Origin of the sequence: Chitinolyticbacter meiyuanensis, from assembly GCF_008033135.1 — a bacterium.
In the GTDB taxonomy this organism is placed as follows: Bacteria; Pseudomonadota; Gammaproteobacteria; order Burkholderiales; family Chitinibacteraceae; genus Chitinolyticbacter; species Chitinolyticbacter meiyuanensis.
Genome location: NZ_CP041335.1, coordinates 3,387,799 through 3,445,469 on the forward strand (window position 1 = coordinate 3,387,799; position 57,671 = coordinate 3,445,469).

At 64.4% G+C, this 57,671-nt stretch carries 45 protein-coding genes and 4 tRNA genes (2 of these 49 only partly in view); 21 read left to right on the forward strand and 28 right to left on the reverse strand.

Annotation, left to right across the window (positions count from 1 at the left end; all coding sequences use genetic code 11):
• The 5 genes from FLM21_RS16210 to FLM21_RS16230 form a co-directional block, all read left to right on the forward strand.
• Nucleotides 1-242, forward strand: partial view of a YheT family hydrolase gene (locus FLM21_RS16210; protein ID WP_148716566.1) — the 3' end only. 757 nt of this gene lie to the left of the window's left edge; the window shows 242 of its 999 coding nt (coding positions 758-999); its start codon lies off the left edge, out of view; its stop codon occupies nt 240-242.
• A gap of 3 nt (nt 243-245) precedes the next feature.
• A complete protein-coding gene (locus tag FLM21_RS16215; protein ID WP_148716567.1) occupies nt 246-533 on the forward strand; it encodes a hypothetical protein in 288 nt (95 codons plus the stop codon).
• A 51-nt stretch (nt 534-584) separates the two neighbouring features.
• Complete coding sequence (locus FLM21_RS16220) at nt 585-1,940, forward strand: phosphomannomutase/phosphoglucomutase (RefSeq protein ID WP_148716568.1); 1,356 nt, start codon at nt 585-587, stop codon at nt 1,938-1,940.
• Nucleotides 1,941-1,995: 55 nt separating this feature from the next.
• Complete coding sequence (nadC, locus tag FLM21_RS16225; RefSeq protein WP_148716569.1) at nt 1,996-2,862, forward strand: carboxylating nicotinate-nucleotide diphosphorylase; 867 nt, start codon at nt 1,996-1,998, stop codon at nt 2,860-2,862.
• 220 nt (nt 2,863-3,082) lie between these two features.
• Nucleotides 3,083-3,919 carry a hypothetical protein gene (locus tag FLM21_RS16230; RefSeq protein WP_148716570.1) on the forward strand — a complete coding sequence of 279 codons (837 nt, stop codon included), beginning with the start codon at nt 3,083-3,085 and terminating at the stop codon, nt 3,917-3,919.
• A gap of 5 nt (nt 3,920-3,924) precedes the next feature.
• Here the strand turns inward: FLM21_RS16230 and FLM21_RS16235 are convergent, their stop codons facing one another.
• Nucleotides 3,925-4,707 (reverse strand): TatD family hydrolase, encoded by a 783-nt coding sequence (locus FLM21_RS16235; protein WP_148716571.1) that lies wholly within the window; start codon nt 4,705-4,707, stop codon nt 3,925-3,927.
• Between the two features lie 81 nt (nt 4,708-4,788).
• On the opposite strand from FLM21_RS16235, the gene FLM21_RS16240 reads away from it, so the two are divergent.
• A complete protein-coding gene (locus FLM21_RS16240; RefSeq protein ID WP_148716572.1) occupies nt 4,789-5,742 on the forward strand; it encodes a TerC family protein in 954 nt (317 codons plus the stop codon).
• 46 nt (nt 5,743-5,788) lie between these two features.
• On the opposite strand, the gene FLM21_RS16245 is transcribed toward FLM21_RS16240, so the two are convergent.
• On the reverse strand, nt 5,789-6,847 hold the full coding sequence (locus tag FLM21_RS16245) for a DUF475 domain-containing protein (RefSeq protein ID WP_148716573.1): 1,059 nt from the start codon (nt 6,845-6,847) through the stop codon (nt 5,789-5,791).
• 243 nt (nt 6,848-7,090) lie between these two features.
• Between FLM21_RS16245 and FLM21_RS16250 the strand changes: the two genes are divergently transcribed.
• Nucleotides 7,091-7,948 (forward strand): PIG-L deacetylase family protein, encoded by an 858-nt coding sequence (locus tag FLM21_RS16250; RefSeq protein ID WP_148716574.1) that lies wholly within the window; start codon nt 7,091-7,093, stop codon nt 7,946-7,948.
• A gap of 569 nt (nt 7,949-8,517) precedes the next feature.
• Here the strand turns inward: FLM21_RS16250 and FLM21_RS16255 are convergent.
• The 13 genes from FLM21_RS16255 to coaD all read right to left on the reverse strand — a co-directional run bounded on the left by FLM21_RS16255 (nt 8,518) and on the right by coaD (nt 20,806).
• Complete coding sequence (locus FLM21_RS16255; RefSeq protein ID WP_148716575.1) at nt 8,518-9,579, reverse strand: reverse transcriptase family protein; 1,062 nt, start codon at nt 9,577-9,579, stop codon at nt 8,518-8,520.
• Nucleotides 9,539-9,856 carry a helix-turn-helix domain-containing protein gene (locus tag FLM21_RS16260; RefSeq protein ID WP_148716576.1) on the reverse strand — a complete coding sequence of 106 codons (318 nt, stop codon included), beginning with the start codon at nt 9,854-9,856 and terminating at the stop codon, nt 9,539-9,541. The genes FLM21_RS16255 and FLM21_RS16260 overlap by 41 nt, the downstream gene beginning before the upstream one ends.
• Before the next feature lie 1,131 nt (nt 9,857-10,987).
• Nucleotides 10,988-11,719 carry a LytR/AlgR family response regulator transcription factor gene (locus tag FLM21_RS16270; protein ID WP_148716577.1) on the reverse strand — a complete coding sequence of 244 codons (732 nt, stop codon included), beginning with the start codon at nt 11,717-11,719 and terminating at the stop codon, nt 10,988-10,990.
• Complete coding sequence (locus FLM21_RS16275; RefSeq protein ID WP_187359942.1) at nt 11,719-12,771, reverse strand: sensor histidine kinase; 1,053 nt, start codon at nt 12,769-12,771, stop codon at nt 11,719-11,721. The genes FLM21_RS16270 and FLM21_RS16275 overlap by 1 nt, the downstream gene beginning before the upstream one ends.
• 11 nt (nt 12,772-12,782) lie before the next feature.
• Nucleotides 12,783-14,054: a hypothetical protein gene (locus tag FLM21_RS16280; RefSeq protein ID WP_148716579.1), complete on the reverse strand. Its 1,272-nt coding sequence runs from the start codon at nt 14,052-14,054 to the stop codon at nt 12,783-12,785.
• Between the two features lie 2 nt (nt 14,055-14,056).
• On the reverse strand, nt 14,057-14,821 hold the full coding sequence (locus FLM21_RS16285; protein WP_148716580.1) for an outer membrane lipoprotein-sorting protein: 765 nt from the start codon (nt 14,819-14,821) through the stop codon (nt 14,057-14,059).
• Nucleotides 14,822-14,831: 10 nt separating this feature from the next.
• On the reverse strand, nt 14,832-16,217 hold the full coding sequence (locus FLM21_RS16290; RefSeq protein ID WP_148716581.1) for an ABC transporter permease: 1,386 nt from the start codon (nt 16,215-16,217) through the stop codon (nt 14,832-14,834).
• The gene (locus tag FLM21_RS16295; RefSeq protein ID WP_148716582.1) at nt 16,214-16,615 is read right to left on the reverse strand and encodes a DUF2306 domain-containing protein; all 402 of its coding nucleotides are present in this window, start codon (nt 16,613-16,615) and stop codon (nt 16,214-16,216) included. The genes FLM21_RS16290 and FLM21_RS16295 overlap by 4 nt, the downstream gene beginning before the upstream one ends.
• Nucleotides 16,612-17,307: an ABC transporter ATP-binding protein gene (locus FLM21_RS16300; protein WP_148716583.1), complete on the reverse strand. Its 696-nt coding sequence runs from the start codon at nt 17,305-17,307 to the stop codon at nt 16,612-16,614. The genes FLM21_RS16295 and FLM21_RS16300 overlap by 4 nt, the downstream gene beginning before the upstream one ends.
• Before the next feature lie 119 nt (nt 17,308-17,426).
• Entirely contained in the window at nt 17,427-17,792 is a 366-nt protein-coding gene (locus tag FLM21_RS16305; protein WP_187359943.1) for a hypothetical protein, read from the reverse strand.
• A gap of 81 nt (nt 17,793-17,873) precedes the next feature.
• On the reverse strand, nt 17,874-19,280 hold the full coding sequence (locus tag FLM21_RS16310) for an exonuclease domain-containing protein (protein ID WP_148716584.1): 1,407 nt from the start codon (nt 19,278-19,280) through the stop codon (nt 17,874-17,876).
• Between the two features lie 19 nt (nt 19,281-19,299).
• Nucleotides 19,300-20,238 (reverse strand): class I SAM-dependent methyltransferase, encoded by a 939-nt coding sequence (locus FLM21_RS16315; RefSeq protein WP_148716585.1) that lies wholly within the window; start codon nt 20,236-20,238, stop codon nt 19,300-19,302.
• Between the two features lie 64 nt (nt 20,239-20,302).
• Nucleotides 20,303-20,806, reverse strand: a complete 504-nt coding sequence (gene coaD / locus FLM21_RS16320; RefSeq protein WP_148716586.1) for a pantetheine-phosphate adenylyltransferase — start codon at nt 20,804-20,806, stop codon at nt 20,303-20,305.
• A gap of 117 nt (nt 20,807-20,923) precedes the next feature.
• On the opposite strand from coaD, the gene FLM21_RS16325 reads away from it, so the two are divergent.
• The 3 genes from FLM21_RS16325 (at nt 20,924) to FLM21_RS16335 (ending at nt 23,787) form a co-directional block, all read left to right on the forward strand.
• A complete protein-coding gene (locus FLM21_RS16325; protein WP_148716587.1) occupies nt 20,924-22,096 on the forward strand; it encodes an ABC transporter substrate-binding protein in 1,173 nt (390 codons plus the stop codon).
• Nucleotides 22,097-22,244: 148 nt separating this feature from the next.
• Nucleotides 22,245-22,595, forward strand: a complete 351-nt coding sequence (locus FLM21_RS16330) for a DUF4870 domain-containing protein (protein ID WP_148716588.1) — start codon at nt 22,245-22,247, stop codon at nt 22,593-22,595.
• Nucleotides 22,596-22,965: 370 nt separating this feature from the next.
• Entirely contained in the window at nt 22,966-23,787 is an 822-nt protein-coding gene (locus FLM21_RS16335) for a PEP-CTERM sorting domain-containing protein (protein WP_222846716.1), read from the forward strand.
• A 71-nt stretch (nt 23,788-23,858) separates the two neighbouring features.
• Here FLM21_RS16335 and purL read toward each other — a convergent pair whose 3' ends face one another.
• The gene (gene purL / locus FLM21_RS16340) at nt 23,859-27,809 is read right to left on the reverse strand and encodes a phosphoribosylformylglycinamidine synthase (RefSeq protein WP_148716589.1); all 3,951 of its coding nucleotides are present in this window, start codon (nt 27,807-27,809) and stop codon (nt 23,859-23,861) included.
• Between the two features lie 312 nt (nt 27,810-28,121).
• Here purL and FLM21_RS16345 point away from each other — a divergent pair, with 312 nt between their 5' ends.
• Nucleotides 28,122-30,632 carry a beta-N-acetylhexosaminidase gene (locus tag FLM21_RS16345; RefSeq protein WP_148716590.1) on the forward strand — a complete coding sequence of 837 codons (2,511 nt, stop codon included), beginning with the start codon at nt 28,122-28,124 and terminating at the stop codon, nt 30,630-30,632.
• Nucleotides 30,633-30,698: 66 nt separating this feature from the next.
• Here FLM21_RS16345 and FLM21_RS16350 read toward each other — a convergent pair whose 3' ends face one another.
• Nucleotides 30,699-31,658, reverse strand: a complete 960-nt coding sequence (locus tag FLM21_RS16350; RefSeq protein ID WP_148716591.1) for an ankyrin repeat domain-containing protein — start codon at nt 31,656-31,658, stop codon at nt 30,699-30,701.
• Between the two features lie 181 nt (nt 31,659-31,839).
• Here FLM21_RS16350 and FLM21_RS16355 point away from each other — a divergent pair.
• Together FLM21_RS16355 and FLM21_RS16360 are read left to right on the forward strand one after the other, a co-directional pair.
• A tRNA-Leu gene (locus FLM21_RS16355) sits at nt 31,840-31,924 on the forward strand.
• A gap of 432 nt (nt 31,925-32,356) precedes the next feature.
• Nucleotides 32,357-34,699 carry an extracellular solute-binding protein gene (locus FLM21_RS16360; protein ID WP_187359944.1) on the forward strand — a complete coding sequence of 781 codons (2,343 nt, stop codon included), beginning with the start codon at nt 32,357-32,359 and terminating at the stop codon, nt 34,697-34,699.
• A 70-nt stretch (nt 34,700-34,769) separates the two neighbouring features.
• Here the strand turns inward: FLM21_RS16360 and FLM21_RS16365 are convergent, their stop codons facing one another.
• From FLM21_RS16365 to FLM21_RS16375, 3 genes are all read right to left on the reverse strand, one after another.
• Nucleotides 34,770-36,491: a cation:proton antiporter domain-containing protein gene (locus tag FLM21_RS16365; RefSeq protein WP_148716593.1), complete on the reverse strand. Its 1,722-nt coding sequence runs from the start codon at nt 36,489-36,491 to the stop codon at nt 34,770-34,772.
• A 135-nt stretch (nt 36,492-36,626) separates the two neighbouring features.
• Nucleotides 36,627-37,595, reverse strand: coding sequence for a gluconeogenesis factor YvcK family protein (locus FLM21_RS16370; RefSeq protein ID WP_148716594.1), 969 nt, complete (start codon nt 37,593-37,595; stop codon nt 36,627-36,629).
• On the reverse strand, nt 37,592-38,815 hold the full coding sequence (locus FLM21_RS16375; protein WP_148717586.1) for an MFS transporter: 1,224 nt from the start codon (nt 38,813-38,815) through the stop codon (nt 37,592-37,594). The genes FLM21_RS16370 and FLM21_RS16375 overlap by 4 nt, the downstream gene beginning before the upstream one ends.
• Before the next feature lie 160 nt (nt 38,816-38,975).
• Here FLM21_RS16375 and zigA point away from each other — a divergent pair, with 160 nt between their 5' ends.
• Entirely contained in the window at nt 38,976-40,187 is a 1,212-nt protein-coding gene (gene zigA, locus FLM21_RS16380) for a zinc metallochaperone GTPase ZigA (protein WP_148716595.1), read from the forward strand.
• Between the two features lie 29 nt (nt 40,188-40,216).
• Nucleotides 40,217-42,346, forward strand: coding sequence for a TonB-dependent receptor (locus FLM21_RS16385; RefSeq protein ID WP_148716596.1), 2,130 nt, complete (start codon nt 40,217-40,219; stop codon nt 42,344-42,346).
• A 59-nt stretch (nt 42,347-42,405) separates the two neighbouring features.
• On the opposite strand, the gene dbpA is transcribed toward FLM21_RS16385, so the two are convergent.
• The 7 genes from dbpA to FLM21_RS16420 form a co-directional block, all read right to left on the reverse strand.
• Entirely contained in the window at nt 42,406-43,797 is a 1,392-nt protein-coding gene (dbpA, locus tag FLM21_RS16390) for an ATP-dependent RNA helicase DbpA (protein ID WP_148716597.1), read from the reverse strand.
• Between the two features lie 95 nt (nt 43,798-43,892).
• Nucleotides 43,893-43,968 (reverse strand) — tRNA-Glu (locus tag FLM21_RS16395).
• A gap of 17 nt (nt 43,969-43,985) precedes the next feature.
• Nucleotides 43,986-44,062: transfer RNA gene (locus tag FLM21_RS16400), tRNA-Arg, on the reverse strand.
• A 52-nt stretch (nt 44,063-44,114) separates the two neighbouring features.
• Nucleotides 44,115-44,208, reverse strand: a tRNA-Ser gene (locus FLM21_RS16405).
• A 68-nt stretch (nt 44,209-44,276) separates the two neighbouring features.
• Nucleotides 44,277-45,500 (reverse strand): aspartate kinase, encoded by a 1,224-nt coding sequence (locus FLM21_RS16410; RefSeq protein WP_148716598.1) that lies wholly within the window; start codon nt 45,498-45,500, stop codon nt 44,277-44,279.
• Nucleotides 45,501-45,613: 113 nt separating this feature from the next.
• Nucleotides 45,614-46,684, reverse strand: coding sequence for an alanine racemase (gene alr, locus FLM21_RS16415; protein WP_148716599.1), 1,071 nt, complete (start codon nt 46,682-46,684; stop codon nt 45,614-45,616).
• Nucleotides 46,681-47,307 carry a DedA family protein gene (locus tag FLM21_RS16420; RefSeq protein ID WP_148716600.1) on the reverse strand — a complete coding sequence of 209 codons (627 nt, stop codon included), beginning with the start codon at nt 47,305-47,307 and terminating at the stop codon, nt 46,681-46,683. The genes alr and FLM21_RS16420 overlap by 4 nt, the downstream gene beginning before the upstream one ends.
• A 182-nt stretch (nt 47,308-47,489) precedes the next feature.
• Between FLM21_RS16420 and lplT the strand changes: the two genes are divergently transcribed.
• The 6 genes from lplT to FLM21_RS16450 all read left to right on the forward strand — a co-directional run bounded on the left by lplT (nt 47,490) and on the right by FLM21_RS16450 (nt 56,393).
• Nucleotides 47,490-48,791 carry a lysophospholipid transporter LplT gene (gene lplT, locus FLM21_RS16425; RefSeq protein WP_148716601.1) on the forward strand — a complete coding sequence of 434 codons (1,302 nt, stop codon included), beginning with the start codon at nt 47,490-47,492 and terminating at the stop codon, nt 48,789-48,791.
• A complete protein-coding gene (locus FLM21_RS16430) occupies nt 48,784-49,911 on the forward strand; it encodes an efflux RND transporter periplasmic adaptor subunit (protein WP_148716602.1) in 1,128 nt (375 codons plus the stop codon). The genes lplT and FLM21_RS16430 overlap by 8 nt, the downstream gene beginning before the upstream one ends.
• Entirely contained in the window at nt 49,908-53,000 is a 3,093-nt protein-coding gene (locus FLM21_RS16435; RefSeq protein WP_148716603.1) for an efflux RND transporter permease subunit, read from the forward strand. Before FLM21_RS16430 ends, FLM21_RS16435 begins: the two co-directional genes overlap by 4 nt.
• Before the next feature lie 209 nt (nt 53,001-53,209).
• Nucleotides 53,210-54,277, forward strand: a complete 1,068-nt coding sequence (locus FLM21_RS16440; protein WP_187359945.1) for a porin — start codon at nt 53,210-53,212, stop codon at nt 54,275-54,277.
• Between the two features lie 200 nt (nt 54,278-54,477).
• Entirely contained in the window at nt 54,478-55,311 is an 834-nt protein-coding gene (locus tag FLM21_RS16445; RefSeq protein WP_187359946.1) for a helix-turn-helix domain-containing protein, read from the forward strand.
• A gap of 26 nt (nt 55,312-55,337) precedes the next feature.
• Nucleotides 55,338-56,393, forward strand: a complete 1,056-nt coding sequence (locus tag FLM21_RS16450; RefSeq protein WP_187359947.1) for an outer membrane protein assembly factor BamB family protein — start codon at nt 55,338-55,340, stop codon at nt 56,391-56,393.
• On the opposite strand, the gene FLM21_RS16455 is transcribed toward FLM21_RS16450, so the two are convergent.
• A protein-coding gene (locus tag FLM21_RS16455; protein ID WP_187359948.1) for an ATP-binding protein crosses the window boundary here: on the reverse strand, nt 56,372-57,671 show its 3' portion. 455 nt of this gene lie beyond the right edge of the window; 1,300 of the gene's 1,755 nt are visible here — the last part of the coding sequence; its start codon lies beyond the right edge, outside the window; the stop codon is at nt 56,372-56,374. The genes FLM21_RS16450 and FLM21_RS16455 overlap by 22 nt on opposite strands.

A 57,671-nucleotide genomic window follows, 5' to 3' on the forward strand; every position in this document is an offset into this window, starting at 1 on the left:
GCAGCAAGCCGCTGCTCAAGGAGATCGCCCTGCCCACGCTGATGGTGCACGCGCTGAACGACCCCTTCATCCCCCCCGCCAGCCTGCCCGAGGAACACGAGGTGTCGGACATGGTGATGCTGCTGCGGCCTAAGGAAGGCGGCCACGTCGGCTTCGTTTCCGGCCCGCCACCGGGCAAGCTGATCTGGCTGCCCAATATCCTGATGCGCTTCTTCCAGCACCACGCACCGCTGCGAAGCTGACTCATGAAGAAAAAAGACGTTACGCAAAGATCGCCGGAAGTTGTACCGGACATCACTGAACAGGAAGCACGCGACATCATGCATCGCTGCGAGGCGGCCTCTCCAGGACCATGGACGTCATTCGTAGAAGGACGCGACCATACTTGCGGCTCCAATTTTATACAGACCTCGGGCGAAGACATTGAGCTCTCCGGTGTAACCGTTGCTGATCAAGACTTCATCGCTGCGGCACGCCAAGACCTTCCCCGGTTGCTCGCAATGCTGGCCCGACTTCAGGGCTGGTCACTCTAGTTCTGTAACCCCCAACGACGTTGCCGCTGAAACTCAAGCTTTAGGCCTGACATGCCCGACATCGACCTTCGCCTGTTCAAGGCCTACGACGTGCGCGCGCGCACCGACGCGCTGACGCCAGCCGCAGCACAGTTGATCGGCCAGGCCATCGGCACGCTGGCGCAGGAACGTGGCTTCAGCCGCTATGCGGTAGCGCGCGACGGCCGGCTCAGCAGCCCGGCGCTTGCCGCTGCACTGGTCGACGGACTGGCCACCAGCGGCATCACGGTGATCGATCTCGGCCTTGCCGCCACGCCGGTCCTGTATTTTGGCGCCAGCCAGCTGGCAGACGGCTGCGGCGCGGTCGTCACCGGCAGTCACAATCCACCGGACTACAACGGCATCAAGCTGATGATCGGTGGTGAAGCCATCGGCGGCGCGGCATTGCAGGCGCTGGCGCAGCGCATCGTTGCCGGTGAACTAAGCCAAGCAGCACAACCCAGCCAATGCACCAAGCACGACATCGCATCGGCCTACACCGCCGCCATCTGCACCGCGGTGCCGCAGACACGGCGCTTGAAGCTGGTGATCGACTGCGGCAACGGCGTGCCCGGCGCCATCGCGCCGGCGCTGTTCCAAGCGCTGGGGCATCAGGTCGACGCGCTGTATTGCGAGGTCGACGGCCATTTCCCCAACCATCACCCCGATCCGCAAGACCCGGCCAACCTCACCGACCTGATCGCACGCGTGGCCGCCACCGGCGCCGATCTGGGCCTCGCCTTCGACGGTGATGGCGACCGGCTGGGCATCGTCACCGTGCAGGGCGCCATCGTGCCCGGTGACGCGCTGCTGGCGCTGTTCGCCCAGGCGCTGTTGCCGCAACAGCCCGGCGCGCTGGTGCTGCACGATGTGAAATCGAGCCGCCTGGTCGCCCGTTGCGTAGCCACAGCCGGTGGGCATTGCGTCGCCATCCCCACCGGCCACACCCATATGAAGCGCGAGCTCAAGGCGCGCGGCGCGCTGCTGGCAGGCGAATTGTCCGGCCACTACGCCTTCGCCGGCTGGAATGTGGACGACGCGCTGTATGCCGCGGCCCGGCTCACTGCCCTCGTTGGCGCCGGGCTCGATCTCGATGCCGGGTTCGCCCGGCTGCCGGTTTGCCACAGCACACCCGAGCTGCAATTGGCAGTGCCCGATGCCGCCGCCGAACTCACCCGCATCCTCGCCACCGCCGCTTTCCCGACAGCGGTTTCGACGAGCGACATCGACGGACTGCGCATCGAGTATCCGGATGGCTTCGGCCTGATCCGCAAGTCCAACACCACGCCGGTACTGACGTTGCGTGCCGAGGGCGATGACGCTGTTGCGCTGGCCCGTATCGTAAGTGAACTAACCGTCGCCATCGCGCCGCTACGCTGGCCCGGCTGACAATACGCAACGCTTGCCGGACAATGGCGGCCGTTCCCTCGCCCGCCGATACGCCATGCCCACGCTGCCGCTGCCCCACCTGATCGCCGCCGACGTTGCCCGCGCCCTTGCCGAAGATGTCGGCGATTGCGACTGGACTGCGCAGCTGATTGCGCCGGAACGCCAGGGCCGCGCCACGGTGATCGCGCGCGAAAACGCGGTGATCTGCGGCATCGCGTGGTTCGACGAATGCTTCCGTCAGGTGGACCCGCGTGCGTGCGTGCGCTGGCAAGTCGCCGAGGGCACACAGGTCAAAGCCGGCACGCAGCTGTGCGAGATCGTCGGCCCGGCCCGCGCCCTGCTTACTGCCGAGCGCAGCGCGCTCAATTTCCTGCAGCTGCTGTCGGCGGTGGCAAGCACCACCCGCATCTACGCCGACACCGTCGCGGGGACCCGTGCCGTGGTGCACGACACGCGCAAGACGGTACCGGGCCTGCGCCGTGCGCAGAAGTACGCCGTCACCGTCGGGGGGGGGGCCAACCAGCGCGTAGGTCTCTACGACGGCATCCTGATCAAGGAAAACCACATCATGGCCGCCGGTGGCATCGCGCTGGCGCTCGCCGCAGCCCGCGCCATCGCACCAGCGCATGTCACGCTGCAGATCGAGGTGGAGAATCTGACGGAGCTCGGCGAGGCGTTGGCCGCCGGTGCCCCCTCGGTGCTGCTCGACAACTTCAGCCTCGCCGATCTGAATGAGGCGGTGCGCCGCAACGGCGGCCGCGCAGTACTGGAAGCCTCGGGTGGCGTCGATCTGACCACGCTGCGCGCCATCGCCGAAACCGGCGTCGACCGCATCTCGGTCGGCAAGCTGACCAAGGATGTGACGGCGGTCGACCTGTCCATGCGCTTCGTGATGGATACCGCTACGGGTAATCCCGAATAGCCGGTGCCGCCTAGCAAGGCGCACAGTCCAGATCATGAAGACCGCAAACGCCTCCCTGTCCCTCACGCGCCGCTCGGCGTTTTGGTACCGCTCCTATCGCTAAGGGGCGGACAGGGTACGTTTGAACACCATGCCGCCGATCCAGGCGGCATGATTGTTTTGGGGGATACCCCAACATCCGGCGGATCGGTGGCCCGACAACAAAAGGGAACCGATCATCATGCAAGCCACCATCCTCTGCGCCGAACGCCACATCGGCCCCCTCACGCTGGGCCACCTCGTCAGCACGCTGCGCCAGCGGCTGTTCTTCCAGGATCGCCACAACCAGTACCTGCTGCTCGACGGCGAGACCGACGAGCAGGTGCTCGATCTGGCTGCCGATCACCTCGCCGTCGGCATCGACCCGACCCGTGTCACCCTGCTCAATCGCCGCGCGGTACCGGAGCTCGCCACGTTGCAGCGTGCGCTGCAGCCGATCGCGCCAACGCCAGCCTCCCCCACCGCCACGCTGCTCGCCGGCCTGCAGCCGCAACTGGTGTCTGCCCACGCGGCCTCCGCCACGACGCTGGCCGATGCCAACCACCTGATCCGTGCGGTCAACGCGCGCGCCGGGCGCTCGCTGCTGGCCGAGGCGCAGGCGCTGCTGCCGACACGCTCGCCGTTCGCCGCACCGCGTACCGCGCTCGATATCCCGTTCACCGCCGACGCCGACGCCATCGCCGCAGTGATCGCCGCGTTGCCGTCGGCTACGCAGGTGGGATTGCCCGCGCGCGAAACCGACGGCCATCCGCTGTTCCAGCTGCTCACCGTATTCGAGCACGATCTGCCCTTCGTCGACGATCTCAAGGCCAAGTTTCGCCGCGGCGGCTTGTCCGAGCGCGTGGTGAAAGCACACCTGATCGATTGCGCCGAGCGGGTGCTGGCCCCGGTGCGTGAGAGCCGCGCGGCACTGGCCGCGAATCGCGCCACGCTGCAGGCGGTGCTCGATGCGGGCAACGCACGGGCACGGGACACGGTGGGCGCGGTACTGGCCGACGTGCGGCGCGTGTTGGCGTAAGGGCGTCAGGCCAGCGTTGCGGCCAAGCCCGGCAGCACGCGCAGCGTGTTAGCGCGGGTTTGCTCCGCAATCGTGGCAACATCGCAGCCGCGCAACTCGGCCAGCACGCTGGCAATACGCGGCAGTTGATCCGGCTCATTGCGCCCCGGCGGCGAACCCGCCAGCCAGGCTGGTGCGATATCGGGCGAATCGGTTTCCAGCACGATGGCTTCGAGCGGCAACTCGGCGGCGAGCTTGCGAATCCGCTTGGAGCCGCTGTAGGTCATCGCCCCGCCGAAACCCAGTGCGAAACCGAGCTTGATGAACTCATCGGCCTGCTGACGGCTGCCGTTGAAGGCATGCGCGATGCCGCCCTGCACCTGCCATTTGCGCAGGTATTTGAGCACCTGATCCTGGCTGCGGCGGATATGCACGATCACCGGCAGATCGACATCGCGCGCCAGTTTCAACTGCGCTTCGAACACGGCAATCTGGCGCGCAGCGTCCAGGCCTTCTACATAGAAATCGAGGCCGATCTCGCCGACGGCGACCGGTGATTCGCGACGCAGCCATTCAGCCAGCACGTCGAGATGCTCGTCGCGGTGCTCGGCGATGTAGATCGGGTGCAGGCCGAACGCCAGTGCAGTACCGTAGCGGTCGCGCATCGTGCGGGTCTGCTCGAAGGTGGCGACGGTGATGGCGGGCACCACCTGCTGGACGATGCCTGCCGCTCGTGCCCGCGCCACTACGGCATCGCGGTCGGCGTCGAACTCCGGGGCATCCAGGTGGCAGTGGCTGTCGATGAACATCTGGGGAACTCTGGGCGTTTTGGGCTATCTGTTCCTCGCCGCCACAGGGGGCGGCACAACGTAACGATAACAGGGATCAAGATGACCGAATTATGGATATGGGGCGTGTTCGCCGTGGTGGTGATCGCGCTTCTGGCCTTCGACCTCGGGGTGCTGCACAAGGACGACCGCGAGATCGGGGTCAAGGAAAGCCTGAAGCTCTCGGCCTTCTACATCGCGGCCGGTCTTGCCTTCGGTGGCTTCGTCTGGTGGCAGAAAGGGGCCGGCGCCGGCATGGACTACTACACCGGCTTCCTGGTCGAGAAATCGCTGTCGATGGACAACGTGTTCGTGATCTCGCTGATCTTCACCAGCCTGGCGGTGCCACGTGAGTACCAGCACCGGGTGCTGTTCTGGGGCATTCTCGGCGCCATCATCATGCGCGCCATCATGATCGGCCTGGGCGCCGCGCTGGTGCACGAGTTCAGCTGGATCCTGCTGGTGTTCGGTGCCTTCCTCTTGTTCACCGGCGTGAAGATGCTGTTCTCCAAGGATGAAGAGACCGACATCGAGCAGAACCGCGTGTTCCGCTACCTCAAATCGCACCTGAAGATGACGCCCAAGCTGCACGGCCACGACTTCTTCGTCGATGGCAGCAAGGTGGGCCTCGCGGCCGGGCGCTATGCCACGCCGTTGTTCCTGGCACTGTTGATGGTGGAAGCGGCCGACCTGATCTTCGCGGTGGACAGCATCCCGGCCATCTTCGCCATCACGCAGGATCCGTTCATCGTCTACACGTCGAACATCTTCGCCATCCTGGGCCTGCGCGCGCTCTACTTCGCGCTGGCAGCCATGGTGCATCGCTTCCACTACTTGAAGTACGCGCTCGCCATCGTGCTGATCTTCATCGGCATCAAGATCGCGCTGGTGTACCTGCAGATCAAGATCCCGTCGGTGATCTCGCTAGTGGTCACCTTCGGTTTGCTGGCAGCCGGCGTGCTGTACTCGCTCTACAAGACGCGGGGCGAGCCGATACCGGAAAAACCACAGCCCTGACCGCACCATGAAAAACGCCCCTGACCGGGGCGTTTTTCATTGCGGCCTATACCGGCCCGCGCAGCGACGATTCACGCTTGTTCACCCACCAGGAATGGATGGCCGCGAGCACGATCAGCACCGCCGCGATGCCGCCGGTGATCGCCTCGGGGATATGCCAGCGCGCCGCCAGCAGCATCACCGCCGCCAAGGCGCCGATCGCCCAGAATGCGCCGTGCTCGAGATAGCGCAGCGACGACAGCGTGCCCTTGTACACCAGGAGCAATGTGAACGAGCGCACGAACATGGCGCCGATGCCGAGGCCAATGGCGATCAGGAAGATGTTCTTGGTCAGCGCGAAGGCACCAAGCACGCCATCGAACGAGAACGAGGCATCGAGGATTTCCAGGTAGATAAAGCCGCCCCAGCCGGTCTTGGCGGCGGCGTTGTCGTCACCCAACAGGCTGCCCACACCGTCGACCGCCACATAGACCACCACGCCCCACAGCCCGGCGATCAGGAAGCGGTAGCCATCGGCCTCCGGCAGCAGGTGCGCCACGCCCAGCAGCACCAGGATGGAGAGCAGGATGGCCGCCATGTCGAGCTTGCCGAGCTTGGCGAGCACACGCTCCACCGGCTTGAACCAGTGCTCGTTCTTCTCGTGATCGAGGAAGAAGTTCCAGAACACCAGCATCAGGAACGCGCCGCCGAAGGCGGTGACCTCGATATGCGCCGATTGCAGGATATTGGCGTATTCATGCGGCTTGACGATGGCCATCGACAGCACATCGCTGGCGGGCCAGCTGCCTGTGGTCAGCCACTCGTAGAGCGACACCGGCCCCGGCAGTGGCGCCATCACCGCAATCACGCCAACGATCACCAGCGGGAACACCACCCGCATGCCGAACACCGCCACCAGCATGCCCCACACCAGGAAGCGGCGACGCCACTTCTCGTCCCAGTGCTTGAGCACCGAGGCATTCACCACCGCATTGTCAAAGGACAAGCTGGTTTCCAGTAGCGCCAGGTTGAAAGCCACCCACAGGCCCGTCCAGCCGCCGATGGCGAATGCACCGGCAAGCCCGAGCGCGGTGACGATGAATGAACCGCCGAAGTACTGCCACATGAGCCCTGGATCCTGAAAGAAATCGCTGCATTATGCCCTCTGCCCGGGCGATCCGCCGCTGGCACACCGCCACCGTGAGTCCGGGGCCGGCTTGTGCCAGATCAGCGGCAGCGATCCAGGCAAGGGCTAGAGTGCGGTATCGGGCGTGCCAGGCCGCGCGCCGCCTTGGTCGGGCCCGGCAAAGCGCCTATACTCGCCAGCATCAAGCGGCCCTCGCGCCGCGTTCCCACGGAGCCCCCTTCAATGAGCAATCCCTACCTCGATCTCGTTGCCGCCCACGATACGTTGCTGCAAACGCCCGGCCCGCTGTTTTCCAGCATCGATGGCCTCAACCTGCCGCCGAATCCGGAGCTGGCCGCCGATGCGCCGGTAGTGATGATCTTCGCCCCGCACCCGGACGACGAGTGCATCATCGGCGCGCTGCCGCTGCGCCTCGGCCGCGAGGCGGGCTTCCGGGTGGTCAACATCGCCGTCACCCAGGGCTCCAACCTGAAGCGCCAGCCCGAGCGCTGGGTGGAATTGAAGAACGCCTGCGACCTGCTCGGCTGGGAGCTGCGCGAAACCATTCCCGGCGGCCTGATGAGCGTCGGCACCAAGACCCGCGACGCCGACCCGACTGCCTGGGCCGAGAAGGTGGACGTGATCGCCAAGCTGATCGAGGAATACAAGCCCACCGTGTGCGTGTTCCCGCACGACAACGACTATCACTCGGCCCATATCGGTACCCATTACCTGGTGGTCGATGCGCTTGCCAAGGTCGGCCACCGCTGCGTGGTAGGCCTGTCCGAATTCTGGCGCCAGATGGAAAAGCCGAATGCGCTGATCGCCACCGGCAACACCGACACCGCCGACCTGATCGCGGCGCTGGCTTGCCACGTGGGCGAAGTCGAACGCAACCCCTACCACCTGCGCCTGCCGGGCTGGATGGCCGACAACGTGCGCCGCGGCGCCGAAGTCTGTGGCGGCCAGGGGGCAGCAGCACCGACCTTCAGCTTCGGCACCATCTACAAGGTGGCCCAGTTCGATGGCCGCGCGATTGTCGATACCGAGCAGAAGTACACGATTGCGATTGATGGGGACATTGAGGCTGTGCTGGCCTGATTGATCGGTTTTGCGCATATGTAAAAACGGCGGCTCGTGGATGGGCTGCCGTTTTTGTTGGTGATTGCTTCGAATGCAGATCAATAGTGTTAGCGCCTGCGGCGCGGTGTTTGATGCGCGTTCCGCCGCGCCCACGGGTTCATTTCTTTTGCTTCGCCAAAAGAAACGAACCAAAGAAAAGGCGTGCTCTGCATCGCGCGTCGCTAGGCGGCAAAGCCGCCAAGCTTGGGCGTGACCCGCCTTGCGGCCCTCCGGGCTACCCTCAGTCGGTCGCGAGTCTAGGTCTCGCTCCACTCCTTCGGCGCTTGGCAAAGGGGAGGAAACCGCGCGCTAATATGGCTGCCAAAGCGTGAAACTGCTGAAAGCATACCTCCACCCACGCCCTTGGGTTCCCTCCAGTAGACAATCGAGTCGGCACCTGCGGGACTTACTCGCTTTGCTCGCTCAAACATCCTCGGCCCCCCCCGCTTGTTCCTCGCTCGGCGCTCCTAAGGGGCTCGAACTGTATGCAAGCAGCATATTCTAAAAAATCACTCAACGCCGTGTAACGCGCTAGGCATTTTTAGCAGTCATTTAGAAGTACAATTTTTCATTGCCGGAGGAATAACCGCTCTCGTGGCTTGTTGCCGTTTCAACGCAGCCCTCTTAGTACGATTCTTTACAATTTCATTCCACGTGTCACAGTGTTCTTCGACAATCCTGGCACGGATCAACTTATACCGCGACTCAATTTGCTCAGCTTCTGATAGACACCCCACCAAACTTGCCAATATCTCCCTCTTGCGCGCCTGAGCTAGATTTAGCACGGATGCAGCAAACAATGTTTCTGAAAGGTCGCGAATCTTCTTCACACGCTTGAAAGGTAGCCTCAAGCCTTGAGGCGTCACCACAAGACCGGTAATCAAAGCATGGCCACTCTGCTGGACGTTAGTTTTGTGATATTTATAACCACGCTGAAATATCACACTAGCAACTTCGCCTAAAAGTTGATGATTTGCCTTTGCTCCGGAGATAGTTATATCGTCCACATACAAAGTAAATCTACAGCCAGCTTTGGCGCAGATTTCTGCTATACGATCAAACATTTTTATGTTCGCCAAATAGGAGATCGCCGGACTCAAGCAACTACCCGTTGGAATATGAACGCCGTGATTTTTAGAGCAAACGACACAGAGCTTCGCCAGAATAGTCGCAATATCGGGTGCACATTTGAACGTATCAAAGAAAAAGGAGTGAATTCGATCATACTTGATCGACGGGAAGAATTTTTTGATATCGATCTTAAGAACTGGTCCATTCAACAAATGAGCATTAGCGTTTGATCTATAAGACCGGCTCTTGATCGCAGAATGCACATAACTGGGGGGCGCTATTCGAATCAAATATTTCAATAGTCGGCGGTGTATTTTTTCTAATTCATCGACCGGCTGACAAATGAACCGCCGGCTCTTTCTATCAACAAAAATCTTATACTGTCTCGTAAGGCCAGCCTTCTCAACATCGCGAATTAGCCTTAACTCCACTCCAAGCAATTCTGAAAGTCGCTTTTTACTCGAAAGACCAAACAGCGGAGAACGATCAATAGTGTATCTATGCTGCTGGGGAGTCCCCGTCTTTTTTTTCTGAGTCATCAGCAACCCACTCCAGAATTTTGAGCATTTTTCTAGATATAAACTGCCTTGCCTTACTTACACTATGCTCCCCACGTAACGTTTCAGAAAAAACCACCAATGAGGACAACGGAACTTTGAAGTAATCTGCGTAGCGCTGCAAAATATCTAGTGAAGGCTCCTTTTTCCCAGATTCGAGTTCAGACAAATAGGAAGTAGAGATAGAAAGCCGCCCAGCCAACTCAGTTTGACTAAGGCGATGATACGTTCGTATCAGCTTTAAAGCATCGGATACCATGTTAGCCTCAAAAGTGAGGGGGGCGTAGCTTAGCTAAACAAATCCTCGATGAAGCCGGTAATGTGAGGGGCCTTATCGGCTACCCACCCCCAAGCTTCTGGGATATGCACCGTCATCCACTTCCATCCCTCGGGTCTTAAAAGCAAAAAGCGCAGAGCACCTTTTACTAAGAAAACCGCCCCTGATTTAAGCCTACTCATCCAAGGGAAACTACAAGATTTCTGTTTACGGACGTCTTTACTACGCGCAGGTCGAACTGCAAATGGTGGTTTCATTACAAATTTCCTTAAAAAAGCGTCAATCGATTGACTGACGTGGAAGGCACTATGCCTTCCCCCCTCGCTCTTTTTTAAGGACAGAGAATTCGACCTACCCCCTTTATCACAAATTGACTGATCGCCAGCCCTCAGCGATCAGGTTAGCAGTCCGGGCCATCGCGTCACACGCGGCGCGCGGCGGCATTGAGACCGTTGATAAATTTGACGGAACGACAGCTCCCGCCGCGAGCCGAAGCTCAAAACTACGTTCGAGGACATCTCTGTTTTACCCACTTGCCACGGCAGTATAACGCCACAGGGCCACAATGCAAATTTTTTTCGCTATCAGCGAATATTTTTCGCTAGCAATGAGGATGATGGTCAGGTCTTGCGTTTTGCCACAAGCACAATCCTCGCACGCCACCCGAATTCCCCTCAGGAGCGCCGCGCGAGGAACAAGCGGGGCGGGGTTTCGCCGAGGATGTTTGAGGCCGCAGGCCGAGTCCCGCAGGCGCCGCCTCGATTGTCCGCAGCGAGGGAACCCCGAAGGGGCGCGGATGCGGGGTCGCCTTTTCTTTGGTTCGTTTCTTTTGGCGAAGCAAAAGAAATGAACCCGTGGGCGCGGCGGAACGCGCATCAAACCCTGCGCCGCAGGTGCAAAACCCAGCCTTTCCGGCAGTCGCTCCCGCCTTCAACAACAGCGGTTCATCCCGCCAAATCCCCCCTCCCTCCTTGCGCCAAAGAGGGGAACACCCCGGCCACGCTGGCAGCGCATTGCATATCGTGGCATATCCTCGGGGGAAACGAGAAAGAACGCGATCCGCCGGGCGGAACCGGCATCTAAACACCGCGCCGCAGGCAGCAACACGCCCTCTCACATCTGCCTGAACTGCCCAGCAAAACTGCGCGACAACGGCAGCACCTCGCTGCGCTGCTTCAGGTGAATGAACTGCCGCCCCAACAGATCGCGCTGAATCCGCGCCACTGCAGCGAGGTTCACGATCAGCCCGCGGTGCACTTGGGCAAAACGATCGGGGGCCAGCTGCGGCAGCAGCTCCTTCAGCGAGGTACGGATCAGGTGGCGCTCGCTGGCGGTGACCACGTCGGTGTACTTGTTGCTTGCCTCGAAATACACCACCTCATCCACATGGACGAGTCGCGTGGTATCGGCAAGGCCCACGGTCAGCCAGGCGAGGCCCGGGGCGGCCGGGCGCTGCAGCTGGGCCAGCAGGCTGGCAAGATCGATATCCGGGCGCACGGTCTGTTGCAGCCGGGTCACGCATTGCGCGAGGCGCACGTCGTCCACCGGCTTGGTCAGGTAGTCGACCGCGGCGGCGGCGAAGGCGGCAAGCGCGTATTCGTCGTAGGCGGTGACGAACACCACCCGGGTGCGGCCGGCAGCCGAGGCCACCTGCAGGCCGGTGAGGCCGGGCATGCGGATATCGAGGAAGGCAAAATCCGGCTGGCACTGCGCCAGCGTCGCCACAGCATCGATGCCGTTGTGCACGATGGCGACGAGCTCCAGCGCCGGCCACAACTGCTGCAGCCGGCTGGCGAGGTGACTGGCCAGCAGCGGTTCGTCGTCGGCAATCAGCGCGGTCGGCATCAGGGCTCCCGGTAGGGCAAGGTCAGTTCGGCGATCACGCCGCTCGGGCTGTTGGGCTGCAGCACCAGCTGCCCTGCTCCGCCATACAGGCTGGCAAGCCGCGCCCGCACATTGGCCAGACCCACGCCGGCACCACCGGCGGACTGCCCCAAGCCGGCACCGCTGTCGGCCACCCGCAGGCACAGCGAGTCGCCGTCGCGGCGGGCCGAGACGACCACCTCGCCGCCCGCCAGCGCCGGTTCGATGCCGTGTTGCAAGGCGTTCTCCACCAGGGGTTGCAACAGCAGCGGTGGCAGGCGCGCACCCCGCAGCGCCTCGGGGATCTCCAGCCGGTAGCGCAAGCGCTGCTGCAACCGGATCTGGCCGATGGCGAGCAGTGCCGACACCAGTTCCAGTTCGTCCGCCAGCGTCGATACCGACTTGCGGGTGCGATCGAGGCTGGCGCGCAGGTAGCCGTTCAGATGCCCCAGCAGCGTTTGCGCCAGTGGCGGATCCTGCGCGATCAGGCTTTGCACGTTGGCCAGCGTGTTGAACAGGAAATGCGGCTCGATCTGCGCCTGCAGCAGGGCGAGCTGCGCATCGGTTTCGGCGGCGCGCGCTTCGCTGGCGCGCTGTTGCTCGGCCGCAAGCTCGACGCGGTATTCGGCATTGCGGATGGAGAGCGAGATCACCACGGTGGCGGCCACCGCGATCACCATGCAGCTCAGCAGCAGCCGCCATTGCGCCAGCGGGTTCACCAGCAGGTGCGTCACGTCGTACACGCCAAGCCAGGCCGCAAGCTTGAAGCCGATCCAGATGCCGATCGGCACGGCGATCAGGTGCATGGCCAGGCGCGGCAGGCGCGGCACCAGTTCGAGCACGCCATAGCCGCACCAGATCGAAACACCGATCGCATTGGCGATGATCAGGTTGTCGAGCACGCCGACATGCGGATTGGTGCCGATCAGCAAGGCGGCGACCACCTGGTTCACCACCAGCAGCAGCGTGATGCCGCTCCACCGGTCCATCCCCGGCTTGCATTTCAAGCTCGCCCGCAATTTGCTCAGGCTCATGCCGTATCCGATCAAAAGTAGTGGGTCAGCGCCAGTTGCCAGCGCTGTGTTGCCGGTGCGGCGCCATAGTTGCTGAGGGCCGTGCCGTGGTTGTACAGCCATTGCGCGGTCAGGTCAGCCCAGCGGCCGCGCCAGCGCGCCTGCAGCCAGGATTGCCAGCTGGCATCGACCAGATCGCGCCGCCAGTAGCCGGCCAGATCCAGCCCGGCCACGCCGGCATCCTGCCAGCTGGCGTACAGCATCAGTCCTTCGCGCGTGGTCAGCGCCTGGCGCGTGCCCGCTAGTTGGCGGTAGCGCGCGTAGTCGTCCGCGCTGCCCCGTTGTGTACCCAGTCGCACATCATTCTGCAGCGCTTTCCATTCATCCGCATCCACCGCGCTGTTGTCGCGCTGGTATTCAGCGGAAACGGAAAGCTTGAACGAGGTGGTCCAGGTGGCGCCCACCGTGTAGGCGGCGCGAAACGCGCTGTCGTCCTCGCCACGCGCGCGCGCCAACAGGCTGGGCTGGTTGCCGCCGGCCCATTCCACATAGCCGACCAGCGCATCGCTCAGCAGCACGCTCCAGTTCACACCGGCCTGCACGCTGCCGGGTTCGCCGTAAAGCAGCCACTGCGGGTCGAACCAATCGTTCAAGCGCTGGCTGGCCACCAATAGCCAGCGATCGACCGGATTGGTGGCCCCGAGGTCGAGATCGAAGCCATCGTCGCTTGGGCTATCGGCCAGCTCGGGCGACCAGAGTGCCGTCAGCGCGCCGCCTTGCCACAACCGCTGGCCGCGCAACATCACGCTGCCCTGGCGGTTCTCGCGCAGTGCCTGCGGATCGGCGCTGGTGACCGAGCGCAACGCGCCTGCCTTGAAGAAATCGGTCGGGTTGTAGCCGAGGCCGGCGCCGTAGCGCACGTTCACTCGGCCGAGGTCGACCACGGTGCTCGCATCCGGCTGCCAGCCGACATAGGCCTCGCGCAGTGTGTTGATCGCCCGGTCTGCCCGCCCCTGCCAGGCCCAGCCGTCGAGCCGGTCCGACAGCACCAGCCGCCAGCCCGGTGCCAGCGTGGTATCGAGCACCGCGTCGAGCGACAACCGCGCACTGTCCGGCGCCTGTGCGCCATCGCGCGGCCGGGCGATGCCGGCCGCGAGCTCGGCATGGGCGCGCCAGTCGCGCGTTGGCACCGCGGCGGCCGGGGCGTCGGGCAGGTCCGCCAGTTGCAGCGCTGCCGCATCGGACTCGATGGCGTGGGCAGCCGGGGCAAGCAGCAGCACCAGCCAGAGATGCCGTGGCGCCATCGTCATTCGGGCTTGAAGCGTGGCAGGTAATCGCGCTGCAGCCAGCTCTCCGGCACATCACGCCAGGCATAGTCGGCAAAGCGCATCACGGTGACCCAGTTCGGATCGAGCCCGTCGATGATCACCGTTTCGGTCGGCCGCTCCACGCCGAGCTGCGACTGGTAGCGCCGGTAGTAGGCGGTCTTGAGCAGGCTGCCGCTCTGGGCATAGAAGCGCGCCTTGATCGGCCGGTTGTTGCTGCGGTCCAGCCAGTACTCGATGCGGTGGTAGGTCACATCCGGCGCACGCGCGGCCAGCTCCAGCCGCCACGCACGGCGCGGCTGGCGATCACCATCGGTGATGTCCTCCTCGCCGGCGAGCCGCGCGCTGTAATCGCCCGCCAGGTTCACCGTCACCACGTCACCATTGGCCGCCTGGCCCAGCAGCCGCTGCTGCGGCGAGATGCGGATGGTGGCCTGGTTGGCCGGATCGTGGAACCACAGGTCGTTGCCGCTTTTCAGCATCAGCTTGCCGGTATCGCGTGCCGGGGCAAGGAAGCGCAACAGGCTGCGGAACTGCCCGGAGCCGCGTTCGCTGCGCGAATACACGGCAAGCGACGTGGTTTCCTGCTGTTTGCCGTTGCGGTACTCGATCAGCGTGGTGGTGAGGCCAAATGGTTTTTCCGGATTGCGGATCGCGTCGCTGGCGGCGAGCAGCGCCTGCGCTTCGGGTGCCGCGTGCACGGCGCTTGCCAGCACCATGACCAAGGCGGGAAGGAATGTACGCATGGCGCTCTCCTCAAACATGGCGCAGGGCATCGACGATCTCGAGCCGTGCGGCGCGGCGCGCCGGCCACCAGGCGGAGATCACGGCAACGACGGTGAGGCCGATCATGGTGCCGAATACCATGCGCCACTCGCCCGCCACCCGCACCAGCAGCGCCACCGATTCCACGTTGCCCGGCGGCGTCCACGACAGGCCGGCGTGGTTGATCAGCCACGCCAGGCCCAGCGCAGTGAGCACCCCGAGCGCGCTGCCGACCAGGCCCAGCAGCAGGCCTTCGGTGACAAACAGCCGGCGGATGCCGCCGCGGCGCAGCCCCAGCGCCCGCAAGGTGCCGATCTCGGTGGTGCGCTCGACCACGGCCATGCTCATGGTATTGCCGACGGTGAACAGCACGATCACACCGATCAGCAGCGAGATGAAGCCGAAGATGGCGGCAAACATCCCGGTGATCTGGCCGTACTGCGGGTTGAGCGTGGCATAGTCGACCACCGCGAGCGGCATTTGCGGGAAGCGCTGCTTGAGCAGGGTTTCCAGCCGCTGCTGCGCTTCGGCCAGCTGGGCGGTGTGGCGCAACTGCACCACGATGGCGGTGGCGCGCGGCGCCTCGCTGCCGTAGACCAGCCGCTGCGCCGCCGGCAGGTGCAGCTGCACGAACAAATCGTCGAGCTCCTTCACGCCCTGCAGCTCGGCGGCGACCACGTTGAGCCGCGCCACATTGGGCGCGCCGTGGACATTGGCCGCGAGCAGCTCGATCTGCGGCCGCGCTGCCTCCGCTGTCGGGCGGGTGTCGGCCACTGCCAGCGCGGCGACATCGCCCGGCATGGCCGCACCGTCCGCCAGCACCGGTTGCGGCAGCGGGCAATTGCGCACCTTGAGCGGCCCGCACAGCTGCAGCACCCGGGCCACACCGGTGCCGATCACAGCGGCCTGCGGTGCCGACCCGGTCAGCGCCAGCGTGCGGGTACGGTTGGGGAAGGCATAGTCGTTCCACTGCCGCAGTCGGTTCTGGTCGGCAACGATCACGCCGCTGCCGAGCACGGTGCGCGAGACGCCGGCCGCATAGTTGCCGGCGATACCACCCAGGCTGAGCGTTGGCGTCACCACCGTCAGCATGCTGGCAAGCACAGGGTCGGCCTTGATCGCGGTGATCAGCGCATCCGGATTGGCGATGCCGAAGGCCGCAGGGTTGCCGCTGCCAAACAGGAAGTAATCGCGGTGCTGCACCTGCAGGTGGCCGGCACGCTGCACGAAATCGGTCTGCAGCCCCAGGTTGATGGTGCGGATATAGCCGCCGAACAGCAGCACCGCGACAACACCGACCACCATCGCGAACAGGGTGGTGGCAGAACGACGGCGATTGCGCGCAAGGTTGCGCGCCGCCAGTAGCATGGTTTTCATGTGTATCCCCAGATCGAAGTCAGCCAGAGGTTGAGCCAGCGGCCAGGTGCCAGCGCGGCCAGCAGGCCGGCGATCACGGCGCCCCAGTAGGCGCCCACCACCCAGCGGCGGTGCGCGGCAATCTGCCCCCGCCGTACCGTGACCAGTGCGGCGCCGATGCACCACAGCACCCACAGTGACAGCAGGTGGATGGCGCTGAAGCCGTGCCATTGCTGCGCCATGGTGTGGATGCCGAACGACGACAGCGCCACCACCCCCATCGCCAGCAGCCAGGAGCGCCCCAGCCAGCGATGCACTGCCCCGCCCTTGGGCCGCGCCAGCTGCATGCCGCCGGCCGTCAGCACCCAGGCCGCGGCGGCGAGGTGCGCGGCGGCCCAGGGCCCGAGCACCGCGCTCATGCCGCCACCTTGCTGCGCTCGATCCGCACGATGGCGCCGTCGCGGATGTGCACGGCGTCGTCGGCCTGGGCCAGCACCTGCGGATCGTGCGACGAGAACACGAAGCTCACCTGATAATCGCGCTGCATCTGCCGCATCAGCGCCAGGATGGCGGCGCCGGTATGGCTATCGAGGTTGGCGGTGGGCTCGTCGGCCAGCACCAGTTGCGGGCTGGTCGCCAAGGCGCGCGCGATGGCAACGCGCTGGCGCTGGCCGCCGGAAAGCTGGCCCGGCCGGTTGCGCGCCCGGTCGGCAAGGCCCACCGCGGCGAGCAGTTCGGTGACGCGGGCGCGCCGCTGGTTGACCGGCGCGCCGGCCAGGATCAGCGGGTACTCGACGTTCTCGTACGCCGACAACACCGGCAGCAGGTTGAAGTTCTGGAAGATGAAGCCGATGTGCCGCGCACGGAAATCGGACAGCGCATCGTCGCGCAGCGTGGAAAGATCGGTGCCGTGAATGACGATGCGGCCAGTATCGGCGCGATCGATGCCGCCGATCAGGTTGAGCAGCGTGGTCTTGCCGCTGCCCGATGGCCCGGACAGCACGGTGAAGCAGTCGGCATTCAGTTCGAGGTCGACGCCGGCAATCGCCGGCACATCGAGCTCGCCCAGCCGGTAGTGCTTGCTGACGCCGGAAAGGACGACAGGGTGCATGGTGGTAGTCTCCGCAATGAGCACACCACGCAATCTATGACGCTGGCTTCACCCGCTCCCGGGCCTGCGACGAGCCGCCTGCGGCCGCGATGAACCGCAGCCGGCGGCGACGAGATGCATCAGCGCTTGCCGAGCCGCAGCGGCGTCTTGGCCAAGCGGTGGGCATTGGCGCTGACCTTGCGGTGAATCGGCGCGATGCCACGCCCCAATGCACGCTGCCAGTGCACCGCCTGCGCCGGGCGCCCCGACCAGAGCGAGCGCCAGGCCGAGAGCCAGAACGTCAGCCACATCGACCAGCCGCCGCTGCTGAATGCCAGCAGCTTCTCGCTGACCATGCCGTGGAATTCACGTCGATCCCGCGCATCGGGCTTGGGCCCCGCCAGCGCCATGCGCGTGACCCGGTGCGCGATCACCTGCGGCGCGCGCCAGCAGATCTCCGCGAGCTTGAGTGCGTTGCCCCACCAGCTTGTCCACCATTGCAGCATGACGTGCCTCCTTTTGTGCGACGCAACAATTGTGCGCCCCCCCGGCAGGCTGCGGGTGACAATCGACCGACGGCGGCAGGCCTACAGCAGCTTCACCTGGCCGCCGCGGCGCTTGAGCTCGGTCTGGATCAGCTTGTAGCTGTCGATGTCGAAGCCCGGGCGAGTGGCCAGCAGCAACTCGGGCAATTCGGATGGATCGTGGATGGCGCCGAGGTAGCGCCAGCTGTCGATCACGTGCAGCTGTGGCGCCCACGCGTCGCCCTCGGGGATGCCGATCGGCCCCGGATACGGCCAGCTGGCGAAGCGGTGCTTGGCAAGCGCCGCCAGCAACCGCGCGTTGTGCACGCCCGGCGCCTCCTTGCCGATGCAGGCACCCTTGCAGCGGCCGATCTGCACGCCGAAGCAGGCCCGCGACCCCTTGCCGGCACGCGGCTCCAGCCGGAGCACCTGGCGGCACAGGTTCAGGCCGTCGGCAAGCTTGTCGAGCAGCTTGTTGGCCTCGCGCTTGCTGCGGAACGGGCCGAACACATAGGCCGCGTCGTCGCCGACCTCGAGCTCGTCGAGCCCCGCCAGCCTTGGCTGCAACAGGCCCTCCTCGCCCGGCTCCAGCACCCAGGCACAGAGCTCGCGGGTGGCGCGCAGTCGCGTGTTGTAGACCGGCTGCAGCTCTTTCACCAGCCGGGTTTCCAGCAGCAGCGCACCGAAATCGCCGGCGCTTGGCCGCCAGTCTATGCGCCGCACCAGCTGCGCCAGCTGCATTTCCTTGTGCGCCTTGTGATCGCTGGCGAAGTGGCTGAGCACGCGCTTGCGGATGTTGTTGCTCTTGCCCACATACAGCGGCGTGTCGTCATCGCCGTAGAACAGGTAGACCCCCGGCGTCTCCGGCATCTCGTCGAGCAGGGCCGGATCAAGCCCGGCCGGCAGCGTCGGCTGGCGGGTCAGTTCGGCAATGGCGGCGTGGATCTGCTCGGCCGGGTGATCGCCATGGGCAGCCTGCAGGAACTGCAGCAGCAATTCGGCATCGGTCAGCGCGCGGTGGCGCTCGCCTTCGATCTTCAGACCGTGCCGCGCCACCAGGCTATCGAGATTGTGCTTGTACTCGTTTGGATACAGCTTGCGCGACAGCTTCACCGTGCATAGCACCCGCGCGCGCAGGCTCAGCCCCACACGCCGGAACTCGTTCTTGAGGAAGCCGTAGTCGAAGCGTGCGTTGTGCGCAACGAATACCCGGCCTTCCAGCTTGAGCAGCACCTCCTCGGCGAGCTCGGCAAAGCTGGGAGCGCCCGCCACCATCTCGTCGTTGATGCCGGTCAGGCTCTGGATGAAGCTGGGAATGGGGATGCCGGGATTGACGAGGCTGGACCAGGCGCGCGCTCCGCCCGCATCGAGCTGGACGATGCCGATCTCGGTGATGCGGTCATGCGTGGCATTGGCGCCAGTGGTTTCCAGGTCGACGAAGACCAGCGGTTCAGGGTAAAGCGGCGTCATTGCGGCAATCGGGCGCGGCTCAGGCTTTGACGAAACGGAAGCACTGGTGGATGCGCTTGTTGCGGAAATCCTCGGGCACCGATTGGGCCGAGATGTCCTCGCACAACGGTGCCAGTGCCGGATCGAGCTTGAAGGTACGCAGGTTGTTGGAGAAATATAGCGTGCCGCCCGGTGCCAGGATTTCCAGGCAGGCTTCGACCAGCCAGCGATGATCCTTCTGCACGTCGAGCACGCCCTGCATTTTCTTGGAATTGGAGAACGACGGCGGATCCATCACGATCAGCTCGTATTGCGCGCCATCGTCGATGGCATCGGTCAGGAACTGGAATACGTCCTGCCGCACGCGGCGGTGCAGGCCGTCGGCAAGGCCGTTCAGCGCGAGGTTGCGCACGGCCCAGTCCAGGTAGGTGTTGGACAGATCGACCGACATGGTTTCGCGTGCGCCGCCGGCCGCCGCGTACACCGTGAACGCGCCGGTGTAGCAAAACAGGTTGAGGAAGCGCTTGCCGGCCGCCTCGGCCCGCACGCGGGCCCGGGTGTTGCGGTGATCGAGAAAGAGGCCGGTATCGAGATAGCTGTCGAGGTTCACGCTGAAGCGCAGTCCCTGCTCCTCAACGATGAAGGCCTCACCCTCGCGCCCGGTCTTCTCGTACTGGGCATCGCCTTCCTGGCGGCGGCGCGTCTTCACCGCCACCAGCTCCTCGCTCACGCCCAGCGCCTGCGCGGTCGCCTCCCAGATCTCGGCAAGCCAGGCCTCGTGGTCCTCGTCAGTTTGCACCCAGCCGGTGTCGTATTCCTGCAGATGGACGCGACCGTCGTACCAATCGACGATGACCGGGAATTCCGGCACGTCGCGGTCGTAGAGGCGGTAGCAACTCACGCCCTGGCGGCGCGCCCAACGCCCCCAATGCTTGGCGTTCTTGGCAAGGCGGTTGGTATAGCTGGCGATTTCGGGCATGGCATAGGCTGTCGGGCAAAACCCGAGTTTACCAGCCCGGCCTGGACTGCCGGGAACTGAGCGCTCAGCCGGTGCGCTGGCGCTCGCGCCATTCGACGAGGCGCAGGAACACGGGGGCCGGCACATACTGGCTGACCACCTTCTCCCAGCCTTCCGGTCCGACCAGGCCCTTGACCATGGTGGAGCTGATCTCGGCGATCTCGCGCGGCGGCATCAGGAACACCGTGTCGATATGCGGCGCAAGATCAGCGTTCACGTAGCGCATCTTGCGCTCGAACTCGTAGTCGGCCGCTTCGCGGATGCCGCGCAGGATGAAATCCGCGTTTTCCTCACGGGCATAGTCGACGAGGAAGCGGTTTTCGAACGTTTCCACCCGCAGATTGGGAAGATGGGCCGTGGTTTCCTTCAGCATGGCCACGCGTTCGGCTACGCTGAAGGTGTATTTCTTGTCCGGATTCTCGCCGATGGCGACGATCATCTCGTCAAAGACGCGTGTGCCGTGTTCGATCATCCAGAGGTGACCATGGGTGACCGGATCGAAACTGCCGGCGTAGACTCCGCGACGCATGCCGTATTCCCCAATGAGGCGGACGGCCACTATACCATCAGCGGGCATTAATTTAAGATGCCCCGAACATAGCGAACCGGCGCCGCGAGACGCGCCTGCGCAAGGGAGGAGATCGAGATGCTGCGTAAATTCCTGCTGCCCTGCCTGATGCTCGGCGTGTTGTCCCAGGCCATCGCCGCCCCCGAAGACGAAGAGGTCGAAGCGGTCGACCGCACCCCGGAATCCGAGATCGTCGTCGGGCAATCGGTTCCCACGTCCGGCCTCAATGCCGACACCGGCAAGGCGCTGGCGCTCGGCGCCTCGCTCTACTTCGGCCGGATCAACGCCCGTGGCGGCATCAACGGCGCCGTGATCAACCACAAGGTGCTCGACGACGCCAGCGACGGCAAGCGCGCGCTCGCCAATACCCGCACACTGCTGGACAAGGAAAACGCGCTGCTGCTCGTCAATTACTACGGTGCGGCCGCCGCCACCGAGGTAGCGAAGTCCGGCGTGCTGACCAGCAACAATGTGGCCCTCGTCGGCGTGCACAGCGGCGCCGAATCGCTGCGCCAGTCGCCCAATCCCAATATCTTCATGACCCGCACCGGATACGCGCAGGAGCTGGAAAAGACGGTACAACTGCTGACCGGCAACCTCGGCATCACCCGCGTTGGTGCGCTGGTGCAGGGCGACGCCGATGGTGAAGCAGCACTGGCCTCGCTCAAGGCCGCGCTGCAGAAGCGCCAGATCACGCTGGCGATCGAAGCGCCGTTCGACGCGAAAAGCGGCGATGTCACCAAGGCCACCGGCCAGCTTGCCAAGGCTAACCCGCAGGCGGTGATCATCCTCGCGTCGTCCAAGCCCGCCGCAGAGTTCGTCAAACGCTACAAGGCCGCAGGCGGTACCAGCCAGCTCTACGGCATCTCGTTGATCCAGTTCGAGGATGTGATCCGCTATATCAGCGCCAAGAATGCCCATGGCCTCGGCATCTCGCAGGTCTATCCGTACCCGTCCAACGTGCAGGTACGCCTGATCCGCGAATTCCAGGAAGACGCGGGCCCGGTGCTGCGTTCCGGCGAATTCCCGACCTACGCCGTGCTGGAAGGCTACCTCTCTGCCCGCCTCGCCGTGGAAGCGATCCGCCGCGCCGGCAAGAACCCCACCCGCCAGGCGATCTACAACGCCATGGCTGGCCTCGGTCGCGTCGATCTGGGTGGCTTTGCCATCGATTTCAGCAACAACCAGCGGCTGGGCTCCAAGTTCGTGGAGCTGACGATGATCTCGCCGACCGGTACGCTGACGCGCTGACGGGTATTCCCACCAAAAAGCCGGCTCACTGCCGGCTTTTTTATTGCCTGGCTCACACCGGCATGTCGCGAATTTGACCCCCGCTTTGGCCGGGCACTAAGATGGCGCGGCAGCATGCTGCGTCATCCAAACAAACAGGGGAACATAGATGAGCGAAGTCCAACCGGTACCTCCGAGCCAACCGTCCAACGATTCGACGACCTTTGCCGTGCTGACCTGGATCGGCACTTTGATCTTCGGCTTCATCCCGCCGCTGATCGTCTTCCTGGTGAAGAAGGACGATGCGCTGGTTCAAGACCAGGCCAAGGAAGCGCTCAACTGGTCGATCACGGCCATCATCGGTTACGTCGCCGGTTCCATTCTCAGCATCATCCTGATCGGTTTCCTGGTCATCATTGCTGTCGGTATCGTGCATCTGGTGTTCTGCATCCTGGGCGCAGTGAAGTCGAGCAAGGGTGAGTACTATCGCCTGCCGTTCAACATCCGCCTGATCAAGTAACGCCTCCGCCGTCGGCGGACGCGAGCAACAAGGCTGCCTCTGGGCAGCCTTGTTCGTTTCCGGCGACCGCTTAACCATCCACCGTCCATGACATGACCAGCGGCACGCCTGGATTCGCTTGTCATCGCTTGTCAGCAACACATTATCCGCGCCCGAGCCAAGCGCCTGGATACGCGGCATCGCTCAAGCAATGCCGCAAGCATCCCTGCCCACTCCTGTACAGCGCACCACCCTGCCACTCCTGCCCTGACCTCGACAGCGCAAACATTCGTACATTCGAATAGTTTCAAGCACAGACATACCGGAACTTCTGCAAAACACGCTCTAGCCTGATGACGCCCTCATTCCGCACATACCGGAGGTTGTCATCATGCTCGTACGCCGTATCCTGCCCGCGCTGGCCTGCGCACTGCTGTCTCAGGCCGCGCTTGCCATCCCCACCACGCTCGATGCCGGCCAGGTCACCGTCGATTTCGACGCCGACCTGTTCAACTTCGGCATCGACTACTACGACTACGGCTACACCAGCTACATCGATCCGAACAGCCTCGGCTACAGCGCATCCAGCAACGGCGTGAAGATCGATTTCGGCAACCAGATGGCGCTGTACGACTACGCCACCAATGAAAGCGATCCGCTGTTGCCGGTGCATGGCTTCTTCGACGCCGGCTTCTCCTTCAACGCCAAGCCCGGCCATCGCATCGTCGGCTACACCATCGATTTCGCCGGCAGTTACAACACCGAATATCCGGGCGGTGTCGGCATGGGGGTCGATGGCGTGGGCTGGGGCAGCTACAGCACCGGCTCGGGCTCGTTCGTGCAGCAGCTGCACCACGCCGATTCCACCACGCCTGCACTGCGCGGCTCGCTCGAGGCCATGGGCGGCGTCGACTACGTGCAGGTGCAGATCGGTACCGAACTGATCCAAGTCGGCAGCGAATGGCAACAGGATCCGGGCTGCGTCGGCGAGCCCGATTGCCAGCTGATCGAGGTGCCGATCTTCGAGGAAGTGCCGATCTACATGTATCAGGGGGACCTCGGCGCGGCCGAGCTCTACCTGCAGAGCATCACCTTCAACGCCATCACCGCCCCGGTGCCAGAGCCCGAGACCTATGCCTTGCTGTTGGCCGGCGGCGGGCTCGTCGGCTGGGCCAGACGGCGCCAGATGCGGGCGAAACGGCAAGCGGGCTGAGTGCTGCCACCGCAAAAAAAAAGGAGCGCCTGGCGCTCCTTTTTTTTTGGCTTGCCAATCCAGGCCCGCGATCAGCCCAACCAGCGCCGCGCGTTGCGGAACATGCGCAGCCACGGGCTGTCCTCGCCCCAGTGTTCCGGGTGCCAGGAGAGCTGCGTGGTACGGAATACGCGCTCCGGGTGCGGCATCATGATGCTGAAGCGGCCATCCGGCGTAGTCACACCCGCCACGCCCTTGGGGCTGCCGTTCGGGTTCATCGGGTAGGCTTCGGTCGGCTTGCCGTGGCTGTCGACATAGCGCATCGCCACGATGGCCTTCTTCAACTCGCCCTGCTGACCGAAGTTGGCAAAGCCCTCGCCGTGGCTCACCACCACCGGCAGCTTGCTGCCGGCCATGCCGCCAAAGAACAGCGACGGCGATTCCGGCAGCTCGACCATGGTCAGCCGCGCCTCGAACTGCTCACTCTGGTTACGGGTGAACTTCGGCCAGGCCTCCGCGCCCGGGATGATGCCGGCCAGGTTGGCCATCATCTGGCAACCATTGCACACGCCGAGGCCAAAGGTATCGGCGCGATGGAAGAACGCGTCGAACTCGCTGCGCGCGCGCTCGTTGAACAGGATGCTCTTGGCCCAGCCTTCGCCGGCACCCAGCACATCGCCGTAGCTGAAACCACCGCAGGCCGCGAGGCCCTGGAAGTCGGCCAGGCTGACGCGCCCTGCGATCAGGTCGCTCATGTGCACATCGACGGCGGTGAAGCCGGCGCGGGTGAACGCGGCGGCCATCTCGATCTGGCCGTTCACACCCTGCTCGCGCAGGATGGCGATCTTGGGGCTCACGCCGGTATTGATGAACGGCGCGGCAACGTTGTCACCCAGCTCGAACGTCGCTTGGGCGAACAGGCCCTTGTCGTGGCGATCCTCGATGCGGGCGAACTCGGCATCGGCGCAGGCGGGGTTGTCGCGCAGGCGCTGGATACGCCAGCTGGTCTCGCTCCAGGCCTTCTGCAACTCGACCCGCGGCTCGTCCAGCAGCAGGCGGTTGCGTTTCTTGATCTTGAGGCGATCATCGTGGTTCAGGCTGCCGACCACGTGCAGCTCACTGCGGATGCCCACATTGGAGAACGCGGCGATCACGGCTGCCGTGTCGCTGCGCTTCACCTGCAGCACGGCGCCCAGTTCCTCGTTGAATAAGACGCCCATCACCCGGCCGTTCTCGCCACGCGCCACGTCCTCGGGCGACAGCTCGTCTTCCTCGCGAGCACGGCGGCGGCGTTCGATGCAGACCTCGTCGATATCGAGCGACACGCCGACGCGGCTGGCGAACATCATTTCCGATACGGCGCCGATCAGGCCGCCATCCGAGCGATCGTGATAGGCAAGGATGCGCCCCTCGGCGTTGAGCTTCTGCACGGTGGCAAAGAACGATTTCAGATGCGGCACGCTGACCACATCCGGCGCCCACTGGCCCACCTGCTTGTAGACCTGCGCCAGCGCCGAGCCGCCGAGGCGGCACTTGCCGTCGCCCAGGTCGATCAGGATCAGGTCGGTATCGAACTCGGGCTTGAGCACCGGGGTGAGCGTCTTTCTCACATCGGTGACCGGCGCGAAGGCCGAGACGATCAGCGACATCGGCGCGACCACTTCCTTTTTCTGGCCGCCCTCTTCCCACACCGTCTTCATCGACAGCGAATCCTTACCCACCGGGATGGAGACGCCCAGTTCGCGGCACAGCTCGAGGCCGACGGCCTTGACCGTGTCGTAGAGGCGTGCGTCCTCGCCCGGGTGGCCGGCAGCTGCCATCCAGTTGGCGGACAGCTTCACATCGGAGAGCTTGGCGATCGGGGCCGCGGCGATATTGAGCAGCGACTCGGCCACGGCCATACGGCCCGACGCCGGCGCGTTCAAGAGCGCCAGCGGCGTGCGCTCGCCCATCGCCATCGCTTCGCCCTTGTAGGTGGCAAAGCCCATGGTGGTGACCGCGACATCGGCCAGCGGCACCTGCCACGGGCCGACCATCTGGTCGCGCGCGGTCATGCCGCCGACGGTACGGTCACCGATGGTGACGAGGAAGTTCTTGTTCGCCACCGTCGGCAGGCGCAGCACGCGGTACAACGATTCCTTGATGTCCAGCGCCGACGAATCGAACACCTGCACTTCCGGCTTGATGCGTGCTACGTCGCGGGTCATCTTGGGCGGCTTGCCCAAAAGCACGTCCATCGGCATATCGACCGGCTGGTTGCCGAAGTACGGGTCTTCAACGGTGAGCTGCTTCTTGTCGGTGGTACGGCCGATGACGGCGAACGGGCAGCGCTCGCGCTCGCAGATCGCCTCGAAGGTCAGGAGGTCGGCTGGCGAGATGCCGAGCACGTAACGCTCCTGCGATTCGTTCGACCAGATTTCCTTGGGCGCCATGCCCGATTCCTCGATGTTGACCTTGCGCAGGTCGAACACCGCACCCATGCCGGCATCGTTCACCAGTTCCGGGAAGGCATTGGAGATGCCGCCGGCGCCGACATCGTGGATGGACTGGATCGGGTTCTTGGCGCCAAGCTGCCAGCAGCGATCAATCACTTCCTGGCAGCGACGCTGGATTTCCGGGTTGCCACGCTGCACCGAGTCGAAGTCGAGGTCGGCGGCGTTGGCGCCGGTCGCCATCGAGCTGGCGGCGCCGCCGCCCATGCCGATCAGCATGCCCGGACCGCCAAGCTGGATCAGCAGGCTGCCTTCGGGCAGCGCATTCTTGCCAACGTGGATGGCAGCGATATTGCCGAGGCCGCCCGCGATCATGATGGGCTTGTGATAGCCGCGGCGCGCGCCGTCGAAGCGTTCTTCGAAGGTACGGAAGTAACCGGCAAGGTTGGGGCGACCGAATTCATTGTTAAACGCGGCGGCACCGATCGGGCCTTCGATCATGATGTCGAGCGCGGACGCAATGCGGTCCGGCTTGCCGTAGGCCGGGTCTTCCCACGGCTGGATCGCGCCGGGGATATTGAGGTTGGACACGGTGAAGCCGGCGAGGCCCGCCTTGGGCCGCGAACCGCGACCGGTAGCACCTTCATCGCGGATTTCGCCGCCCGAACCAGTGGCGGCGCCAGGGAACGGCGAGATCGCGGTCGGATGGTTGTGCGTTTCCACCTTCATCAGGATGTGGGTCTGCTCGCGGTTGAAGCCATAGGCCTTACCATCCGCGGCCGGGTAGAAGCGCTCGATCTCGCCGCCCTCGATCACCGAGGCGTTGTCCGAATACGCGACCACCGTGCCTTCCGGCGCGGCCTTGTGCGTTTCGCGGATCATGCCGAACAGGCTGTGCGATTGCGCCTCGCCATCGATGACGAAATCGGCGTTGAAGATCTTGTGGCGGCAGTGCTCGGAATTGGCCTGCGCGAACATCGTGAGTTCGACGTCGGTCGGGTTGCGCCCCAACATGCCGAAGTTCTCTACCAGGTAATCGATCTCGTCTTCGGACAGCGCGAGGCCGAAGTCGCGGTTGGCGGCTTCCAACGCGGCGCGACCGCCACCGAGCACGTCGACGCTGGTCAACGGCTTGGGTTCGAAATGGCGGAACAGCTCGGCACCGGCGTCCAGGGTCTCGAACACCTGCTCGGTCATCCGGTCGTGGACCAGCGGGATCAGCAGGCTCTTCTCGGCGGTGGAGAGCGGTGAACCATCGGCCTTGCTGGCGTAGACCGCCATGCCGCGTTCGACGCGTGCCACGTGTGCCAGTCCACAGTGCTGAACAATATCAGTCGCTTTGGACGCCCACGGCGAGATCGTGCCCAGTCGCGGCAACACCAGCAACAGCGCGCCCTGGGCCTCTGCCAGGCGGGCAGGCTCGCCGTAGCTCAGCACGCGCTCCAGCACCTGCTGCTGTGCTGCATCGAGCTGGCCGTCCGCCTCGATGAAGTGCCAGAACTCGGCGTAGAGCCTGGCGTTCACGCCTTGAGCCGACAACGCGGCCAGCAGTTTTTCGATGCGGAAAGCGGAAAGCGCAGTACCACCGCGCAGCTTGAGGACGTCAGCCATGGTTCGGATCCGAGGGGTCGCGAGGTAAGAACAGCGGCACGAGGCGAGGGCCGGGCACCGGAATCAGCAGCGCGTAATGATACCGGAAAGCCAGGAGCTGCTGGCGGCCGATGCCGGCAAAAGTCGCCGCACGGAACGAGGTTGCGGATATACGCTCGTGATGCCAACGCTTGTCGCTCGCAGCAAAATGGGCAAAACCGAGGCTGGCACCCCCCCGGCAATCGCACTACACTGTCAGCAATTCGTCGTTTTCTTACAGCGTTGCCGCTGGCCGCGCTGCCCCTGTCTACCTGCCTTGCATGGAGAAATCCGATGAGCCGTCCCGCCGGATCGCAGCTGAAGCTCAGCTGGGAATGCGTTTCCAACCACTACGACGGCGACACCTTCCTCGCCCGCCTGACGCTGACCAACCACTCGGATGCGCCGTTGACGGGCACTGACTGGGCGCTGTATTTCAACACCTGCCGCAAGATCAAGCCGGAGACCGTGACAGGCGGCGTGGCGACCAGTCATGTGAATGGCGATCTGTCCAAGCTCACGCCGACCGCCGAATTCGGCACGCTGGCGCCGGGTGAAACGCGGGTGATCGAGTACATCGGCATCTTCTGGGTGATCCAGGAAACCGACGCGCCACTGGGCTTCTATATCGTTTATGGCGACGGCAGCACCACGGCCCGCGCCGAGGCCATCGGTGATCCGACCATCGTGCCGTTCGTGCGCCCAGAGCAGCGTAATCGCTCGCTGGCCGACAAGGTGCCACTCGCCACGCCCGAATCGCGCTATGCCGACAACGAGCAGCTCACGCTGCTGCCGGCCGGCGAAGTCGGCAAGATCACCCCGACGCCGCTCGAAGCGAGCTACGGCAACGGCACGTTCGTGATCGATCGTGACACGCTGGTGGTGTTCCCGGCCGAGCTGGCCGCCGAAGCCGCCTTCCTGCGCCAGAGCCTGAAGGACCTGACCGGCGCCGATTTCCATGGCGCATCCGCCGGCAAAGGCATTGTGCTGAAGCTGGGCAAGATCGATGTCGCCGAGACCGGTGCGCTTGCCGAGGCCTATACGTTGGCGGTGAATGCTGGCGGCGTCGAGATCGTCGGCAATTCGCCGGCCGGCGTGTTCAACGGCATCCAGAGCCTGCGCCAGCTGCTGCCCGTTGCCGCCTGGACCAATCCGCAGGCCGTGCTCGCCGTGCCGCACGTGCAAGTGAAGGATGCGCCGCGCTTTGCCTATCGCGGCATGCACCTGGACGTGGGCCGCAATTTCTCGTCCAAGGAAACCGTGCTGCGCCTGCTGGATTGCATGGCGCTGTACAAGCTCAACCAGTTCCACTTCCACCTCACCGACGACGAAGGCTGGCGCCTGGAAATCCCGACGCTGCCCGAGCTCACCGAAATCGGCAGCAAGCGCGGCTTCACCATCGACGAGCGTGACAACCTGGTGCCCTGCTTCGGCTCCGGCGCCGAGGTGGAAGGCTCGCATGGCACCGGCTACTACAGCCGTGCCGATTTCATCGAGATCCTCAAGTTCGCCACCGCGCGCCATATCGAAGTGGTGCCTGAATTCGACGTGCCGGGCCACGCCCGCTCCGCCATCAAGGCAATGAATGTGCGCTACGAGCGCCTGGTGAAAGCCGGCAAGCAGGCCGAAGCCGAGCAGTATCTGCTCGCCGATTTCGATGACGCCTCGAAGTACGAATCGGTGCAGCTGTGGCACGACAACGTGATCTGCATCGCGATGGAAGGCGGCTACAACTTCATCGAGACGGTGATCCGCGACGTGAAGGTGATGTACGACGAAGCCGGCGCACCGTGGACCACGCTGCATACCGGCGGCGACGAAGTGCCGGCCGGCGCCTGGGAAGGCTCGCCGAAGTGCCAGGCCTTCATGCAGGCCAACAACCTGAAGAACACCCGCGAGCTGCTCGACTATTTCCTCGGCCGCTACCGCGACATCCTGAAGAAGTACAACCTGACCTTCGGCGGCTGGGAAGAAATTGCCCTCACCCACGAGCACGTGAACGGCGCCAACGTCCACAAGCCCAACCCCAAGTTCGTCAATGCCAACTTCCAGCCCTATGTCTGGAACAACGTCTGGGGCTGGGGCCAGGAAGACTTCGCCTACCAGCTGGCCAACGCCGGCTACAAGGTGGTGTTGTGCAACGTCACCAACCTCTACTTCGATCTGGCCTACGAAAAGGACCCGAAGGAGCCCGGCTACTACTGGGGTGGCTTCATCAACACCCGCAAGGCCTACGAATTCTGCCCGCTCGACATCTACACCACGGCCACGCTCAACCTGTTCGGCCATGACCTTGGCGATTCGCTGAAGGACAAGGCCCGCCTCACCGCCGAGGGCACCAAGAACGTGATCGGCTTGCAGGGCGAATTGTGGGCGGAGAATGCTCGTAGTAGCGCCCGCGTCGAGCACCTTGCCATGCCGCGCATCATCGCGCTGGGCGAGCGCGCATGGGCCAAGGATCCGGGCTGGACCTTCATCGCCGACAAGGCCGCGCGCGATGCGAAGATGGACGCCGACTGGAACCAGTTCGCCAACCGCCTTGGTCAGCGCGAACTGGCACGGCTGGACGGTTTCCTCGGCGGCTATGGCTACCGCGTACCGGTGCCGGGCGCAAAGCTGGAAGGCGGCAAGCTCTACGCCAACCTCGAAAGCCCAGGCCTGACGCTGCGCTACACCACCGATGGCAGCGAACCGACTGCTGCCTCGTCCGCCTACACCGGTCCGGTGGCGGTCAGCGGCACGGTGACCATCGCGGCTTTCACCAGCACCAACCGTCGCGGTCGCGCGGTGCAGGTGGGCGCCTGATCGCCTTCAAGCAGCAAACAAAAAACCCGCCAGCAAGCGGGTTTTTTGTTTGGCCGGCTCACCGAACTACTCATCCTTCTTGAGCAGCGGTGATTGCGGCACGTAGTTGTAGGCCTCCGGCCGGCGCTGCCGTAGCCGTGCCGCCATATTCAACACCTCATAAAGCCGTGGCCGATTGGCCTGCATCGCCATGGTCAGCGGTGTAGTGCCGTCCTGATAGCGGGCCAACGGATCGGCGCCATGATCAAGCAGCACCACGCTGGCTTCGAGATGACCATTGGCCACCGCCTTGTGCAGCGCAGTCCAGCCATCGAAGGTCGTGGCATTCACCTGGGCACCTGCCGCGATCAACCGCCGCAGCACCTTGGCCTGACCACGCGTCGCCGCCTGAATCAGCGGAGTGAAGCCATGCTTGCTGACAGCATCGACGCGGGCACCATGCTTGAGCAGCAGCTCGACCGCGCCTTCATGGCCGTTGAGCGCCGCCCAGTGCAGCGCGCCATAGCCATCCGCATCGTGGGCATGAATGGCGCCACCGACACGCAAGAGCGCCTCGGCCATCGTCGCATTGCCCTCGAACGCGGAGCGGATCAGCGGCGTCCACTCCTGCTCGTCGCGCGCGTCGACTGGCAGACCTGCACGCAGGAACAGCCCGATTGCCGCCTCGTCTCCCCGGCTGACCGATTGGTGGAAATCGCGTGCACTGGCGCTCAACCCCCGCTCCTCCAGCTCGGCCTGTGCCTTTTCGTGCACGTGCGCCCACACATCCGACTCGGTCTGCTGCGGCATCACCACATGGTCATAGCCAAAGGCCAGCGACATCAGCTCGGCACCGACCTCCGGCGGAAAGCCCTGGCGCTCCGGCCTATCCATGATCAGCAGTTCTTCAAAATACGCGGACAGCGCCGGGCTTCCCCAGAGCTCGACGATGCGCTCCACGATGCGTGGATAACGCTCGGCAAGCAACCTGGGATAGCGATTCCCCAGCTCGTAACGTTCCAGATGTTGGCGCAGCAGGTCGGACATAGCCCGTGTAAGCAATTTTCTTGCAACGATGTTGGCTCATTGTAACCCATGTCCGCGCCCTCGCCGACCGCATCCCGGTTGGCAATGAGCACGCGCACTACCGCCGCAAAAACGCTGGACAAAGGCCGAGGTCGAACGATATGATCCGCCCTCTTCGCGTCAGGCTCACGCCCGACGCCAAGCCGACATGGTGAAATTGGTAGACACGCTATCTTGAGGGGGTAGTGGCTGCGGCCGTGTGAGTTCGAGTCTCACTGTCGGCACCATTAAAAAGCAGATCAGCCGGGTTCAACCCGGCTTTTTTGCGTCCGTTGTTGCCTATATCCCCCTCGCCACCGTTCCAACGTTGTTTAGCTCGCAGTCTCGTCCTATCCTTGGCCCAGGAGAGGCGGAGAAGTCACGGCATTCAAATTCTTTCAGTGAAAGAAATAATCACAAATCGACACCGAACTGCACGCGCCCGCAACACCAGTGGAGCCCACTGATGCACCGAAACGAAGCAAATGCACGAAAACTGAGCAAGTCCGGCCAAGCGCCTGCAGGCAATTACTTATGGTCTTCCGACGGATGCAGGCCCTAAGCTACAAGCACATCACGTAAGATAAATCACCGAATCATAATTTAATCATGCACATTGAATAAGAAAACTTTCAATTTGCATGTGTTTTGCGGGCGTTCCCCGTGCCGGAGAGTGGACTATGTCGATACGCACCCGACTGATAGGCTTGGCTGGTCTGGCCATGGTGCTCGGTTTCCTTGCCACGCTGGGCTATGTCGCCACCGCCGCCAACCTATCCGGTGGCACGCTGGCACTGGCGGTGGTGATCGCCTTGGTCAGCGTGCTGGTCGCCCTGGGTGCCTTGCTGTTCGCCGCCCAGAGCGTGCTGCAGCCACTCGGTCAGATGCGCGATGCAGTACGTGAGCTCGGCAGCGACCGGGGCGACCTGAATCAGCGGCTCCCGGTGCGCAGCGACGACGAAGTGGGCGGCCTTGCCGATGCCATCAACGTGTTCGTGGCCCGTCAGCAAGGGGTACTGCGCGAAGTGCAGCGGGAGATGGAAGGCCTCGCCATCGGCCTGCATGAGCTTTCCACCGTGAACCGGCAGATGGAAAAGGATACCAACCAGCAGTCCGACTTTGCTGCGTCCTCCGCCGCCACGGTTGAGCAGATCACCGTCAGCATCACCCACATCGCCGACAACGCGCGCGACGTGGACAGCGTGGTTTCCGAAACCCAGCAGCTCTCTGAAACCAGCGCCGAATCGGTTGCACTGGTCTCGCAGGAGGTCGGTCGCGTCTCCGAGGCGATGCAGCTGTTGTCGACTACCATGGACAACCTCGGCAAGCGTTCGCACGAGATCAGCGGCATCGTCGGCGTGATCAAGGACATCGCCGACCAGACCAACCTGCTCGCGCTGAACGCGGCCATCGAGGCAGCGCGTGCGGGCGAGCAGGGCCGTGGCTTCGCGGTGGTGGCCGACGAGGTGCGCAAGCTCGCCGAGCGCACTGGCCAGGCCACGGTGGAAATCGCCCGCATGATCGACTCGATGGGTCGCGAAACCTCCGCCGCGGTCGGTGGCATGGGCTCGACCGTCAGCCAGGTCCAGGGCAGCGTGACCAGCGCCGACAATGCCCGCCAGCACATGCTGGACATCGCCGAGCGCATGGCCCACGTGGTGGAAGCGGTGCGGCAGATCGCCGAATCGACGATGGAACAATCGTCGGCGACCACCACCATGGCGCAGGCGGCGGAGCAGATCAACCTGATGGCGCAGGCCACCGATTCGGCGCTGGGCCAATCCGGCAAGACGCTGTCGCATCTCGACCAGCGCGCCGGGCAGATCCTGGAGCTGGTCGGCCGCTTCAAGCTGGCCGACATCGAGGTGCTGCACTGGTGGCTTGCCTCCAGCGAGGCACGCGCGGTCTCGGAAGTGAAGGCGTTGCTCAACAAGATGGGCCACCACTGGATGGATGCCCATGGCGGCGGCGACAACCCGATGGCTTCCCTCAAGACCCGGGTGCAGTCCGGCAACCCGCCGACCGCAGCAGCCATCGGCGGCGTGAAGATCCAGAACTGGGCCAAGGACGGCGTGTGCGCCGACCTGACCGAGATTGCCCGCGAGCAGGGCTGGTCACGCGTGCTGCCAGCGGTGTTCGACCAGATGATCCAGCACAATGGCCAGTACGTGGCGGTGCCGCTTGGGACCGCGCGTACCAACATGTTGTGGGTGAACGCGCAAATCGTGAATCGCCTCGGCCTGCGCCCGCCGCAAAGCTGGGACGACTTCTTCAACATGGCAGAAAAACTGAAGCAAGCCGGCATTCCGACGCTGGCGCACAGCGAGCAGAGCTGGCAAGTCGCCACCGTATTCGAGGCGATTGCGCTGGGCCAGGGCGGTACCGATTTCTACCTGAAGGCATTCAGCAAGCTTGATCAAGGTGCACTGACCGGGCCGACCATGATCCGTGCGCTGGAAACGCTGAAGCGCTTGAAGCCGTACATCACACCGGACCCGGTCGGCCGCGACTGGAACCTGGCGACCGCCGACGTGATCAACGGCCGCGCCGCGATGCAGCTGATGGGCGACTGGTCCAAGGCCGAGTTCGTGCAGGCCGGCAAGACGCAGGGCAAGGATTACCTGTGCTGGCCGGCGCCGACCATGGCCGGCGACTATAGCTTCGCCGCCGATACGCTGACGATGTTCAAGCAGACCGACCCGCTGCGCGTTGCAGCCCAGCGCGACTTCGTGCGGCTGTTGATGAGCCAGGAAGGGCAGGAGGTATTCAACCTCTACAAGGGCAACATCCCGGCGCGCACCGACGTCAACCTCAGCCGCTACGACGAATATGCCCGCCAATCGACCAAGGACTTCGTCGCCGCCGCCAACAAGGGCGTGCTGGTGCCATCGTGGGCGCACAACATGGCGGTACAGGACAATGTCCGCTCGGCCTTCTTCGATGTGGTCGGTGCCTACTGGACCGACGACCGGATGAGCGCCCAGGATGCGGCACGGCGCTTTGCCGATGCGTCACGGCGCTGAGCAGCGTTCGTACCGCCTCATGCAAAACGCCCGGCTTGGCCGGGCGTTTTGTTTTTCCGAAGCGATGTAATCAGTGTGCGCCAGCAACCTTTGTCTTGCCCATGCGCTCAAGCACATGGTGCGTCATGCCCTGCGCCAGTTCGTGCTCGCCCATGAACACGCGGCCGACTTTTTCCTTCGCCAGCAGCTCGGCCTCGTCTTCGCTATGCGTGCGCACCACCACCTCGACTTGCGGATTGAGCTGGCGCGCGATATCGACCATCTGCCGCACGTTGAAAGCGTCCGGCGTCGCGATTACCAGCATGCCGGCGCGCGCAATATGCGCCTGGATCAGCACTGCCGGCTCGGCCGCGTCGCCCGACACCGCCGGTATGCCCTGGGCGCGCAGGCCCTCGACGATCTCGCGGTTCTGCTCGGCCACGACGAAGGGCACACCCTGCTTCATCAGCGCCTCGCCGATACGGCGCCCGACCCGACCGTAGCCGACCAGCACCACCTGCCCGGTCAGAAGACCCTGGTCGGTTTCCATCGGCAGTTCCGCCAGCGGGTCATCACGACGCTCCAGCAGGCGCGCCAGCGTGGAGCGGGACCGGATCCAGCGCTGGGCAGGCTCGATTGCCTTGAATACTGCGGCATTGAGCGCGATCGAGATCAATGCGCCGGCCAGCACCAGGCTCTGCCCTTCCACCGGCAGCAACTTCAACGCCACGCCCATGCCGACCAGGATGAACGAAAACTCGCCGATCTGGGCCAGGCTCGCCGACACAGTCAGCGCGGTATTGAGCGGATAGCGGAACGCCAATACCAGGCCGAAGGCGGCGATGCTCTTGCCGACGATGATGATGGCAACGACCGCCAGTACCTGCAGCGGCTGCTCGATCAGGATGCGTGGATCGAACAGCATGCCGACCGAGACGAAGAACAGCACGGCAAAGGCGTCACGCAGCGGTAGCGACTCCTCGGCGGCGCGATGGCTCAGATCCGACTCACGCATCACCATGCCGGCGAAGAAAGCACCCAGCGCGAACGACACACCAAAGAGCTTGCCCGCGCCGTAGGCGATGCCAAGCGCTACTGCGACGACGCACAGCGTGAACAGCTCGCGCGAACCGGTGCGCGCCACCTGCCACAGCAACCAAGGGAACACCCGGCGACCGATCACCAGCATCAGTGCAACGAAGATCGTCACTTCGCCGAGGGTGCGCGCCAGCGTCCACCACAGATCGGTACTGGAACTGGCGGCGACCTGTTCGGCGCCAGCCCCCCCCAGCATCGGCGCCAATGCTGGCAACAGCACCAGCACCAGCACCATGGCGAGATCCTCGACGATGAGCCAGCCGACGGCGATCTTGCCGTTCATGGATTCGAGCACCCCACGGGTTTCCAGCGCCTTCAACAGCACCACCGTGCTCGCCACCGACAAACTGAGCCCCAGCACCAGGCCTGCGCCCAGCGACCAGCCCCACCACCACGCCAGACCCATGCCCATCAACGTGGCCACGCTGATCTGCAGCACCGCGCCAGGCAGGGCGATCTTGCGCACCGACAACAGATCGTCCAGCGAAAAGTGCAGGCCTACGCCGAACATCAGCAGCATCACGCCGATCTCGGCCAACTGCCCAGCGAGGCCCACATCGGCGACGAAGCCGGGTGTGCCAGGGCCGATGACGATGCCGGCGAGCAGATAACCGACGAGCGAAGGAATCTTGAAACGGGCGCAGATGAAACCGAACACCAAGGCGAGGCCCAGGCCGGCGGCAATGGTGGAGATCAGGCTGATGTCATGTGGCACGCTAAGGGGCACTCCTCTGGCTGGCGATGCGGCTTGCGCCCATCATATCTGTTGATGCCCACATTAAACCCCAAAACGGGCTTGAAGTTCACCGTAAATCCCCGGCATATCACGCAGTTTTAGCGTTTTACTCCGCTATAGCCGCGTGAGTGCGATGCTGAACACCGCCGCTGCCGTCTTGATCGGGTCGTGCCGCACCGTGTTGCCGAGGAAACTGGCAATGCGCGAGCGGATCACCTGTGCGCCCATGGCTCGCAGCCGCTCGAACTCCCCCTTCACCGGTTGCGCCGCTTCGGCACGATAGGCCTCGCACACCGCATCCGGGATCGCTTCGTCGTTGACGATCACGTGATCGACGCGTGCCAGGCCATGGCGGAACAACGCATCGAGGTGATCCGCCGCACCGTAGCCATCAGTCTCACCGGCCTCGGTCATGATGTTGCAGACGTAGACGATATCCGCACGGGTGTTGCCGTTGATCGCGGCGCATACCTCCGGCAGCAGCAGGTTGGGCAGCACGCTGGTGTAGAGGCTGCCTGGGCCGAGCACGATCACGTCGGCTTCCCACAGCGCTTGCACCGCCTCGGGCACCGCCACCACCGGCGCATCATGGAACACACAGCGGATCGGCGAACCCTGGCTGGCCAGCTGCGATTCGCCGGCGATGATGCGGCCGTCGGCGAGCTCGGCCTTCAGCACCGTCGCCTTCGGTGATACCGGATAGACCCGACCCTTGATATTGAGCACGCGGCCGATCTGCTCGACGGCATGCACGAAGTTGCCGCCATGGATGGCATTCATCGCGCAGATCAGCAAGTTGCCGAGCGAATGGCCTTCTAGATAGTGCGTTTCGTCGGCGGCAAAGCGGTACTGGAACAGCTCGCCCAGCAGCGGTTCGTCCTGCGACAGCGCCACCAGCACATTGCGGATGTCGCCAGGTGGCGGCATGTTGAACTCGCGCAGCAGCCGGCCGGAACTGCCACCGTCGTCCGCCACCGTGACGATGGCGGCAAGGTCGAGCGGAAAATGCTTGAGGCCCCGCAGCAGGGAAGACAGGCCGGTACCGCCGCCCAGTGCCACCACCCGCGGATAACGCGCAATCATGCCGCCTCCCCGACCACCTGGGTCCTGGCGATGCGTGGCTCCCGAATCGGCAGATTGCACAGCGCCGCGACAGCCGCCAGCGCCGCGTCGGCGTACCACATCCACTGGTAGTTCCCGCTCTCGATCAGTGCGATGCCGCCCAGCCAGGCGCCAAGGAAACCACCAACCTGGTGCGACAGCAGTGTCAGTCCGAACAAGGTGGCGAGATAGCGCGTACCAAAGAGCTTGCCAACCACGCCTGCCGTCGGTGGCACGGTGGCGAGCCAGGTGAAACCGAGGCCAACGGCAAACAGGTAGAAGGTGAGTTCGGTCTTGGGTGCCGCGAGATAGGCCAGCACCAGCAGCGCGCGTGAGCCGTACATCCAGAACAACACGTACTTGCCGCGATAACGCTGCCCCCACCAGCCGGCAGCCAAGCTGCCCACGATATTGGACAAACCAATCAGCGCCAGTGACCAGCTGGCCACCGAAGCAGGCAGCCCACACAGGTTGACCTCTCCCGGCAGGTGCGTGACCAGGAAGGCGATGTGAAAGCCGCAGGTGAAGAAGCCCGCGTGCAGCAGCAGGTAGCTGCGGTCGCGCAAGGCTTCGGCGACCGCCTGCTTCAATCCCCCCGGCTTGGCGGCCTCGAGCTGAGTGACGTGGCTGCCCTGCGTGCCCTGCAACAGGCGGGTAATCGGCAAGGCAGCGACCGCGATCAGCGCCAGTCCCCACAGTGCCCCCATCCAGCCGACCACGGTGATCAACCCTTGAGTGAGCGGCGCGAATACGAACTGGCCGAATGAGCCGCCGGCATTGAGGATGCCTGAAGCCATGCCACGACTCTCGGCCGGCAGGCGTTGCGCCAGCGCACCGATCAGCACCGAGAAGCTTGCGAGGCCGGCCCCTGCGGCACTCAGCACGCCCAGCGTTAGGTCAAGCAGGCCGCTGTTGCGAGCAAACGGGGTCAGCGCTGTACCCAGTGCCATCAGCACCAGGCCGGCCGCCAGTACCCGCGGCGCCCCCCAGCGATCCGCCGCTGCGCCGGCCAGCGGCTGCACAGCCCCCCAGGTGAACTGGCCAATGGCCATGGCAAGGCTGATGGCGGCAATGCCGAGCCCGGTGCCGTGATGCAGCGGGAACACGAATAGGCCCATCGACTGCCGCACGCCCTGCGACACCACCAGCAGCAACGCCGCCAGCAGTACCAGCGTCCAGTCCCGCCTTGCCGTATCGCCCATCACCGCCCCCACGCAAAGACAGCCAGCCTAACGGGCTGAGCACAATTTGACTATCGGGGATGTAGCGGATGAGCCATCACACGATTACAAATGCAACTAAATTGCAAAATAAACGATTTCTTGTTAACTTGCGCACCTCACAAATGCCACTGAGTTTCATATGAACAAGGATACCCGCCTTCCCGTCACCGTGTTGTCCGGTTTTCTCGGGGCCGGCAAGACCACCCTGCTCAACCATGTGCTCAACAATCGAGATGGGCTGCGCGTCGCCGTCATCGTCAACGACATGTCCGAAGTGAACATCGATGCACGGCTGGTGCGCGAAGGTGGCGCCGCGCTATCACGCGCCGAAGAAAAGCTGGTCGAGATAAGCAATGGCTGCATCTGCTGCACGCTGCGCGAAGATCTGCTGCTAGAAATCCGCCGCCTCGCCGCCGAGGGCCGCTTCGACTACCTGCTGATCGAGTCGACCGGTATCTCCGAACCCATGCCCGTCGCCGAGACCTTCACCTTCCGCGACGAACAGGGCGCCAGTCTGTCCGACCTGGCCCGACTCGACACGCTGGTCACCGTGGTCGACGCCCACAATTTCCTGCGCGACTACGCCAGCGAGACGCCGCTTGCCGGGCACGGCGAGACGCTGGGCGACGATGACCAGCGCACGCTGGTCGATCTATTGGTCGAGCAGATCGAGTTCTGCGACGTGCTGGTCATCAACAAGTGCGACCTCGTCAGCGCCGAAGAACTGATGCGGTTGGAAACGATGCTCCGCGCGCTCAACCCGCGCGCCGAGCAGGTGCGCAGCGAACACGGCCGGGTACCGCTCGCATGCATCCTCGACACCGGCCGTTTCGATTTCGACACCGCCGCCCAGGCGCCAGGCTGGCTGCAGACGTTACGCGGCGAACATACGCCGGAGACCGAAGCCTATGGCATCACCAGCTTCGTCTACCGCGCCCGCAAACCCTTCCATCCCCGCCGCTTCTGGGACTGCATCCATCAGCCCTGGCCGGGCGTGATCCGCTCCAAGGGCTGGTTCTGGCTGGCAAGCCGCCCCGCCTTCATCGGCAGTTGGTCACAAGCCGGCGCCACCTCGCAGCACGGTCCGGCCGGGCTGTGGTGGGCCGCCGTGCCGGAGGCGCACTGGCCTGACGACGCCGACACCCGCAGCGCCATCACGGCCGACTGGCATCCGCACTACGGCGATCGCCAACAGGAGCTGGTGCTGATCGGCATCGATCTCGACCAGGCCGCGCTGACGCGCCTGCTTGATGCCTGTCTGCTCACCGATGCCGAGCTCGCCGCACCGGCCAGCTTTATCGACCAGCTGGACGACCCCTTCCCCAGCTGGCAACTGCAGAACGCCACCTAACCCAGCCGTATCCCCAACCAGGAGTCACCATGTTCTACCGTTGCATCGGCAGCCCGCCTCGGGCGCTGCCGCTGGCCCCGCTCGTCGCCGCGCTGACACTCGCGCAGGCCCCATCCGTATTGGCGGACGACGAAACCACGCTCCCTGCAGTCGTCGTCACCGCCAACCCGCTCGGCAATGCTGATCCGCTCGCCACCACCAGCGTGCTGCAAGGACCGGCATTGCTGCTGCGCGATGCCACCACGCTGGGCGACGTGCTGGCTGGACAGCCAGGCGTCGCGTCGACGTCGTTCGGGCCGGGTGCCAGTCGCCCCATCCTGCGCGGCCTCGATGGTGATCGCATCCGCATCCTGCAGAACGGCGTCGGCGCGCTCGATGCCTCCGGGCTGTCGTACGACCATGCAGTGGCGCAGGATGTGGCAAGCGCCGAGCGCATCGAGGTCGTGCGCGGCCCGGCCGCCCTGCTCTATGGCGGCAGCGCCATCGGCGGCGTGGTCAATACGCTCGACAACCGCATCCCGCAGGCCCGGCTCGATGGCAGCACCGGCACCGCCCGCCTGGAATACGGTGGCGCCGCCAACGAACGGCTGGTCGCCGGCCAGCTCGAGGCGGGCGACGGCAACTACGCCGTTCACGTCGACGGCTTCAATCGCCGCAGCCGCGACCTGCGCATCCCCGGCTACGCCTGGTCCGAGCGACAGCGCGCCGGCCTCGGCAGCTTTACGCCACCGGAGCATGATCACGGGCACGAGCACGAGGAGGAAGGCCACGAGGCACACGCCGAATCCGCCTACGGCACACTGCCCAACAGTGATAGCCGCGCCTACGGTGGCGCCATCGGCCTGTCCCGCACCTGGGACGATGGCCACCTCGGTCTCTCGCTCGGCAGCTATCGCAGCAACTATGGCTCGGTCGCCGAGGAAGATGTGCGGCTGGACATGAAGCAGGATCGGCTGGCGCTGTCATTCGCGCGGCAAGGTCTCACCGGCGCCTTCACCGGCATCGCAGCCGATCTGGCCTACACCGACTATCGCCACCAGGAGCTGCACGGCAGTGAGGTTGGCACCACGTTCAAGAACCAGGGCGTCGAGGGCCGGATCGAGGCGCGGCATGCGCCGCTGGCCGGTGCCGACGGCGTGATCGGGCTGCAGTTCGGCCACAGCGATTTCTCCGCGCTCGGCGACGAGGCCTTCGTGCCGGATACCGGCAGCGCGCAGCTGGCACTGTTCGCTCTGGAACAATGGCAACTGTCCGCACTGCAACTGAGCTTGGGCGGCCGCGTCGAGCACAGCCGCTACGATCCGGACGGCGGCGACAACCGCCGCTTCGCCGACATGGCGGCGCAACGCTTCACCGCCGGCTCGTTGTCCGCCGGGCTGGTTGCCCCGCTGGCGCCGGGCTGGTCGTTCGCCGGCCAGCTTGCCTACACCGAACGCGCGCCGAGCTACTACGAGCTTTATGCCAATGGCGCGCACGTGGCCACCGGCACGTTCGAACGCGGTGATCCGGATGCGGGCAAGGAACGTGCGACCTCGATCGAGGCCGCACTGCGTTATCAGGCCGGCGCCAGCCGGCTGTCGCTGGGCGCCTACTACAGCCGCTACGCCAACTTCATTGCGCTGGAGCGCACCGGACTGTGGTGCCACGCCCACGGCGACCACGACCATTGCGGGGACGAGGCGCACGATGGCGATGCGCCCGAATATCAGTATCAGGGCGTACCGGCCAAACTCTACGGACTGGAATTGGACAGCAGCTGGCGGATGTACGCCGACATAGCCCGCAGCGTCGATCTGCTGGTGTGGGGCGACATCACACGCGGGATCAATCGGGAAACTGGTGAACCGTTGCCGCGGCTGGCGCCGGCCCGCATCGCCAGCGCGGTGGTCTACGGCCAGGGCGCCTGGTCCGTACGCGGTGAGCTACAGCACGCCACCGATCAGAACCACGTGCCGTCGGGCGATACGCCAACCGACGGCTACACCGTGGCCAACGTGGCAATCAGCTATCGCTTCAAGCAAGGCGCCAGCGACTGGTTGGCCTATTTGCGCGGCGACAATCTGGGCAACGAGGAGATCCGCTACGCCAGCGCGCTGACCCGCGATATCGCGCCGCAAGGCAGGCGCAGCGCCCGCGTCGGCATGCAGGTTGCGTTCTAGCCCGCTACCGACCTCCGCTACGGGCCGGCGTGCATCGGCCCGGCGGCGGAGCCGGTCGATCAATCGACCAGGCGCGCCTTCACCGGCTTGCCCTTGATGCCCTTGGCCTCGATCCGGGCCAGCGCCTGCTGCGCGTAGTCGGCCGAGACGGCAACGAAGGTCTGGAAATCGTAGAGATCGATCTTGCCGACTGCCGAGCCCGGCAAGCCGGCGTCGCCGGTCAAGGCACCCAGTACATCGCCGGGCCGTAGCTTCTGCTTGCGCCCGGCGGCCAGGCACAGCGTCGCCATCCCTGCCGCCATGGTGTACGCCGTCTGCCCATTGAGCTGGCCGGCATCGCTCAGCGGCAGCGAGTAGTCGAGGTAGGCTTCGATGCCCTTCTGCCGTTTGGCCTGGCTCGGCGACACCAGGCTGAACGCATAGCCGTGCTTGCCGGCCCGACCAGTGCGGCCGATGCGGTGCACGTACACCTCGGGATCGTAGGGCAGCTCGTAATTCACCACGGCGGCCAGATCCTTGATATCGAGCCCACGCGCGGCCATGTCGGTCGCCACCAGGATGGGGCTGCTGCCATTGGCAAAGCGCACCAGCATCAGATCGCGGTCACGCTGTTCCAGATCGCCATGCAGCGCCAGCGCGGCATAGCCATCGGCGCGCAGTGCATCGGCCAGTTGCTGGCAGTCGACCTTGGTGTTGCAGAACACCACGGTCGAGGCCGGCTGATAGTGCGCGAGGATGGCCTTGAGCAGCGCAGGCTTTTCTCCATTGTCCTTCACTGCGTACACCTGCTGCTCGATGTGCTTGGCGTCGTGCAGCGCCTCCACCGTCACCACCGCGGCATCGCGCTGTACCGATGCCGAGAGTTGGCGGATCTCCTCGGGATAGGTCGCGGAGAACAGCAATGTCTGCCGACGGGCCGGGCAGAACGAGATCACGTCGTCGACTTCGCCAGCGAAGCCCATGTCCAGCATGCGATCGGCCTCGTCGAGCACGAGCATCCGGAGCCGGGCCAGATCGAGCGTGCCCTTGTGCAGGTGATCCTGGATGCGACCGGGCGTGCCGACGACCAGATGTGCACCATGCTCCAGCGAGCCAGCCTGGGGCCCGAGCGGCGTGCCGCCGCATAAGGTCAGTATCTTGAGGTTGGGCAGGTGGCGCCCCAGCCGGCGCAGCTCCTTCGCCACCTGATCCGCCAGCTCACGCGTCGGGCACAGCACCATGCCCTGCACTTTGAACAGCGTGAGGTTGAGCTGCAGCAGCATGCCAAGGCCAAAGGCGGCAGTCTTGCCGCTGCCGGTCTTGGCTTGGGCAATCACGTCCTGCCCCGCCAGCACCAACGGCAGGCTCTGCGCCTGGATCGCCGTCATCGCCGAGAAACCCAGGCTGTCGAGATTGGCCAGAAGCTCGGGCGGCAGGCTGAGGCTGGCGAAGGTAGGGGCGGAACGGGACATGGCAACACCGGCGGGCTGGATGCTGCAGCATACGCGACAGCGGTTCGAGGCAAACGAAAAAGGACTTGAGCTCGCGCTCAAGTCCTTCTTGAATCTGGCGTCCCCACGGGGATTCGAACCCCGGTTATCGCCGTGAAAGGGCGGTGTCCTAGGCCTCTAGACGATGGGGACAGAGGCAGGTGAGAAAGTGGCGCGCCCGGAGCGATTCGAACGCCCGACCCTCTGGTTCGTAGCCAGATACTCTATCCAACTGAGCTACGGGCGCGCTGTTTTCTTACCTTAGTTGCTACCTTGCGATGTTGCCATCGAAGGTCCGCTGGCGGAGACGGAGGGATTCGAACCCTCGATAGAGGTTTTGGCCCCTATGCTCCCTTAGCAGGGGAGTGATTTCAGCCACTCATCCACGTCTCCGTCAAGGGAAGCGGGATCATACCCGCCGCTCCCGCTTGCGTCAAACGCTAATCGCGCAATAGCGCGAATCAGGCCTGATCGAGGCCAAACGCCTTGTGCAGCACGCGCACCGCGAGCTCAAGGTACTTCTCGTCGACGATAACCGAGATCTTGATTTCCGAGGTGGAGATCATCTGGATATTGATGCCTTCCTCGGCCAGCGTGCGGAACATGGTCGAGGCCACACCCACATGCGAGCGCATGCCGACGCCGACGATGGACACCTTGCAGATCTTGTCGTCGCCTTCGATGCGCTTGGCGCCGATATGCGCCTGCACGCCTTCCAGCACCTTGATGGTGCGGGCAAGGTCGTTCTTCGGCACGGTGAAGCTGAAATCGGTGGTGCCGTCCTGACCGACGTTCTGAATGATCATGTCGACGTCGATGTTGGCATCGGCCACCGGGCCGAGGATCTGGTAGGCAATGCCGGGCTTGTCGGGCACGCCGGTGACGTTGACGCGGGCCTCATCACGGTTGAATGCGATACCGGAGACGACGGGCTTTTCCATGTTCGGGTCTTCCTCGAAGGTAATCAGCGTGCCCTCGCCTTCTTCCTGGAAGCTGGAGAGCACGCGCAATTTCACGTTGTACTTGCCGGCGAATTCCACCGAGCGGATCTGCAGCACCTTGGAGCCGAGGCTAGCCATTTCCAGCATTTCCTCGAAGGTGATGGTCTTGAGCTTGCGCGCCTCCGGCACCACGCGCGGATCGGTGGTATAGACGCCGTCGACGTCGGTGTAGATCTGGCATTCGTCGGCCTTGAGCGCAGCGGCAAGCGCCACGCCCGATGTGTCCGAACCACCACGGCCCAGCGTGGTGATGTTGCCTTCGGCATCCACGCCCTGGAAGCCGGCGACGATGACGACGCGGCCGGCGGCGAGATCGGCGCGCATCGCAGCGTCATCGATCGACTGGATACGGGCCTTGGTGAAGAAGGAATCGGTCAGGACCTTGACCTGCGCACCGGTGTAGGACTTGGCGTCGACGCCGGCCTCCTTGAGGGCCATGGCCAAAAGGCCGATGGTGACCTGCTCACCGGTGGAAATCACCACGTCGAGCTCGCGCGGATCCGGATTCGCCTGGATTTCCTTGGCGAGCGCGATCAGACGGTTGGTCTCGCCGCTCATCGCGGAGACCACGACCACCACGTCGTGGCCCTGCGCCTTGAACTTGGCCACGCGACGCGCCACGTTCTTGATGCGCTCGGGCGATCCGACCGAGGTGCCGCCGTACTTCTGGACGATCAATGCCATGTTGCAACCTGTTGAAAGGGATAGTGCTGGGTAATCGGTACGCCGCCGGTCCAGCGTAGACCCTGCGGCGAAAACGGGCATTGTAATAGAAAGCCGCCCGGCTTTTCGAGGCCTTACACCGCCAGAACCGGCACTCTGGGTGCGATTGCGCACATCAATTCGTAACCGATCGTACCGGCAGCGGTGGCCACGTCGTCGATGGACAGTTGCCGGCCCCAAAGTTCCACCGCGCTGTCGACCCCGGCGCCGGGCAGATCGGAGAGGTCGACCGCCAGCATGTCCATCGAGACCCGGCCAACCAGCCGGGTGCGCACGCCATTCACCAGCACCGGCGTACCGGTGCCGGCGTGCCGCGGATAGCCGTCGGCATAGCCGCAGGCAACGATGCCGATGGTCATCGCCCGATCGGCAGTGAAGGTGGCGCCATAGCCGACGGTATCGCCAGCCAGTAGCCGCTGCACGCCAATGATGGCGGACTGCAACGTCATCGCCGGCACGAGGCCAAGCTCCGCAGCCGACTTGTGGGCAAACGGCGACGAACCATAAAGCATGATGCCCGGCCGGACCCAGTCGCGCCGGGCAGCCGGGTAGTCGACCAGCGCCGCCGAATTGGCCACCGTCGTCGGCAAACTGAGCATTGCCGTCGCAGCATCGAAGCGCGACAGCTGCGCGGCGATGCCGCGGGCCGGCTCGTCGGCGGTGGCGAAATGGGTCATCAGCGTGATCGAGGCAACATTCGCGTTGCCACGCAGCCGCTCGACCACTGCCGCAGCCGCTTCCGCCGGGAAGCCGAGCCGGTTCATGCCGGTGTTGAGCTTGACGAACACGCCAACCGGGCGCGGTAGGACAATGCCTTCCAGCCGGGCCAGACTGGCGTCATCGTGCACCGCCAGCCACAGCCCGAGCTCGCTGGCAAGCTGCAGCTCAGCGACGCTGAATGCCCCTTCCAGCAGCAGGATGGGCTGGTTGTAACCAGCCTCGCGCAACCGGCGCGCGCCGTCGATCTCCAGGATGGCATAGCCGTCGACGTCGCCGAAGGCGGCGGCGGCCCTGAGCAGGCCATGGCCATATGCATCGGCCTTGACCACCGCGAACACCCGGCTCTGCGGTGCCAGCGCCTTGGCCACGCCGTAGTTGTGACGCAGCGCGTCGGCATGGATCAAGGCGCGTATCGGCCGGCTCATTCGATTTCCTCGGCGGCGCGGCGCTCGCGCCAGCGCCGGTAGTACCAGACGCCAACGATGACGGCGACCACGCCCAGCACCACGAAGATGCCGGTCTGGCCGCGCTTGATCCACGTCAGCAGCCACTCGTGGTTGTTGGCACCGAAATAACCGAGGTAGACCCACACCGGCACGCTGATGAGCGCGGCGAAACCATCGAGCAGCAGGAAACGCCAGAACGGCACGCACCGGCTCATGCCAGCGGTGAGGAAAATGGGAGAACGCAGGCCAGGCAGGAAACGGGCGACGAACAACACGCGGTTGCCGTAGCGGGCGAATTTGTCCTGCACCGCCTCATAGCGCTCCGGCGTGAGCACGTGCGCGACCCAGCGCCATTTCAGCGCTCGCGTACCGTAGTGCCGTCCCAGCCAGAACATGGTGGCATCGCCGACCAAGACGCCCGCCATGCCCACCGCAAACATGGTGTGCACATTGGCAAAGCCGAGCCCGGAAATGATGCCCCCCGCCACCAGCGTGATGTCTTCGGGAATGGGCACGCCGAAACCACAGATCAGCAGGACGAGGAAGACGGCGAGATAACCGTAATCGGTGAATATCGTGACGAGGTATTGCAGGATGTCCATCAGCAACCTGGCGCGGCAACTGCGCGATGGCGGATCATAGCACGGGGCCTTGCGCTTACTGCGCACACCCCACCCAGCACGTTGACTCCCGACAAGCTTACAAAGTTTTCCACGCTGGTCAGTTCTGTCATGGAAACGTGATATAACCACGCGATCCTGACCGAGCGAGGCCCGCACCCGTTATGGATCGCGGCTTTTACCTGATTCTGGGCGCGCAGTTCCTGTCGGCGCTCGCGGACAATGCGCTGTTCATTGCCGCCCTCGCGCTGCTGCGCGAATCGGCAGCCCCCGAGTGGCATCAATCGATGCTGCTGTGGAGCTTCACCGTCTCCTATGTGGTGCTGGCGCCGTTTGCCGGTGCCTTTGCCGATGCCTTGCACAAGGGCCAGGTGATGATGCTGTGCAACGGCATCAAGATCCTCGGCTGTATCGGCATGCTGGTGGGCGCCCCGCCTATCCTCGCCTATGCGCTGGTCGGCTTCGGTGCCGCCGCCTACTCGCCCGCCAAGTACGGGCTGATCACCGAATACCTGCCGCACGAGAAGCTGGTGGCCGCCAACGGCTGGCTGGAAGGCGCCACGGTGACGGCCATCATCTTCGGTACCGTGATCGGTGGCGCGCTGATCGGCGACCGGATGTCGGTCCTGATCGCCGACTGGGGCCTGGAGCTGGGCCATGCCGACTGGCTGAGCGCCGCACAGTTCGCGGTGCTGTGCGTACTGCTGGTCTACTTCGCCGCCGCCTGGGTCAATCTCTATATACCGCGGCTCAATGTGCAGCTGAAACCGCTGCGCGCAGCACCGACCGCACTGATCCGCGAATTCATCCATTGCGTGGCGCGGCTGTGGCGTGATCCGCAAGGCCAGTTGTCGCTGGCCGTGACCACGCTGTTCTGGGGCGCCGGCGCCACCATGCGGCTGGTGGTGATCAACTGGGCAGTGCTGTGGCTGTCGTTCAGCATGGAACAGGCGACGCGGCTCGTTGCCATCGTCGCCTTCGGCACCGCCTTCGGCGCGGTGCTTGCCGGGCGCTACGTGCCACTGAAACGTGCCTTCGCCGTGCTGCCAGCCGGCGTGGCCATGGGTGTTCTGGTGATCGCGATGCAGTTTGTCAACCAAACCTGGCTCGCCGCGTTGCTGATGTTCATCGTCGGCGGGCTGGCCGGGTTCTTCGTCGTTCCACTCAACGCCATGCTGCAGCACCGAGGCCATCTGCTGATGGGTGCCGGGCATTCGATTGCCGTGCAGAACTTCAACGAGAACCTCGGCATCCTCGTCATGGTCGGAGCACATGCCTTGCTGGTTTCGCATTTCAGCAAGGCGCTGCCGGCCGATGCGCCGGCGGTGGTGGCCCAGCAGTTCGCCGGCGGGGTGCCGCCGATGGCGGTGATCATCACCGGCTTCGGCCTCTTCGTCGCACTGACCATGATCTGGATTACCCGTCGTTATCGGCGGGGCTTACGCGCAGGCATCATGCATGATTAGAACAACACGACTCCTTGCCCCGCTTCTGCTCGCCCTGCTCGCCGCCTGTGGCCAGAAGGACAAGAAACCGCACGAACCACCGACACCCAAGGTCGCCGTCGTCGCCGCCGCCAGCGAGAACGTGCCGCTGACGATCTCCGCCCAAGGCAATGTCGTCGCCATCAACCAGGTGGACATCCGTCCGCAGATTTCCAGCACCGTGCGCCAGGTCCATATCAAGGATGGGCAGGACATCGTCGCCGGCCAACTGCTGTTCACCCTCGACGCCCGCGAGGACGAGACCGGGCTCGAACGCAATGCCGCGGTGATCCGCAAGAACCAGGCGGACCTCGCACTCGCCGAGCAGAACCTGCGTCGCAACAAGGAGCTCGCCAAGTCGGGCTTCCTGTCGCCCAGCGCCGTCGACACCTCGCAAAGCCAGGTCGATTCGCTGAAGGCCGAGCTCGCTGCCGCGCGCTCCGACTTCGCTACCAGCCAGGTCAAGGTGTCCTACACCCGCATCAACGCGCCGTTCTCCGGTCGCGCGGGCGCCATCAACGTGCATCCGGGCAGCCTGGTGCAACCCGGCAGCGCCGACCCGATGCTGACGCTGGTGCAGCTCGATCCGATCCAGATCGAGTTCACTGCGCCCGAAGCCGAGCTGCCGGCGCTGCTGGCAAGCCAGGCCAAGGGCGAGCTGGTGGCACGCGCGCGCCTCGCCGATGGCACCGCACGCAATGGCCGCGTGGTGTTCATCGACAATGCGGTCGATCGCAACGCCGGCACCATCAAGCTGAAAGCCGAGTTCGCCAATGCCGACCGCCAGCTGTGGCCGGGCCTGTTCGCCCGGGTCGAAGTCGATGCCGGCGTGCAAGCCGGCGCAGTGGTGCTGCCCGCCGAGGCCGTCCTCAGCGGCCCCGAGCGTCGCTTCGTCTACGTGCTGCAGGACGACGGCACGGTGAAGGACCAGCCGGTGAAGGTGCAGCGCATCGTCGCCGAGCGCGCGGTGGTCGACGGCGTGGCTGCCGGCACCAAGGTGGTCCGCGAGGGCGGCCAGAACCTGCGCCCCGGCGCCAAGGTCACCGTGGTGCAGCCGGGTGAGCGCCCGGCCACCAAGGTCGCCAGCGAGGCGGGCCGATGAACATCTCCGAGCTGTGCATCCGCCGCCCGGTCGCCACTTATCTGGTCTGGATCGCCGTCGTCATCGCCGGCATCGCTGCGTGGTTGAAGCTGCCGATCTCGGCGCTGCCGACCTACGACACCCCGACCATCAACGTGTCGGCCAACCTGCCCGGCGCCAGCCCGGAAACCATGGCCACCTCGGTGGCGACGCCGCTGGAGAAGCAGTTCTCCACCATTCCCGGTATCAATGTGATCACCTCGTCGAGCACGCTCGGCAGTACCTCGATCACGCTGGAATTCGATCCCAGCCGCGACATTGATTCGGCAGCCGGCGACGTGCAGGCGGCGCTCTATCGCGCCAACCGCGCGCTGCCGGACGACATGACGAGCCCGCCGTCGTACCGCAAGGTCAACCCGTCCGATGCCCCCATCCTGCTGATCGCGCTGTCGTCGCCATCGTTGTCGCTGGCCGAACTCAACGACTACTCCGACAACCTGGTCGCCCCGGCGCTCTCCACCATCAATGGCGTCGCCCAGGTCAACGTGTTCGGCCAGAAGAAGTACGCGGTACGCATCGAGGTCGACCCGGAAAAGCTCGCCGCGCGCGACCTGACGCTGCCCGAGCTCGCCAGCAGTCTGCGCAACGCCAATTCCAACTCACCAGTCGGCCAGCTCGAAGGCAAGCGCCAGGTGCTGATCCTGCAGACCGGTCAGTTGAAGAATGCAGCGGATTTCGTCCCGCTGATCGTTGCGGTGAAGAACGGCCAGCCGGTGCGGCTCGCCGAGATCGCCACCATCAACGACAGCGTCGAGAGCGTGAAGAGCGGCAGCTGGGTAAACGGCGAACGCTCCATCGTGCTGGCAGTACAGCGCCAGCCCGGCGCCAATACGGTGGCCGTGGTCGATGCGATCCGCGCCACACTGCCCAAGCTCAAGGCCCAGTTGCCCGGCTCGGTCGAGATCAAGGAACTGAACGATCGCTCGCGCTCGGTGCGCGAAGCCATCCACGATGTGAACCTCACGCTGCTCGGTACCGTAGCGCTGGTGGTGCTGGTGATCCTGCTGTTCCTGCGCCGGCTCTCGGCCACGCTGATCCCATCGGTATCGGTGCCGCTGTCCATCCTCGCCACCTTCGCGCTGATGCTGTGGTTCGGCTACAGCCTCGACAACATCTCGCTGATGGGCCTGACCATCGCCGTCGGCCTCGTCGTCGACGACGCCATCGTGGTGCTGGAGAACATCGTGCGCCATATCGAGGACGGCATGAAACCGTTCGAGGCGGCGATCCGCGGCGCGCGCGAGGTCGGCTTCACCGTGGTATCGATCTCGATCTCGCTGGTGGCGGTATTCATCCCCATCTTCTTCATGCCGGGCGTGATCGGCCGGTTGTTCCACGAATTCGCCGCCGTGGTCTCGCTCGCCATCCTGGTCTCGGCCGGCGTTTCGCTCACGCTGGTGCCACTCCTGGCCTCACGCTTCATCAAGCACGAGCCGGAACACGCGACCAAGCCGGAAGCCGGCTGGAGCCGCTTTTTCGAAGGCCTGTTCGAGCGCACGCTCGGCGGCTACCGCCGCACGCTGGATTGGGGCCTGGCGCACCAGTGGGTGATCCTGCTGGTGGCACTCGCGACCTTCATCCTGACCGCTTGGCTCTACGTGATCTCGCCCAAGGGCTTCTTCCCGCAGGAGGACATCGGCCAGATCCAGGGCACGGTGGAAGGCCCGCAGGACATCGCCTACGAGGCGCTGCTCGCGGCACAGCAGGATATCGCCCGGCGGGTGCAGGCCAATCCCAATGTCGAATACGTGGTGTCCAACGTCGGCAACTCGGGCAATAGTGGCCGGTTGTTCATCAACCTGAAGCCACGCGGCGAGCGCGCCAAGATGCAGCAGGTGCTGGAAAGCCTGCGCCGCGATACCGGCGGCATGCCGGGCGTGCGGGTGTTCTTCCGCCCCACGCAGAACCTCAGCGTCGGCGGGCGGCAATCGTCGTCGAGCTACCAGTACACGTTGCAGTCGGTACGCGCCGATGGCCTTTACGACTGGGCCGACAAGCTGATGGCCGCGTTGCGCCAGTCCAACGTCGTGGTCGATGTGACATCGGACGTGAAGAAGGATGGCCTGCAGGCAAGGCTGACCATCGACTCCGACCGCGCACAGTTGCTGGGCGTGGACATGCAGACGCTGCGTGACACGCTGTACGCCGCCTTCGGCAGCCGTGAAGTGTCCACGCTCTACCTGCCGCAGGACAGCTACCCGGTGATCATGGAGCTGGACGAGGACTACCGGCGCGACGAGGCCGATGTCGACCAGGTGCGCGTGCGCAGTCGCGACGGCACGCTGGTACCGCTCTCATCCATCGTCAAGGTCAGCCGCGAACCGGTGAACACGGCTGTCAACCACCAGGCGCAGCTGCCGGCCGTGACCATCTCGTTCAACCTGGCGCCCGGCCATTCGCTGTCGGAAGCGGCCGCCGAGATCGAAGCCGCCAAGGCGAAGATCAACATGCCGGACGTGGTGTTCGGTGGCTTTGCTGGCGAGGCGGCGCTGTTTGCCGATACCCAGACCACGCAACTGTGGCTGATCCTGATCGCGGTCGCGGTGATCTACCTGATCCTCGGCATGCTGTACGAGAGCTGGATCCACCCGGTGACCATCCTCGCCGGCATTCCGTCGGCGGCCATCGGCGCGCTGCTGTCGCTGGAGCTGGTGGGGCTGGAGCTCAGCTTTATCGCCCTGGTCGGCATCCTGCTGCTGGTCGGCATCGTCAAGAAGAACGCCATCATGATGATCGACTTCGCGCTGGAGGCGCAGCGCGGCCAGGGCATGAGCCCGTTCGACGCGATCCGCCAGGCCTGCCTGCTGCGCTTCCGACCCATCATGATGACCACCTTCGCCGCCGCGATGGGCGCGCTGCCGATCGCGCTCGGCATCGGTGCCGGTGCCGAATTGCGCCAGCCGCTGGGCGTGGCCGTGGTCGGCGGACTGATCTTCTCGCAGCTGATCACGCTCTACATCACCCCGGTGCTGTTCCTCACCTTCGACGCCATCGCCCGCCGCTGGCAGCGCGAACGGCCGGTCGCACTGCACGACGAACTGCCGCGCTGAGAAGACAAACGCAACAGTCCGGCCGCAACGGACTGTTGCGTAAATCGCAGCGGCGCAACCGCAGACTGGTCCTGGCTTGCGAACGCCACGCGCCGATTGTCCTCGTTTGCGATCCCTCCCCTCGCCGGAGGTCTCTCGATCACCCCAGACGTTAACCTGCGCTCGCAGCCCGATTCCGGGCCATGCCAGAACCAAAGGACAACGTCACGATGATCAAACGTATCGCCTTGGCGGCCGCACTCGCCGCCGCCTTCTCCGCCCCTGCCCATGCAGATGTCAGCATCAGCGGTTCGGCTGAAATGGACCTGTTCTACCGCACCAACAACACTGCCGATGGTGATGGAAAGTTGCTCCAGGAAATCGCCATCGTCATCAACGTCGACGGCAAGGACAAACTGGACTCCGGTGACGAACTGACCTGGCGCCTGGCGCAGAAGGTAGCCACCCCCGATCGCTACGACTCCTGGGGCATTCGGGAAGCCTGGATCGCCTACGGCGGCAACTGGGGCCAGCTGAAGTTTGGCAATCAATGGTCGGAAACCTACCTGATCCAGGACTGGCCGTACGGCGCGAAAGGCTTTTCGGGCACCGTGGGTGAAGTGCCAAACGTCGGCTTTGGCCAGGGCATCCGCTATTCCTCGCCGAATTTCGGTGGCTTCAACTTCTCCGCCACCTACGATAGCGGGGATGCATATGGCAATGACGTTCAAGCCTATGAAATCGCAGCGCATTTCGCGGCCGGCAACTTCAATCTGGACGCAGGTTACTTCGCCGCAGACGATGGCAAGCCTGTCCCCGCTGGTCGCTCGTACAGCACTGGTTCCACGCCGTCGACCACCCGACCCAACGGCCTGACCGAAGAAATCGGCGGCGGCTACGCCAACTGGATCGTCGGCGGTCGTGCGCAGTTTGGTGATGTGAGCCTGCGTGCTGCCGTACGCGGCGCCAGCGACGAATCGGCTGCGGGCATCGATGCCGACCAGATCGGCTACCTGCTGGGTGGCACCTACAGCTTTGGCAAGCAGGCTTTGAGCCTCGGCTACTTCTGGCAGGACGCGGAACGCGATGGTCAGAAACAGGACGACAACACCTTCCAGACCATTGGCTTCCAGTGGGACTACTCGCTGTCCAAGAACACCGGCGCGTTTGTCCAGATTCGCCACCATCTGGTTGGTGGAGATTGGAACAACAATGCTGTGATCTTCCAGAACGCCGATGGGTTGGCCAAGGGTGACAATGCGACCCGCTTCCTGATCGGTACCTGGACCGGGTTCTGATCGACCGGTCGTGGCAATGCACGCGCTTTGCCACGACCTGCCCACACACGATTGCGCAATCGCGGACAACTTTCCACCCCATCCGGGCATGGTCGACCTCGCCCGGCGTTGGGCATCATAGGACAGGCAGATTTTTCCTCCGGCTTGACTCCATGCTTAGTACCCACCGCAAAGTACGCATCGAACGCGCTGTCGATCAAATGATGCAGCATTCGCACGCAGACCTCACGCTGAACGAACTGGCTGCCGCAGCGTGTTATTCCAGCTGGCACTTCGTGCGCGCCTTCGAAGAGGAGATCGGGGAGGCTCCGTTCGAGTATCTGCGCAAACGCCGCCTGTTTTCCGGTGCATATCGCCTGCTGACCGAACCGACCACCGCAGTATCCACCTTGGCTGCGGATTGCGGCTTCCTGCACGCCAGCTCGTTCGCCAAGGGGTTTCGCCGTCAGTTCGGTATGAACGCGAGGGACTGGCGTGCGGGCGGTTGGCAGGACTGGCTACGTGATCAGCCCTGGCCACAGGATGGCCTCCCGCAACACGCGCGCAGCCCGGATGTCGAACACGATGCCAGTCGCGTGCAGGCCATTGACCCAGCCAGCTTGCAAATCGAGATCATTCCGGCACAGGCCGTGGTCTACCACCGTTTCCGCGACACCTGGGGGGATCGATTGCACGATGCCGTCCAACGTTCGTTGAGAAACTCTCCCTTTCCGGTTTCTCGCTTCTTTGGTGCCCGTCACGACCTGCTACACCTGCGTGGGCCGTCTGAATCGTGCTACGACCTGTGCATTCCGGTGGATGCCAAGCTGCCGATTCCTGCCAACCTCGGTCGCACCACCCTGTTTGGCGGGCTGTATGCCACCCGCCAACTCTCGCCCCACGAGCCCTATCTCAGCTGGCGCAGTCTGGTTTCCAGCTGGCCAGCACGCAGCCGCTTCGTGCTCGATACCCGCCGCCCAATGATCGAGATGTATGCCGGCGTCAGCGAGTATTTACGCTGCAATACCCTCTACCTGCCCCTGTCGCTACGATGAATCACTCCTGCCTCCGACTCCCCCTCATGTGGCTGGCCTGCCTGCCCATGCTTGCTCACGCCGCTCCCGGCGACATCCGCTGGCAGCTTGCCACCGGCGCGCCGGTGCGCGCCGCACCGCTACGCGTCGACGGCCTCATCGTCGTCGGCAACTTCAAGGGGCTGGTGCAGGCTTATGCCGCCAGTGATCGCAAGCTGCGCTGGCAGGCCCAGCTCAAGGGCTCGCTCAGCAGCCAGCCAGCGCGCAGCGGCGATGCGCTGATCGTGCAGACCAGCCGCCAGCTGTACGCCCTCTCGAGCAGGGATGGCCGGGTGCTGTGGCAGCGCGACCTCGGCGACCAGGGCGACTGGTCGGGGTTCAAGCTGTGGGACAGCTACCAGGCCGGTCCCGTGGTGCACGGCGATACGCTCTTGGTAGCGTTCGGCAACGCGCTACACGCGCTCGACGCGCAGTCCGGGCAATCGCGCTGGCGATACGCCACCAGCGATCGCATCATGGCTACGCCAACTGTCGCCGGCACTCAGGTCTTGATCGCCGACGCGGGCGGGCAGCTTGCCGCCGTGCACCTCGCCGACGGCAAGCCGGCCTGGCAACAACAGCCCAACCGCGACACCATCCAGACCGCGATCGTCACCTGGCAACAGCTGGGCATCTACGGCAGTCGCGACGCGGCAGTGCACGCGGTCGACCTCGCCAGCGGCAAGCCGCGCTGGCGGGTAAGCCACGGGACCGACTGGGTGGTGGCCACGCCGCTGGTGCACGGCAATACGGTGTACGTCGGTTCTTCCGACGGGCTGTTCCTGCAGGCGCTGGCCGCCAAGGATGGCAAGGAGCTCTGGCGGGTGAACACCGGGCAGAACGCGTTCACCGCACCGCTGGCGTACAACGGCCAGATCGTTGTTGCCACCGGTGATGCCTATCGCCCGGAGACACCCGGCAAGGTCAGTGCGGTGGGCGAGGATGGCAAGCTGCGCTGGCAGGCCACATTGCCGGCGGGGCTGTTCGGCCAGCCCGTGATCGACGGCGATACGCTGCTGGCCGGCGCAGAAGACGGCAAGCTCTACGGCGTGGCGCTGCGCTGAGCGGTCAGCCGCGCCAGCATGTCGTCGAGTCGCTGTTGCGACAGCGGCTTTTCCAGGTAGTCGTCGATGCCCGCCGCGTGGCACTCCTCGCGGTCGGCCTCCAGCACATTGGCCGACAGTGCGACGATGGGCTGGCGCGTACGGCCGGTGGCCGTCTCACGGGCACGGATCAGGCGACTAGCCTCCACGCCGCCGAGCTCGGGCATCTGCAAATCCATCAGGATCAGGTCGAACTGCATGCGCTCGCAGGCATCGACCGCCTGCACGCCATTCTCCGCCAGCGTCACATAGTGGCCACTATGGTCAAGAAAGCGCTCGGCCACCATGCGATTGATCTGGTTGTCGTCGGCCAACAGCACCTGCAGCCCGCGCTTGGGCGTGGCACTCACCGGCTCCGCCGCCGCCATTTCGGCATGGAAACGGAACACGCTGCCCCCTCCGGAATTGGGCTCCACCCAGATCCGCCCCCCCATCAGCACAACCAGCTTCTTCACGATCGACAACCCGAGCCCGGTGCCGCCATATTCGCGGGTGATGGTGCGATCGCCCTGCGCGAACGGCTCGAAGATGCTGTCGCGCCGCGACAACGGCACGCCAATGCCGGTATCGCGCACCTCGGCCTGCAGCGAATAGTGACCATCTCGCAAGCGCATCGCCACCAGCCGCACCCGTATCTCGCCCTGCTCTGTGAACTTGAGCGCATTGCCGACGAGGTTTACGAACACCTGCTTCAGCCGCGTCACATCGCCCAGCAGCGACGGCGGCATGCCCTCGCCCAGCTGTGCGCTGAATTGCAAGCCACGCGCGTGCGCCATCGGCACGAACATCCGGTTGAGATCGTGTACCAGCTCGGATGGCGAGAACGGCACCGGATCGAGCTCGAAGCGACCAGCCTCGATCTTCGACAGGTCGAGCACATCGTTCACCAGCGTGAGCAAGGCATCGGCAGAGCCGCGCAGGATTTCAACCTGTTCGCGTGATTCGGCATCGAGCGGGTGGCGCGCCAAGAGCTGCGCCATGCCGAGGATGCCGTTCATGGGCGTGCGGATCTCGTGGCTGATGTTGGCGAGGAACTCGCCCTTGGCCTGGCTGCCAGCCTCGGCCGCCAGCTTGGCCAGCTGCAGGTCGGCCACCAGCCGGGTCTTTTCGGTATCGAGCGCGATGGCCTCGGTCAGCACTTCGTGGAAATAGCTGGCGCTCTTCAGCACCGCATAGAGGAACAGCACGCACATCATGCCGAAGATGTTGCCGACCATGCTGCCTTCGCGGATCGCCAGG

Excerpts from the sequence above, each read along its gene's own strand:
- FLM21_RS16375 (WP_148717586.1), bottom strand. The coding sequence starts at position 38,815 with ATGGGCGATACGGCAAGGCGGGACTGGACGCTGGTACTGCTGGCGGCG.
- FLM21_RS16290 (WP_148716581.1), bottom strand. The coding sequence starts at position 16,217 with ATGAAAACCATGCTACTGGCGGCGCGCAACCTTGCGCGCAATCGCCGT.
- FLM21_RS16305 (WP_187359943.1), bottom strand. The coding sequence starts at position 17,792 with ATGCTGCAATGGTGGACAAGCTGGTGGGGCAACGCACTCAAGCTCGCG.
- dbpA (WP_148716597.1), bottom strand. The coding sequence starts at position 43,797 with ATGTCCCGTTCCGCCCCTACCTTCGCCAGCCTCAGCCTGCCGCCCGAG.
- FLM21_RS16430 (WP_148716602.1), top strand. The coding sequence starts at position 48,784 with ATGATTAGAACAACACGACTCCTTGCCCCGCTTCTGCTCGCCCTGCTC.
- FLM21_RS16220 (WP_148716568.1), top strand. The coding sequence starts at position 585 with ATGCCCGACATCGACCTTCGCCTGTTCAAGGCCTACGACGTGCGCGCG.
- FLM21_RS16245 (WP_148716573.1), bottom strand. The coding sequence starts at position 6,847 with ATGTGGCAGTACTTCGGCGGTTCATTCATCGTCACCGCGCTCGGGCTT.
- FLM21_RS16295 (WP_148716582.1), bottom strand. The coding sequence starts at position 16,615 with ATGAGCGCGGTGCTCGGGCCCTGGGCCGCCGCGCACCTCGCCGCCGCG.
- alr (WP_148716599.1), bottom strand. The coding sequence starts at position 46,684 with ATGAGCCGGCCGATACGCGCCTTGATCCATGCCGACGCGCTGCGTCAC.
- FLM21_RS16350 (WP_148716591.1), bottom strand. The coding sequence starts at position 31,658 with ATGTCCGACCTGCTGCGCCAACATCTGGAACGTTACGAGCTGGGGAAT.
- FLM21_RS16335 (WP_222846716.1), top strand. The coding sequence starts at position 22,966 with ATGCTCGTACGCCGTATCCTGCCCGCGCTGGCCTGCGCACTGCTGTCT.
- FLM21_RS16345 (WP_148716590.1), top strand. The coding sequence starts at position 28,122 with ATGAGCCGTCCCGCCGGATCGCAGCTGAAGCTCAGCTGGGAATGCGTT.
- FLM21_RS16370 (WP_148716594.1), bottom strand. The coding sequence starts at position 37,595 with ATGATTGCGCGTTATCCGCGGGTGGTGGCACTGGGCGGCGGTACCGGC.
- FLM21_RS16435 (WP_148716603.1), top strand. The coding sequence starts at position 49,908 with ATGAACATCTCCGAGCTGTGCATCCGCCGCCCGGTCGCCACTTATCTG.
- FLM21_RS16410 (WP_148716598.1), bottom strand. The coding sequence starts at position 45,500 with ATGGCATTGATCGTCCAGAAGTACGGCGGCACCTCGGTCGGATCGCCC.
- FLM21_RS16230 (WP_148716570.1), top strand. The coding sequence starts at position 3,083 with ATGCAAGCCACCATCCTCTGCGCCGAACGCCACATCGGCCCCCTCACG.
- nadC (WP_148716569.1), top strand. The coding sequence starts at position 1,996 with ATGCCCACGCTGCCGCTGCCCCACCTGATCGCCGCCGACGTTGCCCGC.
- FLM21_RS16240 (WP_148716572.1), top strand. The coding sequence starts at position 4,789 with ATGACCGAATTATGGATATGGGGCGTGTTCGCCGTGGTGGTGATCGCG.
- FLM21_RS16420 (WP_148716600.1), bottom strand. The coding sequence starts at position 47,307 with ATGGACATCCTGCAATACCTCGTCACGATATTCACCGATTACGGTTAT.
- FLM21_RS16215 (WP_148716567.1), top strand. The coding sequence starts at position 246 with ATGAAGAAAAAAGACGTTACGCAAAGATCGCCGGAAGTTGTACCGGAC.
- FLM21_RS16300 (WP_148716583.1), bottom strand. The coding sequence starts at position 17,307 with ATGCACCCTGTCGTCCTTTCCGGCGTCAGCAAGCACTACCGGCTGGGC.
- FLM21_RS16325 (WP_148716587.1), top strand. The coding sequence starts at position 20,924 with ATGCTGCGTAAATTCCTGCTGCCCTGCCTGATGCTCGGCGTGTTGTCC.
- FLM21_RS16275 (WP_187359942.1), bottom strand. The coding sequence starts at position 12,771 with ATGAGCCTGAGCAAATTGCGGGCGAGCTTGAAATGCAAGCCGGGGATG.
- FLM21_RS16445 (WP_187359946.1), top strand. The coding sequence starts at position 54,478 with ATGATGCAGCATTCGCACGCAGACCTCACGCTGAACGAACTGGCTGCC.
- coaD (WP_148716586.1), bottom strand. The coding sequence starts at position 20,806 with ATGCGTCGCGGAGTCTACGCCGGCAGTTTCGATCCGGTCACCCATGGT.
- FLM21_RS16255 (WP_148716575.1), bottom strand. The coding sequence starts at position 9,579 with ATGACTCAGAAAAAAAAGACGGGGACTCCCCAGCAGCATAGATACACT.
- purL (WP_148716589.1), bottom strand. The coding sequence starts at position 27,809 with ATGGCTGACGTCCTCAAGCTGCGCGGTGGTACTGCGCTTTCCGCTTTC.
- FLM21_RS16385 (WP_148716596.1), top strand. The coding sequence starts at position 40,217 with ATGTTCTACCGTTGCATCGGCAGCCCGCCTCGGGCGCTGCCGCTGGCC.
- FLM21_RS16280 (WP_148716579.1), bottom strand. The coding sequence starts at position 14,054 with ATGGCGCCACGGCATCTCTGGCTGGTGCTGCTGCTTGCCCCGGCTGCC.
- FLM21_RS16310 (WP_148716584.1), bottom strand. The coding sequence starts at position 19,280 with ATGACGCCGCTTTACCCTGAACCGCTGGTCTTCGTCGACCTGGAAACC.
- lplT (WP_148716601.1), top strand. The coding sequence starts at position 47,490 with ATGGATCGCGGCTTTTACCTGATTCTGGGCGCGCAGTTCCTGTCGGCG.
- zigA (WP_148716595.1), top strand. The coding sequence starts at position 38,976 with ATGAACAAGGATACCCGCCTTCCCGTCACCGTGTTGTCCGGTTTTCTC.
- FLM21_RS16330 (WP_148716588.1), top strand. The coding sequence starts at position 22,245 with ATGAGCGAAGTCCAACCGGTACCTCCGAGCCAACCGTCCAACGATTCG.
- FLM21_RS16450 (WP_187359947.1), top strand. The coding sequence starts at position 55,338 with ATGTGGCTGGCCTGCCTGCCCATGCTTGCTCACGCCGCTCCCGGCGAC.
- FLM21_RS16270 (WP_148716577.1), bottom strand. The coding sequence starts at position 11,719 with ATGCCGACCGCGCTGATTGCCGACGACGAACCGCTGCTGGCCAGTCAC.
- FLM21_RS16440 (WP_187359945.1), top strand. The coding sequence starts at position 53,210 with ATGATCAAACGTATCGCCTTGGCGGCCGCACTCGCCGCCGCCTTCTCC.
- FLM21_RS16285 (WP_148716580.1), bottom strand. The coding sequence starts at position 14,821 with ATGCGTACATTCCTTCCCGCCTTGGTCATGGTGCTGGCAAGCGCCGTG.
- FLM21_RS16315 (WP_148716585.1), bottom strand. The coding sequence starts at position 20,238 with ATGCCCGAAATCGCCAGCTATACCAACCGCCTTGCCAAGAACGCCAAG.
- FLM21_RS16260 (WP_148716576.1), bottom strand. The coding sequence starts at position 9,856 with ATGGTATCCGATGCTTTAAAGCTGATACGAACGTATCATCGCCTTAGT.
- FLM21_RS16360 (WP_187359944.1), top strand. The coding sequence starts at position 32,357 with ATGTCGATACGCACCCGACTGATAGGCTTGGCTGGTCTGGCCATGGTG.
- FLM21_RS16235 (WP_148716571.1), bottom strand. The coding sequence starts at position 4,707 with ATGTTCATCGACAGCCACTGCCACCTGGATGCCCCGGAGTTCGACGCC.
- FLM21_RS16250 (WP_148716574.1), top strand. The coding sequence starts at position 7,091 with ATGAGCAATCCCTACCTCGATCTCGTTGCCGCCCACGATACGTTGCTG.